The sequence below is a fragment of the Vagococcus salmoninarum genome (assembly GCF_003987495.1).
Classification (GTDB): Bacteria; Bacillota; Bacilli; order Lactobacillales; family Vagococcaceae; genus Vagococcus_D; species Vagococcus_D salmoninarum.
Window position 1 is genome coordinate 1 of the sequence record NZ_NGJU01000008.1, and the last position, 57671, is coordinate 57671.

At 38.0% G+C, this 57671-nt stretch carries 50 protein-coding genes, 1 pseudogene and 1 other annotated feature; of the genes and pseudogenes, 45 read left to right on the top strand and 6 right to left on the bottom strand.

Translation table 11 applies throughout. The features are described 5' to 3' along the window. Positions 1-452: 452 nt before the first annotated feature. From CBF35_RS06380 to CBF35_RS06490, 23 genes are all read left to right on the top strand, one after another. Complete coding sequence (locus CBF35_RS06380; protein WP_126779259.1) at positions 453-1583, top strand: exonuclease SbcCD subunit D; 1131 nt, start codon at positions 453-455, stop codon at positions 1581-1583. Between the two features lie 12 nt (positions 1584-1595). Continuing rightward, the gene (locus CBF35_RS06385; RefSeq protein ID WP_126779261.1) at positions 1596-4775 is read left to right on the top strand and encodes an AAA family ATPase; all 3180 of its coding nucleotides are present in this window, start codon (positions 1596-1598) and stop codon (positions 4773-4775) included. A 16-nt stretch (positions 4776-4791) separates the two neighbouring features. Continuing rightward, a complete protein-coding gene (locus CBF35_RS06390; protein ID WP_126779263.1) occupies positions 4792-7995 on the top strand; it encodes a DEAD/DEAH box helicase in 3204 nt (1067 codons plus the stop codon). A 122-nt stretch (positions 7996-8117) separates the two neighbouring features. Further along, on the top strand, positions 8118-8861 hold the full coding sequence (locus CBF35_RS06395) for a MurR/RpiR family transcriptional regulator (protein ID WP_126779265.1): 744 nt from the start codon (positions 8118-8120) through the stop codon (positions 8859-8861). 141 nt (positions 8862-9002) lie between these two features. Beyond that, complete coding sequence (locus CBF35_RS06400; RefSeq protein ID WP_126779267.1) at positions 9003-10427, top strand: 6-phospho-beta-glucosidase; 1425 nt, start codon at positions 9003-9005, stop codon at positions 10425-10427. 85 nt (positions 10428-10512) lie between these two features. Continuing rightward, on the top strand, positions 10513-11517 hold the full coding sequence (locus CBF35_RS06405; protein WP_126779270.1) for a LacI family DNA-binding transcriptional regulator: 1005 nt from the start codon (positions 10513-10515) through the stop codon (positions 11515-11517). Between the two features lie 162 nt (positions 11518-11679). Beyond that, positions 11680-12543 (top strand): ABC transporter permease, encoded by an 864-nt coding sequence (locus CBF35_RS06410; protein WP_244922574.1) that lies wholly within the window; start codon positions 11680-11682, stop codon positions 12541-12543. A 14-nt stretch (positions 12544-12557) separates the two neighbouring features. Continuing rightward, positions 12558-13448 (top strand): carbohydrate ABC transporter permease, encoded by an 891-nt coding sequence (locus tag CBF35_RS06415; protein ID WP_126779272.1) that lies wholly within the window; start codon positions 12558-12560, stop codon positions 13446-13448. 36 nt (positions 13449-13484) lie between these two features. After that, the gene (locus CBF35_RS06420; protein ID WP_126779274.1) at positions 13485-15119 is read left to right on the top strand and encodes a type 2 periplasmic-binding domain-containing protein; all 1635 of its coding nucleotides are present in this window, start codon (positions 13485-13487) and stop codon (positions 15117-15119) included. A 24-nt stretch (positions 15120-15143) separates the two neighbouring features. Next, on the top strand, positions 15144-15755 hold the full coding sequence (locus CBF35_RS06425) for a DUF624 domain-containing protein (RefSeq protein WP_126779276.1): 612 nt from the start codon (positions 15144-15146) through the stop codon (positions 15753-15755). A 1-nt stretch (position 15756) separates the two neighbouring features. Beyond that, the gene (locus CBF35_RS06430) at positions 15757-17085 is read left to right on the top strand and encodes a glycoside hydrolase family 30 protein (RefSeq protein WP_126779278.1); all 1329 of its coding nucleotides are present in this window, start codon (positions 15757-15759) and stop codon (positions 17083-17085) included. Positions 17086-17104: 19 nt separating this feature from the next. Next, positions 17105-18037 (top strand): ROK family protein, encoded by a 933-nt coding sequence (locus CBF35_RS06435; RefSeq protein WP_126779280.1) that lies wholly within the window; start codon positions 17105-17107, stop codon positions 18035-18037. Next, complete coding sequence (locus tag CBF35_RS06440) at positions 18027-20189, top strand: glycoside hydrolase family 3 N-terminal domain-containing protein (RefSeq protein ID WP_126779282.1); 2163 nt, start codon at positions 18027-18029, stop codon at positions 20187-20189. The genes CBF35_RS06435 and CBF35_RS06440 overlap by 11 nt, the downstream gene beginning before the upstream one ends. 17 nt (positions 20190-20206) lie before the next feature. Next, a complete protein-coding gene (locus CBF35_RS06445) occupies positions 20207-21118 on the top strand; it encodes a serine hydrolase domain-containing protein (RefSeq protein WP_170174725.1) in 912 nt (303 codons plus the stop codon). Between the two features lie 290 nt (positions 21119-21408). Beyond that, a complete protein-coding gene (locus CBF35_RS06450; protein WP_126779286.1) occupies positions 21409-24342 on the top strand; it encodes a MucBP domain-containing protein in 2934 nt (977 codons plus the stop codon). A 261-nt stretch (positions 24343-24603) separates the two neighbouring features. After that, a complete protein-coding gene (locus CBF35_RS06455; protein ID WP_170174726.1) occupies positions 24604-25170 on the top strand; it encodes a recombinase family protein in 567 nt (188 codons plus the stop codon). Positions 25171-25321: 151 nt separating this feature from the next. Then, positions 25322-25636, top strand: coding sequence for a hypothetical protein (locus tag CBF35_RS06460; protein ID WP_126779290.1), 315 nt, complete (start codon positions 25322-25324; stop codon positions 25634-25636). Next, positions 25623-26327 (top strand): WxL domain-containing protein, encoded by a 705-nt coding sequence (locus tag CBF35_RS06465; RefSeq protein ID WP_126779292.1) that lies wholly within the window; start codon positions 25623-25625, stop codon positions 26325-26327. Before CBF35_RS06460 ends, CBF35_RS06465 begins: the two co-directional genes overlap by 14 nt. 25 nt (positions 26328-26352) lie before the next feature. Next, positions 26353-27138, top strand: coding sequence for a WxL domain-containing protein (locus CBF35_RS06470; RefSeq protein WP_126779294.1), 786 nt, complete (start codon positions 26353-26355; stop codon positions 27136-27138). A gap of 17 nt (positions 27139-27155) precedes the next feature. Further along, positions 27156-27983: a WxL domain-containing protein gene (locus CBF35_RS06475; RefSeq protein ID WP_170174727.1), complete on the top strand. Its 828-nt coding sequence runs from the start codon at positions 27156-27158 to the stop codon at positions 27981-27983. A 40-nt stretch (positions 27984-28023) separates the two neighbouring features. Continuing rightward, a complete protein-coding gene (locus tag CBF35_RS06480) occupies positions 28024-28821 on the top strand; it encodes a WxL domain-containing protein (RefSeq protein ID WP_170174728.1) in 798 nt (265 codons plus the stop codon). Between the two features lie 42 nt (positions 28822-28863). Next, positions 28864-29652, top strand: a complete 789-nt coding sequence (locus tag CBF35_RS06485) for a WxL domain-containing protein (protein ID WP_170174729.1) — start codon at positions 28864-28866, stop codon at positions 29650-29652. Positions 29653-29946: 294 nt separating this feature from the next. Then, the gene (locus CBF35_RS06490) at positions 29947-31044 is read left to right on the top strand and encodes a WxLIP family cell surface protein (RefSeq protein ID WP_126779302.1); all 1098 of its coding nucleotides are present in this window, start codon (positions 29947-29949) and stop codon (positions 31042-31044) included. Positions 31045-31226: 182 nt separating this feature from the next. Here CBF35_RS06490 and CBF35_RS06495 read toward each other — a convergent pair whose 3' ends face one another. Beyond that, complete coding sequence (locus tag CBF35_RS06495; RefSeq protein WP_126779304.1) at positions 31227-32654, bottom strand: helix-turn-helix domain-containing protein; 1428 nt, start codon at positions 32652-32654, stop codon at positions 31227-31229. 127 nt (positions 32655-32781) lie between these two features. Further along, positions 32782-34227 (bottom strand): AcpB/EbpR/MafR family transcriptional regulator, encoded by a 1446-nt coding sequence (locus CBF35_RS06500; protein WP_126779306.1) that lies wholly within the window; start codon positions 34225-34227, stop codon positions 32782-32784. Positions 34228-34525: 298 nt separating this feature from the next. Here CBF35_RS06500 and CBF35_RS06505 point away from each other — a divergent pair, with 298 nt between their 5' ends. Then, positions 34526-36265 carry an ABC transporter ATP-binding protein gene (locus CBF35_RS06505; protein WP_244922570.1) on the top strand — a complete coding sequence of 580 codons (1740 nt, stop codon included), beginning with the start codon at positions 34526-34528 and terminating at the stop codon, positions 36263-36265. A gap of 22 nt (positions 36266-36287) precedes the next feature. Here CBF35_RS06505 and CBF35_RS06510 read toward each other — a convergent pair whose 3' ends face one another. The 3 genes and pseudogenes from CBF35_RS06510 to CBF35_RS15115 all read right to left on the bottom strand — a co-directional run bounded on the left by CBF35_RS06510 (position 36288) and on the right by CBF35_RS15115 (position 39707). After that, positions 36288-37178: a helix-turn-helix domain-containing protein gene (locus CBF35_RS06510; RefSeq protein ID WP_126779308.1), complete on the bottom strand. Its 891-nt coding sequence runs from the start codon at positions 37176-37178 to the stop codon at positions 36288-36290. Between the two features lie 458 nt (positions 37179-37636). Further along, on the bottom strand, positions 37637-38959 hold the full coding sequence (locus CBF35_RS06515; protein ID WP_126779310.1) for a 6-phospho-beta-glucosidase: 1323 nt from the start codon (positions 38957-38959) through the stop codon (positions 37637-37639). Positions 38960-39087: 128 nt separating this feature from the next. Next, a pseudogene (locus CBF35_RS15115) lies at positions 39088-39707 on the bottom strand (histidine phosphatase family protein). Positions 39708-39823: 116 nt separating this feature from the next. Between CBF35_RS15115 and CBF35_RS06530 the strand changes: the two are divergent. From CBF35_RS06530 to CBF35_RS14860, 5 genes are all read left to right on the top strand, one after another. After that, positions 39824-40702, top strand: a complete 879-nt coding sequence (locus tag CBF35_RS06530) for a LysR family transcriptional regulator (protein ID WP_126779316.1) — start codon at positions 39824-39826, stop codon at positions 40700-40702. Continuing rightward, positions 40699-41469 carry an epoxyqueuosine reductase QueH gene (locus CBF35_RS06535; RefSeq protein ID WP_126779318.1) on the top strand — a complete coding sequence of 257 codons (771 nt, stop codon included), beginning with the start codon at positions 40699-40701 and terminating at the stop codon, positions 41467-41469. The genes CBF35_RS06530 and CBF35_RS06535 overlap by 4 nt, the downstream gene beginning before the upstream one ends. Next, a complete protein-coding gene (locus CBF35_RS06540; RefSeq protein ID WP_126779320.1) occupies positions 41466-41954 on the top strand; it encodes a cupin domain-containing protein in 489 nt (162 codons plus the stop codon). The genes CBF35_RS06535 and CBF35_RS06540 overlap by 4 nt, the downstream gene beginning before the upstream one ends. A gap of 150 nt (positions 41955-42104) precedes the next feature. Continuing rightward, the gene (locus tag CBF35_RS06545; protein ID WP_126779322.1) at positions 42105-42434 is read left to right on the top strand and encodes a hypothetical protein; all 330 of its coding nucleotides are present in this window, start codon (positions 42105-42107) and stop codon (positions 42432-42434) included. After that, positions 42431-42577: a hypothetical protein gene (locus CBF35_RS14860; RefSeq protein WP_170174730.1), complete on the top strand. Its 147-nt coding sequence runs from the start codon at positions 42431-42433 to the stop codon at positions 42575-42577. The genes CBF35_RS06545 and CBF35_RS14860 overlap by 4 nt, the downstream gene beginning before the upstream one ends. Positions 42578-42823: 246 nt before the next feature. On the opposite strand, the gene CBF35_RS06550 is transcribed toward CBF35_RS14860, so the two are convergent. Then, positions 42824-43858: a M42 family metallopeptidase gene (locus tag CBF35_RS06550; protein ID WP_126779324.1), complete on the bottom strand. Its 1035-nt coding sequence runs from the start codon at positions 43856-43858 to the stop codon at positions 42824-42826. A gap of 145 nt (positions 43859-44003) precedes the next feature. On the opposite strand from CBF35_RS06550, the gene CBF35_RS06555 reads away from it, so the two are divergent. From CBF35_RS06555 to CBF35_RS06630, 16 genes are all read left to right on the top strand, one after another. Then, entirely contained in the window at positions 44004-44309 is a 306-nt protein-coding gene (locus CBF35_RS06555) for a rhodanese-like domain-containing protein (protein ID WP_126779326.1), read from the top strand. 24 nt (positions 44310-44333) lie between these two features. Beyond that, positions 44334-45989 (top strand): FAD-dependent oxidoreductase, encoded by a 1656-nt coding sequence (locus CBF35_RS06560; protein WP_126779328.1) that lies wholly within the window; start codon positions 44334-44336, stop codon positions 45987-45989. Between the two features lie 8 nt (positions 45990-45997). Continuing rightward, entirely contained in the window at positions 45998-46255 is a 258-nt protein-coding gene (locus CBF35_RS06565; RefSeq protein WP_126779331.1) for a metal-sensitive transcriptional regulator, read from the top strand. Positions 46256-46373: 118 nt separating this feature from the next. Further along, a complete protein-coding gene (locus CBF35_RS06570; RefSeq protein ID WP_126779333.1) occupies positions 46374-46904 on the top strand; it encodes a dCTP deaminase/dUTPase family protein in 531 nt (176 codons plus the stop codon). A 277-nt stretch (positions 46905-47181) separates the two neighbouring features. Then, complete coding sequence (radA, locus tag CBF35_RS06575) at positions 47182-48552, top strand: DNA repair protein RadA (protein WP_126779335.1); 1371 nt, start codon at positions 47182-47184, stop codon at positions 48550-48552. Between the two features lie 72 nt (positions 48553-48624). Further along, entirely contained in the window at positions 48625-49758 is a 1134-nt protein-coding gene (locus CBF35_RS06580) for a PIN/TRAM domain-containing protein (RefSeq protein WP_170174731.1), read from the top strand. A gap of 20 nt (positions 49759-49778) precedes the next feature. Further along, the gene (gene ispD, locus CBF35_RS06585; RefSeq protein WP_126779337.1) at positions 49779-50489 is read left to right on the top strand and encodes a 2-C-methyl-D-erythritol 4-phosphate cytidylyltransferase; all 711 of its coding nucleotides are present in this window, start codon (positions 49779-49781) and stop codon (positions 50487-50489) included. A gap of 26 nt (positions 50490-50515) precedes the next feature. Beyond that, positions 50516-50992, top strand: a complete 477-nt coding sequence (ispF, locus tag CBF35_RS06590; RefSeq protein WP_126779339.1) for a 2-C-methyl-D-erythritol 2,4-cyclodiphosphate synthase — start codon at positions 50516-50518, stop codon at positions 50990-50992. Positions 50993-51007: 15 nt separating this feature from the next. Then, positions 51008-52471, top strand: a complete 1464-nt coding sequence (gltX, locus tag CBF35_RS06595; RefSeq protein ID WP_126779342.1) for a glutamate--tRNA ligase — start codon at positions 51008-51010, stop codon at positions 52469-52471. Then, positions 52471-52691, top strand: a binding site (T-box leader). It overlaps the preceding gene by 1 nt. A 54-nt stretch (positions 52692-52745) precedes the next feature. Then, positions 52746-53192, top strand: a complete 447-nt coding sequence (locus CBF35_RS06600) for a DUF3290 domain-containing protein (protein WP_126779344.1) — start codon at positions 52746-52748, stop codon at positions 53190-53192. Positions 53193-53204: 12 nt separating this feature from the next. Then, positions 53205-53831, top strand: a complete 627-nt coding sequence (locus CBF35_RS06605) for a DUF421 domain-containing protein (RefSeq protein WP_126779346.1) — start codon at positions 53205-53207, stop codon at positions 53829-53831. A gap of 32 nt (positions 53832-53863) precedes the next feature. Next, on the top strand, positions 53864-54412 hold the full coding sequence (gene epsC / locus CBF35_RS06610; RefSeq protein WP_244922571.1) for a serine O-acetyltransferase EpsC: 549 nt from the start codon (positions 53864-53866) through the stop codon (positions 54410-54412). Beyond that, positions 54409-55827 carry a cysteine--tRNA ligase gene (gene cysS / locus CBF35_RS06615; RefSeq protein WP_126779350.1) on the top strand — a complete coding sequence of 473 codons (1419 nt, stop codon included), beginning with the start codon at positions 54409-54411 and terminating at the stop codon, positions 55825-55827. The genes epsC and cysS overlap by 4 nt, the downstream gene beginning before the upstream one ends. Continuing rightward, entirely contained in the window at positions 55827-56237 is a 411-nt protein-coding gene (locus tag CBF35_RS06620) for a Mini-ribonuclease 3 (protein ID WP_126779352.1), read from the top strand. The genes cysS and CBF35_RS06620 overlap by 1 nt, the downstream gene beginning before the upstream one ends. Beyond that, entirely contained in the window at positions 56227-57081 is an 855-nt protein-coding gene (rlmB, locus tag CBF35_RS06625) for a 23S rRNA (guanosine(2251)-2'-O)-methyltransferase RlmB (RefSeq protein WP_126779354.1), read from the top strand. Before CBF35_RS06620 ends, rlmB begins: the two co-directional genes overlap by 11 nt. A 30-nt stretch (positions 57082-57111) precedes the next feature. After that, positions 57112-57636 (top strand): YacP-like NYN domain-containing protein, encoded by a 525-nt coding sequence (locus tag CBF35_RS06630; RefSeq protein ID WP_126779356.1) that lies wholly within the window; start codon positions 57112-57114, stop codon positions 57634-57636. Positions 57637-57671: the final 35 nt, after the last annotated feature.

Below are 57671 nucleotides of genomic sequence, written 5' to 3' on the forward strand. Positions count from 1 at the left end.
AGAAAATCAGTGTTTTCTCGGTCACAACATTTACAATGAGTGGGTGTATAAGTCAAAGTAGCAAAATAAAGGGTTGCAGTAACGCCTTTTATTTTTTGTTCAACGCATGCTTTTTCAGCAAATGTGATATTGGGGTCTTTTAAATTAAGTGATAATCGGATATAATCGTTATGAAACATATGAATTCTCCTCCCTGAATTGGTGTAAGCAACTTTATTCTAACTGGAAAGTTCATATGTTTCTATTTTTTTGCGTAAAAATAGGTGTGAATGAATCTCTTCATCCACACCAAAAATTATACAGCCGAAAAATAAACAATTAGACAGAAGTGAAAACTTCTGTTTTTTTGTTTTATAAAAGCTGGAAAATAAGTTCCTTAGCGTGTTTTTTCTATTTTGGCTGAAAATTTGGTATAATGGTGGGAAGATGTTTTATAAGAAGAGGTGAGGGAAATGAAATTTTTACATACAGGTGATTGGCACATTGGCAAAAAGTTAAATGGTTACGATCTCTTAGAGGAGCAATCTTTTGCCTTTCAAGAAGTCATGAAAATTGCCGAAACTGAAAAGGTTGATGGCATCATCATTGCTGGGGATTTATACGACCGTTCAGTACCAAGTATCGAGGCTGTCGAATTATTCAACCACATGCTGTTTGAAATGAATTTAAAAAAAGGCTACCCAGTCTTTGCAATTTCCGGTAATCATGACAGTGCCACCCGTTTAGAAACCGGTGGTCCTTGGTATGAAACCTTAAATTTTCACTTACATACGAAATTAGCTCAAGGCTTAAAGCCAGTCGAATTTGGCGACAGCCAACTGTTTTTATTGCCTTATTTTGAGCCTTTTGAAGCCAGAGCCTACTTTCAGGATGATGAGATTCGCAGTGTCGATCAAGCCATGGCTTTAGTCGTGGCAGAAATGACTACTCACTTTAAGCCAGGGCTGAAACAAATTTTAGTTTCTCACTTTTTTGTAGCGGGCAGTGAAAAATCTGACTCGGAAACGAAAGTCATGGTAGGAGGACTTGATGTTGTTCCTTTATCATTATTAGAAGGGTTTGACTATGTGGCTTTAGGTCACTTACATCATAAAAATGCCTTACAAGGTGACAATGCCCGATATAGTGGCTCCTTGTTAAAATACTCTTTATCAGAAATTAACCAAAAAAAGGGTGTCTGGCTAGTCGAAACAGCTGATGAAAAAGTCAGTTATGACTTTATTGAAATTCCACCTTACCGAGCATTGTTACATCTAGAAGAAGACTTTGGGACGTTGATGTCACCCGCCTTTTATCAACAAATTGATCGAGAAGCGTATATCGCCATTTCCTTAACTGATCGTGGGGTAATTCCTAATGTGATGAACCAATTGCGCAGTGTTTATCCGCGGATTATTCAAATGGAACGAGCTTTTGGTCGCGAGCGAGAATTGGCGCCACAACGGAGCACAGTTGCTTTGAAAGAGACGAGTCCAACTGAGCTATTTAGCGAGTACTTTAAAGAGACAACAGGTGAAGCTTTAACACCACGACAAGCCGCCTGGTTAGCTGAGGAAATCAGCGACACCCAAAGAGAAAAGTAAGGAGGGCTAGGGATGAAACCAGTCAAATTAACAATGAAAAATTTTGGACCTTATGAAAATGTCACGATTGATTTTGAACGTTTAGCTCAGACCTCACTTTTCTTAATTAGTGGTAAAACAGGCACAGGGAAAACGACGATTTTTGATGGCATGACTTTTGCTTTATATGGTGAAACGACAGGTGGGGTTCGTTTAGGCAAAGAAATGCGCTCCAATTTTGCAGAGCCAAGCACAAAAACCGCTGTCACCTTTGAATTTACCCACCAAGAGCATGTCTATCAAGTCAGTCGTGAACCAGAACAAGTCTTGAATAAACGAGTCGGGGAAGGGACCACAGTCCGACCGGCAAAAGTCTCTTTGACAGTCTTTGATTTACAAGGCAAGGAGTTAAAACAATTAACGAAAAGTAAAGAAGTTCAAAGTTTTGTGGAAGAACTATTACATTTAAATGCTCAACAGTTTACGCAAATCGTCCTCTTACCACAAGGGGATTTCCGGAAATTTTTAAATGCTGACAGTAATGAAAAAGAAGCTGTTTTACGAAAACTATTTAATACAGCGCTCTATCGCCAAATTGCCGAACAACTAAAAGAAAAAAAGAAGAATTATGCAAAAGAGTTAGCGACTGAAGAGCAAGAAATTAAGTTACTCTTCCGTCAAATTAAATGGGATAAACAGTTTGCCGAAAGGGAGGAAACTGTGACCAGTGTCAGTGACAAGCTTGACTTACTCAAAGAGCAAATCACTAAGACAACTGTGGCCCAAAAAAATCAGTTAGCAGTCATTCAGAAACAGCAAGCAGTACTGGCGACTAACCAACAAGCCTTAACTAAAGGGGAGCAACTGGTTGCCTTGTATGAGGAACAAAGAATGGCTGAGAATAAACTGACACAGTTGTTAGCCGAAGAAGAGCTACGAGCTGAAGAAAGGGCCCAAGTTAAAGAACTAACTTGGCTTAAAGCTCAGGAAAAAAAGATCTTACGTTACGAGGAAACAATCGTCCAGAGCCGAGAAATTAGTCAACGACTGACTTTAGTCAAAGAAAAGTCAGCTACTTTAGAGAGTCAGATCGAAGAACAGAGCCAAGTAGAAAACCAATTATTAAGCCAACAAATGGAGATGGCGGAAGCCCGTCAAGAAGCAGAAGAACTGGCACGTTTAGAGCCGCTCTTAGTTGAAAGTAGTAACCTTAAAGCCCAAGCGAGTCAATTAACAGCTGAGGTAGAAAAGCAAGAAGCGGAGTTACGAGTAATAACAACCGAACTTAAGCAGTTAAGTCAGAAAATTAAAGAGCATGAAGACGTACTTAATACTAAGGATCAATTACTCACTGCAAGTGAAGAACAAAGAAGCAAAGAAGCCGTCATTAAGGAACTTTTAACGGAAAGTCAGGAAATTCTAAAGGTAACTGAGCGAGTGGCTACTGAAGGAGAGCAGTTAGTCCATTTAGAAGCTAAGTCAGTGACTGCTGAAGCCGTTGTAACTGAGGCAAATCAGCAGTATCTCCTTGAAAAAAGTCAGTTAGCTCGTTTGCAAATTGCCCGACTAAGTTTGGATTTAGTTCCAGGAACCCCTTGTTTAGTTTGTGGCTCAAAGGAACACCCGGCCCCAGCCCAAGATCAGTGGTCATTAGCAGAAATCAAAGCCAGTGAGTTAGCCTTAGAAGAAGCGGAAGTTGCTTGGACTAAGAGTCGTGAGGCTGTGATTAGTCTTGAAGAAGGGTTAAAACATCAACGAGCTAAGCTAGGGGAAAGTCAGGAAGTAGTCATGACTAAAGAAAAAGCCTTAAGTGACAAGCTTCAACTAAGTTCTTTCCAAGAAAATGACTTAATGTCTGTCCTTAAGAACTCCCAGTGGCTTGAAGTTGTGAACTATTTACAAAAAGAAAGAACTGCCTTGGAAGAAGAAAGCCAGAAAACCCAAGGAAGTTTAGCCCAATTAGAAGTTGTCAAAAGGGAGCAAAAAAAGTTACAGCAGACCCAGGACCAGTTGCTAACGCAAGAAGTAACTAGTAAAGAACAACTAATCAGTCGTCAAAGTGAGTTATTAAAAGTCACGACGACCTTAACAACCTTAGTGAAACAAGTCCCCGATAAATGGCGAGAATTAACGAGTTTAGCCCCTTTAATCGAAGAACGGCAAGGAGCGGTGACTGCTTGGGAACTTAAAGTTAAGACAGTTACCGATCAATTAACTGAGTTAAAGCAAGAGGCAATTATTCAAGCAACGAATCAAGTGAACTATCAAGGGGAACTTGATCAAGTGACAGCTCTTAACCAGGAGTTAGTGACGGAGTTAACAAAAACAATAGAAGAAAGTCCATATGATTACCAAGTAGCTGACTTAATTCCTAGTTTAGCTAACTTAACGAAACTAACCGCTTTAGAAGCTGGCTTAGCTAGTTATCAACAGGCGCTAAGTTTAGTTAAACATGAGATTAGTGGGATTAAAGCCAAAATAGCTGAGGAAGTGTTACCGGATTTAGCCGAGCTAAAGGGCCAAGTTCAAGCATTAATGAGTGAATTAGCAGCAGCGGAAAAAATTGGTCTGCTGTTAGAGCAAGAAATAGCGTATAATCAAGAGTTGTTGACGACACTCAGTCAAAAACAAAAAGCTCTTGAAAAAGAGTGGCAGATTTTAAGTGAGTTAAGCCAGTTGTCAGAAGTTGCCAATGGTGATGGCCCATATAATAAGATGAGTTTAGAACGCTATGTGCTACAAGCTTATTTTGAAGAGATTTTACGAGTAGCCAATCAGCGCTTGATTCAATTGACGAATAATCGTTATAGCTTTGAAATTAAAGTTGAAGGCGGTTCTTACAAAAAACAAACAGGTTTAGAAATTAATGTTTACGATGATAATGTGGGAGCGACGCGAAGTGTTAATACCTTATCAGGTGGCGAAAGCTTTATTGCGGCCTTGTCCTTATCGCTGTCTTTAGCAGAAGTCGTCCAACAACAAGCTGGTGGCATTCAAATTGAAGCGATGTTTATTGACGAAGGCTTTGGCTCATTAGATGAAGATGCTTTAGAAATGGCGATTGACGCCTTAGAATTAGTCGAAGGTAAAGGACGGATGATTGGGATTATTAGTCATGTCCGTGAGTTAAAACAACGAATTCCTCAACAACTACAAGTCATTGGCACAGGAGCCGGCACCAGTCAGATTCAGTATCATACAGAGTTAGAATAGAGGCGGAGAGAAAAAGATGAAGTGGACAATTCCAGAACGGATTATTCAAAAAGGTCGTAAGTACGCCGATGAGAAGCGGGTCACAGCTATTACTCAAGACTTAAGCCAAGAAGTTTGGCACGCAGAAGTCATTGGTTCAGAAGTTTACCGCGTGGAATTAGATGGCACTCCTCGGGAGAAAGATGTGTGTACGTGTTTATATTGGCAAGATAAAGGCTATTGTAAGCATACAGTCGCCGTTGAATTAGCCTTAAGAGACAAAGGATTAAATCGCGTCTTAAAACAAAATAAAAACTTAAAAGCCACTTATAAAGCACCTAGTTTATCGAAAATCTTTACGGATAGTTTCGCTAAACTTCAAGATAAAGAAACCAATCAAACGTTACAAGAAGTCACTCCTTTAACAGTGGAGTTTGTCGTTGAAAGTGTGGAGATTTCTAAATACCACCCAGAGAAATCAGTTTTCGGCTTAGGTTTTAAAATTGGTTTTGAAGGTGGTCGGACTTATGTGGCTAAAAATGCCCATGAATTTCTTGAGAAGTTTAGTAAGCAAGAAAGTTTCCGCGTAGGGGATAAATATCAATACAATTTATTAGCGCGTAATTTTTCGGAAACCGATCTTAACTTACTAAATCAAGCCTTAAAAATTCATGAAAGCAATCAAATGGTCACTAATAGTGGCATTCAAAGTAAAGGGATGTTAAAAACTCGTTATGTCTTATTGCCATTAAAGCAAGTGAAAGACTTTTTAGTGTTGTTACACCGGAATGATAAATTACAGTTAGTCATTAATGAGAAAACGTTAACGACCTTGTATTTTTCAGAAGAAAAATTACCGTTAAACTTTGAAGTGATTCCCCAAGGCGAAGGCTTTGTCTTGAAAATTAAAGACCAAGTTGATATGTATTGGGAAACTTACCGCTGGTTAAATCGAGGGGCGACTTTTTACGAGTTAAGCAGTCAGCAACAAGATATTTACCAAACCTTGATGCAATTAATTAAGCGGGCAGAAAAACCAGAAATTTATTATGACTCAGAAGATGTGGCGGATCTCTTTTCTTACGTTTTGCCCACATTAGAATTAATCGGTGAAGTGGTTGTGGACAGTAGTTTACAAACTGAGATGATCCAAGTTCCCTTGAAAACCCACTTTTATTTGGCTCATAAAAAAGACAAACTGATTTTACGAGTAGATTATTGTTATGGGGAAGAAGTCTTTTCAAGTGATCCGGCTTTTTCAACGGCAACTGATAAGACAGCTTTAGTTGTTCGGAACCAAGTTCAAGAAAATCGGATTGATAAGATTTTAACTTATTACGGTTACACTCAACGGGCCCGCGGTTACAGTCAAGGGTTACCAGAAAAAGCTGAATTGTATCGTTTGTTTTCAGAAGTGATTCCTTATTTCCGAAAAATCGCTACAGTTGAGATTGAGGCTAGTTTAAGTGGCTTATACTTAGACGCTGTTCAATACCAACCGAAGATTGAAGTTTTAGAAGAAGGCTCTTGGTTAGACATTCGTTTTGATGTTTCCAATATTGCGGAAAGTGACGTTAATAATGTCTTAATTAGTTTAATGAATCAAGAGAAGTTTTACCAATTAGACAGTGGCGAAGTGCTAGCTTTAGATTCAGAAGCTTTCCAACAAACTAGTGAAGCTTTAGCTAAGTTACGGGGTCAGTTAAACTTTCAAGATGGCAAGTTCTTAATTCCTAAGTACCGTGGTTTACAAGTGGAAGAAGCCTTAGAAACCGTTAGCACTACCACATTTAGTGAAGATTTCACGAAAATGGTAGGCAACTTAACGAAACCAGAAACTTTAGATTTCCCAGTTCCGAAAAGTTTAAATGCAGAACTTCGTGAATATCAAACAGCTGGCTATCGCTGGTTGAAAATGTTAAGTCAGTATCATTTTGGCGGGATTTTAGCCGATGAGATGGGGCTCGGAAAAACAATTCAAGGGATTACTTATTTGTTATCAGAAAAAGAAGCTAATGTGAGCCAACCTTCATTAATTGTAGCACCAGCTAGTTTGATTTATAACTGGCAAATGGAGTGTGAAAAATTTGCTCCAGACTTAAAAACAGTCGTTGTGACTGGTAATAAAAATGAACGGGAGCTTTTAATTCAAGGTGGGGATGAGGTTGATTTACTAATCACGTCCTATGCTAGTTTACGTCAAGACATTGAGTGGTATCAAAAACTCTCTATTCATTGTCTGATTTTGGATGAAGCCCAAATGATTAAAAACTCAGCGACGAAAACGTTCCAAGCAATCAAAGAATTAAAAACCGTTCATCGCTTTGCCTTAAGTGGTACGCCGATTGAAAATAATTTAGAAGAACTATGGTCATTGTTCTACATGTTAATGCCTGGTTTCTTTCCTTCGAAAGCGAAGTTTAAAAACATGCCTACAGAAGAAATTGCGAAGATGATTCAACCGTTTATTTTACGACGTGAGAAGAAAACGGTCTTAAAAGATCTACCAGATAAGATTGAATCAAACTTGTACAGTTCTTTAACGGAAGAACAAAAGACCGTCTATGTGGCCCATTTACGGCAGATGCAAGAGTCAGTAGCTGGTATGACCAGTGAAGGCTTTAAGAAAAATCGGATTTCTGTGTTAGCTGGCTTAACCCGTTTACGCCAAATTTGTTGTGACCCCCGTCTCTTTATTGATGATTTCCAAGGGGATTCAGGTAAGCTAGAGCAAGTTAAAGAATTAGTAGTAGCAGCGAAAGAGAATGGTCGACGGATTCTAATTTTTTCTCAATTCACTAGTATGTTAAGTATTATTGAGAGTGAGTTTGCGGAACTTGGAATCGACACCTTCTACTTAAGAGGAAGTACTAAACCAAAAGAGCGACTGAATATGGTGGAAGCTTATAACGGTGGCGAGAAAGATGTCTTTTTAATTTCCTTGAAAGCTGGGGGAACTGGTCTGAACTTAACAGGGGCAGATACGGTAATTCTCTACGATTTATGGTGGAACCCAGCAGTCGAAGAACAAGCAGCTGGCCGTGCACACCGCATGGGACAGAAAAAAGTGGTCGAAGTTTGGCGTTTAATCGCTGAAGGGACAATTGAAGAAAAAATGAATGCCTTGCAACAAGAGAAAAAAGACTTGTTTGATAAAGTCTTAAATGCGGAAGAAGAGCAACAGTTAGCTAAGTTAACGGAAGCTGATATTCGCGAAATTCTCAGCATTGGCATGGATTGATAAGTAAGTGGGAGACAAGTGAGGAATCACTTGTCTTTTTTATTTGATAGTCAAAGGTATTAATAGTAAGATGATAACAATAAGTTTGAAAAGGCTTTATATTATGAAAAGGGGTGCTTAAGATGTCTTTTTTAGGACAAGTTAACTTTAATTTATTATCAGAAGTCGACCGGTCAATTTATAATTATATGACAACGAACAGTGATAAAATACCTTATATGCGTGTGCGGGAAATTGCCGATGAGTCGCATACCTCGGCATCATCAGTGATGCGCTTTATTAGAAAAATTGGCTATGAAAGTTTCACTGATTTTAAGACCCATTTTCGTATCGAGCATGAAATGAGCTTTCAAGGCAATTATTTTGAAAAAGGTGAAAGTTGGTTAGCGGCTAAAAACTTTCCCCAAAACACGGAATTACAATTGAAAATTATTGCGGAAAAGATCCTCAAGGCTGACACTGTCATTTTATTTGGCACCGGCTCTTCAGGAGCGATTTGTGAATATGGTGGCCGTAAACTAGCATCAATTGGTTGTAATAGTGTGGTGCTAACAGATCCGACGTATCCGATTTTCGGGAAACTCCGAAACACAGCAAGCAATCTCTTAATAACCTTGTCAGTGTCTGGAACGACGACGGAAGTCATTGAAACGGTGAATGGCTTTAATCGCCACCCAGATTTTGAAACAGTCTGTATCACAGCTAATAGTAATAGTACACTAGCAGCGATGTCTGATTATATTTTAAGTTATCAAGTTGAAATTCAAGAACTCCATAAACACGAAGATATGACCTCGCAAATCCCTTGTATGCACTTATTAGAAAGTCTAGTAATGACTGTTTTAGAGCTAGATAATGTACTTTAAATCAGCAAGACGGTACAAGGCGTACCAGTAGTGGCTTTGGAGTCAAGTAAGTGGTACGTTAGTCACAATTGAGAAAACCCTTTCATTTAGCTTCTGAAAATTATATACTCAAAGTGTAGAAATGTTAGAGGAGGTTTACAAGTGAATAAAAACGTTTTTAATTCTAAGTTCTTATGGGGGGGTGCTGTTGCAGCCCATCAAATCGAAGGGGGTTGGGATCAAGGAGGCAAAGGTGTTAGTATTGCCGATGTGATGACAGCAGGTGCCAATGGCGTTGCTCGTGAAATTACTGAGGGGGTTATCCCAGGTAATAATTATCCTAATCATCAGGCAATTGATTTTTATAGTCGCTACAAAGAAGACATTAAATTATTTGCTGAGTTAGGTTTGAAATGTTTTAGAACATCAATTGCTTGGACGCGAATTTTTCCTAAAGGGGACGAGCAAGAGCCAAATGAAGCAGGCTTACAATTTTACGATGATCTCTTTGATGAGTTATTAAAATATGGGATTGAACCAATCATTACTTTGTCTCATTTTGAAATGCCTTATTATTTATCGACTGAGTATGGTGGTTTTAAAAACAAAAAAGTCATTGATTTTTTCACTCACTACGCTGAAACTGTAATGACTCGTTACAAAGATAAAGTTAAATATTGGATGACCTTCAATGAAATCAATAACCAAGCTGATGGTCAGCACGACTTACATGTTTGGACCAATTCAGGAATTCGTTTTGAAGCTGGGGACAATAAAGAAGAAGTGGTTTATCAGGCTGGCTTGAATGAACTAATCGCTAGTGCGAAAGCAGTAACCATTGGCCGTAACATTAATCCGGAATTTCAAATCGGCTGTATGATGGCTTATGTACCAGCTTACCCTTATTCTTGTAAGCCAGAAGACATGATGGCGTCAGTTAAAGTCATGGATCGACGTTTCTTTTATAGCGATGTTCATGCCCGTGGTGAAATTCCCGCATATATTTTAAAATACTGGGAGCAAAATAATTTTAACATTGAGTACACAGCAGAAGAATTAGCGGTGTTAAAAACGGGAACTGTTGATTACATTGGGTTTAGTTACTATATGTCAACGACGACAACGACTCAAGAAGAAGTCGAAGGTTATGACATTAGTGATTTCCCAGCAGCTAAAATTACTACGAATCCTTTTGTTAAAGCCAGTGACTGGGGTTGGCAAATTGATCCAGTCGGCTTACGTTATACGTTAAATGTTGTCTATGAGCGTTATAATTTACCGTTGTTTATCGTTGAGAATGGCTTTGGAGCTTATGATAAAGTCGAAACTGACGGTAGTATTAACGATGATTATCGGATTGATTATTTACAACAGCACATCGAACAAATGGCTTTAGCAGTCAATGAAGACGGTGTGGAACTTCTTGGCTATACGCCTTGGGGGATTATTGATATTGTTAGTTTTGGGACTGGCGAGATGGAAAAGCGCTATGGCTTTATTCATGTCGATAAAAACAATCAAGGGGAAGGGTCATTAAATCGGAGTAAGAAAAAATCCTTTTATTGGTATCAAGAATTAATTAAGTAAGGGTTTTCAAATGAGAGTTGGCAGTTTGAGATTAGTGTGGTATCTTTAGAGAAGAAAATAAAAACGTTTTTAGGAGTGGCGAACAATGAGCAAAACAACGATCAAAGACGTAGCAAAAGCTTCTGGCTACTCAATCTCAACTGTCTCTAATGCAATCAACAATGTTGACGTGATTACCCCAAGCACGAAAGAACATATTTTAAAAGTCGCCAAAGAGCTAAATTACGTGCCGAACATCAATGGTAAATTATTAAAAGCGAAAGAAAGTAAAATGATTGGTTTTTTTACTAGTAGTATTAGTGGTCCTTACTTTTATAAGCTTGTTGAAACAATGGCGAAGGAAGCTGAAATTAACGGGTATGGTTTGAACATCTTCGTAACAACGAATCGCAAAAAGTTAATGGATAATATTATTGGTGGCAATGTTGATGGTGTGATTATCTTTGAAGACCAATGGGTAGACGAGGAAGTCATCAGTGTTCTAGAGGGGACAAGTAAGAAATGTGTCTTTTTAGATCGTTCGATTGAAGCGGAAACGATGACGAGTATTACTTTTGATTCTTTTAAAGCAGGTTATGAAGCGACTAAGTATTTACTAAACTTAGGCAATCGAAAAATTATTTTTGTTGACGGTATTGAGAGTATGTATGATAACCTCCAGCGTAAACAAGGGTATGAAGCAGCTATGGCAGAAGCCGGTTTTCAGTTAACAGAAGATGATTTTATTCAAGGTTTATTCGAAGAAAATGCGTCCTACATTGCAACAAAAGCCTATCTACATAATCCTAACTTCGTTCGGCCTGATGCTTTCTTAGCATCAAATGATTTAAGTGCCATTGGTACGATTAAAGGGATTCAATCAGAAGGCATGGCAGTTCCCGCAGATATTCAAGTCATGGGCTTTGATGACATTGATATTGCCGAATATTTCCAACCTCCTTTAACAACAGTCTGGAACCCGATTGCCAGACAAGGAGTCTTAGCAGTCGAAAGCTTACTGAAAATGTTACAAGGGGAAGCAGCCCCAGCGATGACTAAGCTAGAAGGTAAATTAGTCGTTAGACAATCAACACAGTTTAGTGGAAAATAACTAGCTTGTGTTTAGCAATAATAAAAACGTTTTTATTAATAGGAGGGTGAGTTTTTGGAGAACCAAGTGATGAATCAGAAAAAAAGAGTTGAAAAAGCAACTCGTAAGGAACGCATCAGTCGATGGTGGTTCCAATTTAAAAATCAATGGGAATTACAAACAATGGTTTTACCAGGTATTATTTTTATGTTTGTCTTTAGTTATATTCCAATATATGGGTTAACCATTGCGTTTAAAAGCTATACTGTCATCGACACAATTGACTCGGCACCATGGGTTGGATTAGAAAACTTTCGAATTATTTTAGGGGATAAGTTCTTTTGGGAATCAGTTGTTAATACACTTGGAATTAGTTTCTTAAAATTAGGAATTGGTTTTATAATCCCAATTATTTTAGCTATCCTGATTTTTGAATTAAAGGATGGACCATTCAAGAAATTAGTGCAAACGATTTCATACATGCCTCACTTCCTATCTTGGATTGTTTTAGGTGGGATGTTAATTACTTGGTTATCCACAACAGGTTTATTAAATCAAATTTTAGCAGGCTTAGGTGTAGCAGCTCAACCGAAAAACTACTTACTGGATGCAGATGCATATTGGTGGATAGCCGTACTTTCAGACATTTGGAAAGAAGCTGGTTGGGGGACGATTCTTTACTTAGCGACAATGTCCAAAATCGATCCATCTTATTATGAAGCTGCAAAAATTGATGGAGCAAGTCGTTTAAAACAAATTACTAGTATCACATTACCGATGATGAGTACGATTATTAGTTTGAACTTAATTTTAACTGTTAGTGGTCTTTTAGGTTCTAACTTAGATCAAACTTTAGTTTTAATGAATCCGCAAAACCAAGCGAAGGCTGAAGTTATCAATTCTTATGTTTACCGAATGGGTATGACTCAAGGTGATTTCTCATATGCAACAGCTGTTGGTTTAGGAATCTCAATTGTTTCGGTGATTTTACTTCTTATCTCGAACAAAGTAACGAGTAGCTTAAATGATAATCAATCAGTCTTATAGGGGGAGAAAATACAATGCAAAGAAAAGTTATGAAAAAAGACGTAGACAGTCGTATCTTTAATTTCATCAATGCCACTGTACTACTAATATTTACGATCATTATCATTGTTCCCTTATGGAATGTCTTGGCCTCATCTTTCAGTTCAGGCTCGTCACTTTCAACAGGTAACTTCTTATTTTGGCCAAAGGAATTTTCATTGGAAAATTACCGGGCAGTCTTTAAAGATACGACAATTTGGCGAGCTTTCTTTATCTCAATTGCTAAAACAGTCATCGGCGTCTCAACTCACGTCTTGTTTTGCGGGATGATGGCTTACGCCATGAGTAAACGAAATCTTAAAGGTCGAAAATTTTATTCGACAATGGGGATTGTGACAATGTTTTTCTCAGGTGGGATGATTCCAACTTACTTATTAATTAAATCTCTAGGTTTGCTAAATAGCTTCTGGGTGTATATTATCCCAGCCATGCTTAGTTACTACGATGTGATTATTTTGATGAACTTCTTTAGAGGAGTTCCTGATTCTTTAGAAGAATCTGCCATGATTGATGGGGCAGGTCAGTGGAAGATTTTTGCATCAATCTACTTGCCATTGTCAAAACCAGCTTTAGCAACAATCGCCCTCTTTAATGGGGTTGGTCAATGGAATGATTTTATGACAACAAAACTTTATATCACTGATAAAGCCTTATATCCGTTACAAATGAAGCTCTATGAAATTATTGTCCAGTCACAAACGAAAACAATGCAAAACATGGCTGTCGGGTCAGCAGTAATCGAAACGACAACTAAAGGGGTCCAACTAGCAACAATTGTTATTACCACGGTCCCGATCTTAATTATTTATCCAATTCTGCAAAAACATTTCATTTCTGGAATGATGGTTGGAGCAGTTAAAGAATAGTGTACTAAAATAACTATACAAAAGGGGATTAGCAAGATGAAGATGAGCAAAAAAGTTTTAGGTGTTAGTACCGTATTATTAGCGAGCATGGTTTTAATTGCTGGTTGTTCAAGTAAAGAGAAAAAGACTGAGGGCGGTAACGAAATATCTTTAGAAGGCCGTTATGAATTAGATGCCACTAAGCCAGCTTGGACCTTAGATAAAAAAGAAGAAATGACGGAATTAACTTGGTATGTTAACGCTGATTGGTGGAACACTGATTTTGGGAATGATGTTGTCACTAAAAAAATCAAAGAAGATTTAAATGTTGATATTAAATTTTTAACAGGGGATGACACTAAATTAAACACCTTCTTCGCTGGTGGGGACATGCCAGATATCGTGACTGTTTTTGATGCAAAATCGAAAGTTGCCCAACAAGCAAACACTTGGGCTTTACCGTTAGATGATTTAGCTAAGAAGTACGATCCTTATTTCTTAGAAGTAGCTGCGGAAGATACGATGAAATGGTTCCAATTAGAAGACGGTAAGACTTATGGTTACCCGAACTATTCTAATACAGCTGCTGATTACGAAAGTGGGATGATTCCTGCAAATACCAACTTTTTAATTCGTCAAGACGTTTATAAAGGTATTGGAGAACCAGCGATGGGAACACCGGCTGAGTTCCAAGCAGCAATGAAATTGATCCATGAAAAATTCCCAGAATTAACACCTTTTGGCTTTAACTCAATTGGTGAAGGGGTAGGATCTTTAGGAGATGCGTTACAAGACTTTATCGGTGTGCCTTTAGAAACAGAAGATGGTGATTTTTATAACCGAAATTTAGATGAAGATTACTTAGCTTGGTTAGAGACTTTGAATAAAGTATACCGTGATGGCAATATTAGTGATGATAGTTTTGCTGATGATGGTGTGGCTTTTGAAGAAAAAATTAAATCTGGTAAATATGCCACAATTATGGCCAATGGTACAGCGCAAATGAGTAGTTTCTTACAAGCATGGTTAACAGCCGACAAAGATGCTCAGTACATTGCAATCGACGGTCCTCAAAGTACTAAAGGTAACGAACCAACACTGCCTCAAAGTGGTATTAGTGGTTGGATGAATACTTTTGTAAGTAAAACTAATGAGGAACCAGCTAAAACAATGCAAATCTTCACTTATTTACAAAGCCTTGAAGGTGGGATTTTAACAACGTTTGGGATTGAAGGGGAAACATTCCAAAAAGATAAAGATGGCAAATTTGAATTACTACCTGAAATTTTAACAATGAAAGAAAATGATCCAGATAACTTTAAAAAAGACATTCGTTTAAGTGAGTTTTTCTTCTTCGGACATGACCGCTACCAAGCGATGGCTAGTGATAAAGTTGCGACACCTGCTCTAGTTCAACCAAGAGCCTGGGGTGAAGGTAAGTTAGTTCCTCACTTTATTTTAGAAAACATTGAACCTAAACAAGGTTCAGCTGAGGCCCGTGCGTTAAGTGGGATCGACACAAACTGGTCAACGACTTTAGTAAGTATGATTCGTGCGAATTCAGACAAAGAGTTTAAAGAAGCTTTGGACAATCACAAAAAATTCTTAACAGACAATGGCATGGATGAGATTACGAAAATTCGTAGTGAAAACATGGAAAAAAATCGTGAAAAATTAGGTATTACAAAATAAAGTAAAGAGGAAGAGGTTGTTGATATGCAAAAGTACATTGGGTTAGACAGTGGTTTGTATCGGACATTATCATTAGTGTTTGACTTAATGATATTAAACTTTTGGTTTATTTTAACGAGTGTACCAATTGTGACTCTTGGTGCTAGCATATCAGCAGCCTATTCTGTGGCTATTAAATTAGTTAACAATGACGCTGTTAGTATTAAAGGGGATTACTTAGAAGCTTTCAAAAGAAACTTCAAAAAGAGCACAGTCGTTTTCTTAAGTAACAGTCTGATTATGCTTGTTATTGGGGCTGTGATTATCGGCGTGAACTTAGAGCTAGCAAAACTGCCATTACTTGTTGTGGTGGCAGTTTTACTGCTTTTATCAGAAATCGTCTATCCGTTAATTACTCTATATGATGGGACTGTGAAAGAGTTATATCATTTCAGTATTGGGATTACTTTACAATATCTGATTTATTTAGTCGTTAGCTTTATTTTAACTTTAGGTTTTCTAGCTTTCCCCATTTATTTTATTAAGTTGTCTTTCTTATGGTTAATGCTAGGTGGCGGCTTGTTAATTTATTTAAAAGCTAAAGTAATTAACCCTTTATTAATTAAACTAAATTTAATCCAAGTTGAGGAAAATTAAAATGAAAAATATGACAATCTATCAATCAACGGCTGCAGATAACTTATTTCAGCCAGTTGATTATCAAGTAAGTAACAATGAGGCTGAAGCAGTTATTGCCATTGCGCCAAAAGAAACGTATCAAACAATTGATGGCTTTGGTGCTTCTTTTACCGATTCATCGGCGTATTTAATTGATCAAGTTTTAGATGGGAATGATAAAGAGTCTTTAATGACTAAGTTATTCGACTTAGAAGAAGGCATCGGCTTATCCGTCATTCGAAATCCTATGGGAGCTTCTGATTACGCTCGAACAATTTATAGTTATGACGATCAACCAGCCGGTCAAGTTGACCCTGAGTTAAAAGATTTTTCAATTGCTCATGATTTAGAAAGTATTTTACCTTTAACTAAATGGGCAGGCGACATCAATCCCGACTTACAAGTCTTTGCTTCCCCTTGGAGTCCACCAGGTTGGATGAAGACGAGTGGGATTATGAATGGCGGTAAGCTGAAAGAAGAATATTACGAAGCGTATGCCAATTATTTTGTGAAATTTATTCAAGCTTATCAAGAGCGTGGCATCAAGATTAATGCCATTACCCCGCAAAATGAGGCCTTATTTATGCCCCTGCACTATCCAAGTATGGAGTTTTTAGCTCATGAAGAAGGTCATTTTATTAAAAATTATTTGAAGCCAGCTTTTGAAGCCAATCAGCTAGCAACTAAAATTTTAGCTTATGACCACAACTGGGATCGAATTGATTATGCTTTTGACGTGATGGATCTAGCTGGTGATGCTGTTGATGGCATGGCTTGGCACTGGTATGGCGGTCGGCCAATTTCTCAAAGTCGCGTTCAGAAGGAATACCCAGAGATGGAAACCCATTTTACGGAAGGCTCTGGCGGTGAGTGGATTCCAGAATTTGAACCTGCCTTTTCTAATGTTATGCGGACAGGGATTGAAGTCATGCGTAATTATTCGAAGACCTTCATCTTATGGAATTTAGCGTTAGATGAAAATAATGGCCCAACAGTACCTGGTTTTGGTAAAAGTACGTGTCGTGGCTTAGTGAAAATTAACCAAGAAACCAAAGAATTAACTTATACTTTAGATTATTATGCGTTAGCCCATTTTAGTAAATTTCTAAAACATGGTGCCAAACGCATTGGGACAACGGAACATCACATTATCAAAAATGTGGCTTTTCTAAATACGGATGGGTCCATCGTCTGTGTCTTGTTTAACGACAGTGAAACAACTCAAACAGTTTCCCTAGAAATCACAGAACAGGGAGCTAAAACGATCGATATTCCTCAAAAGAGCGCCATGACTTTAGTTTTTGAATAGAGTAAAGAGGAGTGTTTTTATGAAATATTACGTAGGAATTGATATTGGTGGAACAAATATAAAATATGGTTTAGTCACTGGTAGTGGTCAAATTGTGATAGATAGCCATGTTAAGACCGCTAATAATGGTGAAAGTATTTTCGCGGAGATTAATAAGATTGTCACAACTTATCAGAAAGACTATGAAGTGACAGCCGTGGGAGTCAGTGCCCCAGGAATTATTTTAGATAACGGCTTTATGGTAACGGGTGGAGCCATTCATGATTTTTACGGGATTAATTTAAAAGAAGAATTAGAAATTCGTTTAGATCTACCAGTAACTGTGGAAAATGACGCTAACTGTGCAGCTCTAGCGGAGAAATGGTTAGGGGCAGGTCAAGATTATCACCACCTGTTAGCTGTAGTAGTTGGCACAGGCATTGGTGGGGGAATTATTATAAATGATCAACTATTCCGTGGTGGTCACGCTACTGCCGGCGAATTTGGTTTTATGATGGTTGAACCAATCGTAAACAAGGATTCCCGGATGGCAACGTTAAGTCTAACTGGTTCAGTTGGCTGTGGGGTTGTTAATAAATACGGAGAAGCCGCAAATTTGATTGAAAGTGACTATTTAAATGGTGAAGAAATCTTTGCTTTAGTTGGCCAAGGTGAAGCTTTAGCTAATCAAGTAGTGGCTGATTTTTATGATCGTTTAGCCATTGGTATTTTTAATATGGCTGTTTCTTTTGATCCTGAAATCATCTTAATTGGTGGAGCGATTAGTGGTAACCAAGCATTTATGGCTGAATTAACGAGACGAGTTCACGAGTTGAAAGCCCAACACCGAGACATGAAAACAGTGACGCTACCAGAAATCCAACCTTGCCAATTTTTAAATCAAGCAGGGATTATTGGCGCAACATACAAAGCCCTATTAGCTCAGGAAAAGGTGGGTAATGATGGAAAATAAGAAATTAAATAAGTTAATTACAGAAATGACGATAGCAGAGAAAGTTGGACAACTTGTCCAACTGACTCCGCTTTATTTTGATGAAGTCGAAGCAGAAGGGGAAAATACTGGTCCGATTAGTGAGATGGGGATGACCAAAGAAGATTTGAGTCGTCTTGGTTCTGTTCTAGGAACCCATACTAAAGATGAAGTGATGGCGATTCAAGAGTATCATTTAAAACATAATCGTTTAGGGATTCCTTTAATCTTTATGGCAGATGTGATTCATGGTTACCGGACGATTTTCCCAGTACCTTTAGGCTTAGCTGCGTCATGGAACCCTAGTTTAGTCGAAGAAGTCGCTAGTTTATCAGCTATCGAAAGCCAAGAAGCAGGGGTTCATGCCACATTCTCACCGATGGTTGACTTAGTGAGAGACCCACGTTGGGGTAGAGTCATGGAAAGTATGGGTGAAGATCCTTATTTAACAAGTCAATACGCTACGGCTTTTGTCAAAGGTTACCAAGGGCAAGCCGGGGATTTAAAAACCAATAAGCAAAAAATTGCTGCCTGTGTTAAACACTTTGTCGGTTACGGAGCTGCTGAAGCTGGTCGAGATTATAACACAGTGGATATTTCGACTTTAAACTTATGGCAAAATTATTTACCGCCTTTTCAAGCTGCCATCGATGCAGGTGTTAAGCTAGTTATGACAGCTTTTAACACCGTTCATGGGGTACCGGCAACGGCTAATAAATGGTTAATGACAGACGTCTTAAAAAAACAACTAGGTTTTGCAGGAGTCGTGATTTCTGACTGGGGAGCTGTAGGAGAATTAATTCCCCACGGCGTTGCCGCCGACGGCAAACAGGCAACGACTAAAGCGTTCAAAGCAGGTGTCGATATTGATATGATGACGGATAACTATCATCGTCATTTAGCTGATCTGATTGCGAAGGAACCAAGTTTAGAAGTTGAACTAGATCAAGCCGTCCTAAAAATCTTAGAACTAAAAAATGAGTTAGGTTTATTTGAAGACCCTTATCGCGGCTTACATGAAATCACAGAAGAAGTCACTTTTTCAGCTGAGATTCAAAGTAAAGCTCGCCGGATAGGTGCAGAATCAATGGTTTTAATCGAGAATCAAGAGCAGATTCTCCCTTTGAAAGAAACTGAAACAATTGCCTTAATCGGACCAAAAGCGGCTTCTCACGATCTATTAGGTGCATGGTCGTGGATTGATGCACCAGAAGATGCAGTAACGATTGCTGAGGGCTTGAGGAGTGCCCATGAGCAAGTCACGGTAGTACCTGTTAGCTCATTGACGGAGTTAAGTGAGCCAGAGTTAGCACAGGCACTAGCCGCTGCTAAAAAGGCTGATAAAGTTGTTTTAGCTTTAGGTGAAAGCTCAACTGAAACAGGTGAAGCTGCTAGTAAATCCACATTGTCATTACCAGAGTCCCAGTTAAGGTTGTTAAAAGCGATTTATGACGTCAATCAACAGATTGTAGTTGTCTTAATTAATGGTCGGCCATTAGAACTTGGTCCGATTAAAGCCTTTAGCCAAGGGATTTTAGAAGCTTGGTTCCCAGGAACTCAAGCTGGTCATAGTGTGGCAGACGTCTTATTAGGTAAAATTAATCCTAGTGGTAAGTTACCAATGAGCTTTCCAGTTAACGTTGGCCAAGTCCCGATTTACTACAATAAGTTAACGACTGGTCGTCCAGTCAGAGAATGGAACAGAGATGAGAAGTATGTCTCACGTTACATGGATATTTCAAATGAACCGCTGTATCCTTTCGGTTATGGTCTAACTTATGGACAAATTGATATCACAGAGATTAAACAAAGCAGTCAAAGAATGACTGAAGAGACTAATTTGACTTTTGATGTCACACTAAAAAATCAAAGTACTGTCAAGACTACCGAAACACTCCAATGTTATGTTCAAACCTTAGTTGCCGAAGTTGCTCGGCCAGAACGAGAATTAAAACAATTTAAACAAGTAACTTTAGAGCCTGGCGAAGAAAAAACAGTTGTGATTGAGTTAGGCGTTGCTGATTTGAATTACATTCACTCAGATTTATCTCGTCAAGCAGATCAAGGGAACTACGATGTTTATCTGGGGACAGATAGTCGAGGGCCAAAAGTCGGTAGTTTTTCATATAATTAATGATAGGAGAGACGTGTATGGAAAAGATTTTAGAGGCCTTTATTAAGAAAGCTCAAGCAGAACAATACGTTATAAATGGGGTTAAAATTACCGAAAAAGGTGAAACCAAGGCTTTTTATAACCGTTTTAATGACCAGGAACGCTTACATACTTTTTCAGCAAGTAAAAGTATTACTTCAATAGGGGTAGGTATCGCTATCGATGAAGGCTTGCTTCGCTTAGATGAAAAAATAGCCGATAGTTTTCAAGAGAGTATTCCAGAAGATGCTAGTCCCTATGTTTACGAGATAACGGTAGAAGACTTGTTAAAAATGACTTGTGGTTTGAAAGACCCACTGTTTTTCTTTAGTACGCCAGAGCGTTATGGGATTAAGGACTGGGTGGGGCATTTTTTTAAAGCCGAATTCGCTCATCAGCCGGGAACTAATTTTTTATACTCAAACTTTAATACATATATACTTAGCTGTTTAATTGAAAAGAAAGCCGGTGTTAATCTAGCTAGTTATTTAGAAGAACGATTTTTTGCTAAACTAGATATTTTAAGTCCTGACTGGTTTGTCTGTCCGATGGGTCATACGACTGGTGCCAATGGTTTATTTTTAACCATTGATGAGATGTCGAGAATCGGGGAAATGTTACTCAATCAAGGCAGCTATCAAGGCCACAGAATTGTTTCTGAAAGTTACATCCAAGCTGCAACTAAAAATCAATTTGTCAAAGATTGGCCTAATCAAGGCTACGGGTATCAATTTTGGCGCGGCAAAGACGGTCTGTCCTATTTAGCAGCCGGAAAATACGGTCAAATGATTCATGTCTTAGAAGAAGAAGGTCTAGTCATCGCCATTCAGGCACTATCGGAAAAAGATATTGAGAGTTTTGCTTGGGATCAGTTAATTAAACCGTTAAAAAACAAGGTGAATAATATATAAAAGACATAAAAACCGATATTATTATTAATATCGGTTTTTATGTCTTTTAACGTTCAAAAACCGCGTTCTTTTAATCGGTTTATGATCGATGGTAAATAACATCAAAAACTAGTGTCAGTTATAAAAAAACGCTGTACAGCCGTAGAATCAACTTAAATAGCTGTTGTTATTTAACGTAAAAAACAAAAAAATGTTGTTTTTGTTCAATAAACAGGTGTATAATAAATAAACGATGACTATTAAACCGTAACTTGAAATAAATATAAAAGAGAAGGGAATGGGAATCGATAATGAAAACAACAGGTAAGAAATTGAGCATTTTTATTTTGCTAAGTCTGAGTATTGTCTTGCTAAGTTTTGTGACGTTGACGCGGATACCAACTAAGTTAAATGCTAAAGATACTGAGACAAGTCAAGTAAAAGAAGCAACAAAAAGTGAGGAAGTATCTGCCACAAAAGAAGAGCTGTTAGCAACTTCAGAAACACAAGAGACAGAAAGAGAGGAGGGTGATTCTAAAAAAATTCTGAAGGGCTTAGAAGGCAAAGAATACGCCATTGCACCAAATGGTGTGAAAGTCCCACTAGATGCCAAAATCACTGATTTTGAGACGATTGAAGATTTTCCTTTTGAAGCTTTAGATGAGACCGCGAATATGATCGATGACTCCTTTACACGCATGACGATTAATTCCCCTGTCGAGTTTCCAACTAAATTGAAGGATGGCCGTAAGTATAATTTTATTTTTGGTGCCATGTCAAATTATCGAAAAGTCAGTAACACATCAACTGAAAAAGTCCCAACAGGTTCTACTCAAGCCCCTTTTCGTCGAGACCATGCTTATGCCATATTACCAGAAAAAAATATGCCGATTGAAAAAATATTAAATGTAAAATGGGCAACGGGGATTCCTACGCTGCCAACGATTGCTGGTGTCGATTCAGTCATTCCACTGTACGGAACGCAAGTTGTGATTGAGCCTTCTAAAATTACAGAGGGGGATGAGCCAATCTGGATTAGCTCAGTCTATCCGGCAGGGTTTGGAGCAGGTTCCTATCAAAGTGGTTATGCTTTTTCAGAACTACTAACCCATGTTGGTAATGTGAAACCACTTAATGGTGGTGAAATGCCACAAGTCTTGATCATGTATAAAAAAGGTTATGAGGTCTACGCTTATGGGGTTTCTTATAATTCATCAAATAAAAGTATTGATGGCTATGTCCGGGTCAAATTAGCACCAAAAGGCGTTAAAGGTCGGGTAACAATGGAAACAACTTATGTTAATGCCCTTAGTAAGTCGCGAGAAATGGCTTTAGCCTATGGTATTCACGTGGATATTAACACACTGCATGATCGGTCTAATTTGTATTCTTTAGGAAACTATCAAGGTTCTTATTTTGAACAGAAGAAAGTTTCAGATGGCTATGACTACTTGTTAAAATATCATACCGATGGCTATGATAACCAACCAGATGCCCTTTTTGGCAATGGCTTATGGGGTGAACCAATTTGGGAAAAAGCGAAATATCATGTTAATATGTATGCCAACTTCACGACGCCAGGAACAGTAGATCCAGGCTTCCAAAAAAAGTATGAAGATGACAGCCATCCGGCTGTCGCACTACGATGGAATTTGAAAGAGACACCACCGGCTCAAATCTATATGGCTCGTTTTGAACAATCAATTACGACAGCAAATGCCATGCCACCTAAAGTGACGAAAACAGCGAAAAACATCACGACCTCAAACATTGCTAATAGTAATGTTGATGATTTTCTTGAATATTCAATTACTGTAGACACGCCGACATCGATTTTTGATACGGTGTTAGAAGATGTGTTGCCAGAGGGCTTATCAAAACCAGAGTACGTTAAGGTTGATACTTATCTTAACGGGAAGCCGATGACAACGAAAGACTTAGACGTTGACGTTGTCTATACTGAAGGTACGCGTAAGCTACTAGTTGAGGCGGAAGAACTGGAACCAGAGAAAACAGTGATTCGTTACAAAGTCCAAGTCTTACCAGAAGCAAGTGACAAATTATTAACTAACCGGGTTGTTTTTAATGGTGTCGACTTTGATGATGATCCTTTAGAGGAGGTAGAAGCCACCTTCGATGTTAAAATCAAAGAAATCCCCTATGGTTTTGCGTTAATTAAATACGTCGATAAAGATAAAAAACCGCTAGCTGATGAAGTGACGTTACAAGGCAAAACAGGGACCACAATTACGCCAGAAGTTAAGGACATTGCTGGGTATATTTTAGATAAAGTGGAACCGCCAGAAACCTTAAAATATAAAGTCGGGACACAAACCATTACTTATATTTATAAAGAAGGCCGTTTCACGTTGAAACAAGAAGTATTAGATAGTTTAAATCCTTCTTTAGATGGCAAAACAGTTAAGAATAACCAAGTCTTGACTTATAGAGTAACCTTAGAAAGTCTCTTTAAACCTGAAACACCAGCAGTTGCTACTTATCAAACAGTGACTGTAACAGAAAATATTGGTGATTACTTAGAAAGTGCTGAAGAAATTACTTTCTTAACAAAAGATGGAACGGTTGCTGGCACAGGTAGCTATGACCCAGTAAAAAAAGAAGTGAAAGCGACCTTAACTAATTTAACAATTGATCGAAGTGAGAACTTAATTTTAACATTTAAGGCAACGGTTAAAAAAGATGCCTTAGCCGAGACGAAAATTATTGTCAACGGGACCGCAACAGCGAGCTATTCAAATAATATGACAGCAGCTGAAGTGCGATCAAAAGATGTTATCTCAACAGTCTTAGGGGGCCTAACATTAGTCTCTGCACCAGATGGCGTTAATTTTGGGAGTGTCAATGTCAGTGATTACCAAAAAGAAGTAGCAGTTGATAAAAATGACATGCAAACACCACTCTTAGTTCAAGACACGCGCATCAAACGGACTAACTGGGATGTGACAGCCCACATCATTAGTGACATGACTAATGGCAGTGACGTTAGGACAGGTGCTTTAAAATATTATCATAAAAAAACCCCACTGACTTTAAGCAACTTGCCTCAGCCAATCTATGACAATGATGGCAAAAATACCACTTTTGAATTTAATATCTCCGATTTATGGGGGAAAGTGGCAGAGGCAGAAGGATTGAAATTAGACATGTCAGGTGGCGAAGCACCAAGTGCCACTAATAGCTATGAGGGGACAATTCAATGGACAGTCCGAGATGTGATTGAATAAATTAATCACAGTAGTCAAATAGATAATTAAAACTAACGATAAGCTTTGGCTTGTCGTTAGTTTTTTTGCATTAAGTTACGTGAGAAATAGCATAATTAAAGAGTGATGTTTAAAAAGTTACCACACCTAGGGCATATTTCCAACTGTGCGAGTGTTCGATTAGGACTTACAATGAATTTAGTAATAGGATAGAATTGTGAACAAAGAAGTTCATTCAGAAAAAATATGATACATGAAACATCGAAGTTGAGGGAGAAGGATATGGGGAAAATAGGTTATATTCAAAAAAATCTAAACGAACAAGAACTAGCTAAAAATTTAAATACACTTATTCAATATGGGTGTGTTCAAGTTTTTATTGAAACTGAGGAAGGCCTTGAATTAATGCGACTTGTTAATCATTTAAAGATGGGGATGGAACTAGTTGTTTGTAATTTTGCTAATATTAATAAAAGAATCAATGAATTGAGCATGTTTTTAAATCAATTGACCGAAGAAGGGATTGCTGTTTATTCAATTGAAGAAAATATTAATAGTTTGGAAAGTCAGAACTTGATGTTGAGCCAAATTTTAAGCTTAGGGATAGAAATTGATTTAGCTGTGATTAGACAACAAAGAGGAGGAAGAAGTAGTCGTATTGGAAGGCGAGGAGAGCTCGGTAGACCGAGTTTAACAAGTGAAAAAATCAATGAAATTATTTTCTACCATAGTAAAAAGAAGATGAGTTATCGCGAAATTAGTGAATTAACAGGTGTCGCTTTAGGAACTGTTCATAAGTACATCAAGCAACAAGGCGATGCTGGTGATAACACTATAAACAAGGTCTGAAACAGACAATAAGAAGGTCAAAGTTCATTTTATTACCACAGCGAGGGACCTTTAAAGTATTTTAATCATTTAGGAATTACAGTAAAGTTAAATGGTAGCTGATTTCCGAACAGTACGAAAAAGGTAGTAATTATGAATGAGGAGGGTGTGGATGAAAGTTATCAAAAAGCTAATGGTCGCTCAAGTAATTGTTTTAGTATTACTTGTTGGTTTGGCGACAGTCAGTCACGCTGTTGAGACCGATGTTGATGTTGGCGTTGAGTTTACTGAAATCACTGGAAATTCAAAGCCAATCAAACCGCCAAGAAAAGCAGCCCATGAACCAATAAAAAAAGTCATTAGGTTGCCACAAACTAGCACTAATAATGATCGAAAGTGGATAATCTTAGGTGTGCTTACTTCAATCAGCGTGATGTCATTGTTGTGTGTTCGGAAAAATGAGGTGTTGAACAATGAAATTAAATGAAAGCGCAGTGGTATGTATCATCCTAGCTAGTTGTTTGTTTTCAGGAACCACTTATTTAGCAGCTGGGAACGACTTGACTTCTGAGGCAGACGTGACATTCAAGGCTAATACTAAGCCGATTAGGCCAGTGGATCCGGGAGAAGGTGAGGAAATTGAGGCGAATCGCCCACCGACAGAAGGTCCATTAAGTATTAATTATGCGTCAAATTTGGAATTTGGCAAGCAAAAGAAAGCTTTAGGGGAGCAAGTTTTTTATGCCCAAAATGATCAAATTACTGTAGCTAGCACAAAGGAGCTAAAAACAGTACCGAACTTTGTTCAAATAACTGATTTAAGAGGAACCGCAAGTGGTTGGCGTTTGAGTGTTAAACAGAATGGACCACTCAAGAAACAAAATGGTGCCAAGTTAACAGGTAGTTCTATAGTTATTTCAGCTGGGAATGTGGAATCCATGTACGGCTTTCCTGACAAGCCAACTGGTTTAAAGAAAAATCAATTGTTGTTAGAAGATGGTCAAAGCCATGAAATTCTAAATGCTGAACCTGGTACTGGTGTGAGCACTTGGAATATCTATCTCGGTAAAAGTGGCGACTTGAGTAGTGGTATTCGCTTGATTGTGCCAGATGAAGGTGTGCCAGAAGTTGGCCGCTATCAGACAAGCTTAACCTGGGTCTTAACAGACGCATTATAAAAATATCAAAGAGGGAGTTAGACAGATGAAAAAGACATTAGCAAAAGTAACATTAATCTCATCATTACTATTAGGAGGGCTATTAGCTAGTAGTGTTGCCCTAGCAGCTGAGCCTTTATCACAAAAGGTTACAACTAGAGGGGACGTCCAGTTTAAAGCAGCGAATGATCTTAAACCAGTCGATCCAGTTGATCCGGAAGATGAAAAACCAGAACCAATTGATCCAACTGATCCAACAAAACCACCTGTTGTTTATCCTGGCGGGCCATTACGTTTAAATCATGTCCCACAACTGTCATTTGGTATAAATGAAATTGATGCCAAAGGCCAAGTTATTTCAGCTCTTTTAGAAACGGTCATTGATTCTGAAAGTAAAGTCGAAACACCACGAGCAAGTTTTGTAGAAGTTGCGGATGAAACAGGCTCGTTGCGTGGTTGGGAAGTAACAGTTCAAAGTGACGGTATTTTTAAATCAGCAAAAGGTAACATTGAAGGGGCAATAACATTTAATGGGGCAGCCTTACGTGGGTTAAACGGAATGGAAACTAAACCTGAGGCGGCACCAACAGCAACGTCCTCATTCTCAATCGGTAAAGACCACCTAGGTGTCGCTTCCGTTATGAAAGCTGACACTAACAAGGGTTACAATAAATGGCAAGTTCATTACGGTCATTCAGATCAAGCAGTGGTCGATCAAGACAAAGTTAAACGTAATAATCAGGTGACATTAACTGTGCCAGAAGGTCAGTTAGTTTTAGCCGATGTTGAATATGTGGCAGCCATTCAATGGTCACTAGTTCAAGGTCTATAAAAAAGAGGAGGATTATGATGAAAGTATCTAAATTAATCGGTTTGTCAGTCTGTGGTTTAATTTTACTAGGAGTAGCTAGTACAGCCATGGCAGCAGAGGGAGGCAGTGCTATGACTGATGGCACAATTGACTTTGAAGTCGAAACAGATCCAGCCGGGGAAATTATTAAACCAGAAACAGAGGAGCCAATCGAAACAGAAGAAGGCAGTTCAACGACTGGTAATTTACGGATTCAGTTTGTGCCAGATTTCAACTTTGGGCATCAAAAAATTAAAACGGGTGAGGAAACATATGCCCCAACTTATATGAAATATCGGTATAAAAATCAACCCGTCGGTAAAGACGGGGAGTACTACATGCCTCACTTCTTACAAGTCAGCGATACGCGAGGCACAAATGAAGGCTTTACATTAACTGTTAAAGGAACAACATTTAAACGTAAAACTGGGGACGAATTACCTTTTGCGACGATTGCCTTAACAGATGGTCGCCTATCTAATAACGTCTTTTCAGAAGCTGAAATTAAAAATCGGGTCGATACGTTTAAAGGGGTCAGTAATGTTGGAACTGGAAAATTAGTTATTCCAACGGGGATGGCAGATGCACTACCGGTGATGATGACTAAAAGTAATGAAAAAGTCCACTCGACAAATGGAACTCAAACATCATTAATACTTAGTTCAACTTACGATAAAGATAACTTAGATTATCTAGCAACAGCTAAAAATGAAGAGGTAGTCTTTACAAAAACGAATAAAGACATCCCGACGATCACCCCAGTTGCGCCAGCTGAGTTAGATCCTTATGAGTCTAAAATCACTTGGACACTAACAACGGGAATTTAAGCAGATAATCCCAAAAACACATATGAAAGTAGGAATAAAAATGAAAAAAGTTATTTTAACAACAGCGCTATTAGGTCTTTTCAGCTCAAGTTTATTAGGAGGCGTGACGGCTTTTGCAGCCGACCCAGCCCCATTACCAACAGCTGGTGAAATTAAATTTACGACAGACGAAGATGAAGAAGGGGAAGTTATTAAACCTAATCCCGACGAAGAAGAGGAAGAGGATCAAGAAATCATTACGCCAGAAGATGGTGGAACAACAAGAGGTCCCCTACGGATTCAATTCGTGCCAGATTTTAAATTTGGTGTTAAAAAAGGCATTAGTTCTGCCAAGATGGTTGAAGATGTCTTAGTGATTCCTTACAAAGACAAAGCTAACCAACCGACTGGCAAAGCCATCCCAACGTTTGTCCAAGTGACAGATAACCGTGGTCTTGCAACAGCTGATTTTACCGATTGGACACTATCAGTCTATGCTAGCGAATTTAAAACAGCTGATCACGAGTTAACAGGCTCACATGTGAAACTAAACGAGAGTACGTTAACAACGACTTTAGGGGATACCGATGTTGCTGGGAATTTAGTCAATGGTAATGCTTTAGGAGAAGTAATTCCGACAACGCCTGCTAAGCCTTTAACAGTTTTAGCCTCAAAAGGTGTCAATACAAATGGACACCAAGTATCGAATGTTTTCCACGCAAATTATAAAAAAGAAACAACTTATGCACCAGAAACACGTAGTCATGGGGCTGAGTTTGTCAAACCGGCGGGAATTGCGCCACAAAAAGATGTGTTATACACAGCAACAATGACATGGACATTAACATCAGGTTTATAACAGTTAACTTAAAAAAATGAAATGAAAAGAGGACAAGAAAAAATGAAAAAAACAACAATTAGCGTAAGTTTAGTTTTAAGTGGGTTATTATTATCAGTCGGAGCATTAAATGCTCAAGCGGCTGCAGTTGGGGAAAATGCCTCAACAACGGGTCGCGTTGATTTCGAAGTCGCCGGGCCTGGAAGTATTGGTAACGTCATTAAACCAGATACCGAAGAGGAACAAATTGTTGTTCCTGGTGGGGATTTCACGACAGGACCATTACGTTTAACCCATGTGCCAGATTTTGATTTTACAACAATGGAAATTGCCTCAGAAACAGTTTTTGGTAAAGCCGCATTTGAAACATACACAAGCAAAACAGTGACTGAGGCAGAAAATATCGCTCACTTTGCTCAAGTTGAAGACGTTCGTGGTGGGACAGCAGATGGTTGGACACTACATGTTTCCGCAACACCCTTTAAAACAAGTTCAGCTGATGGGGACTTAGTGCTAGATAAATCAGCAATTGTTTTAACTGAAGGGCAAATTTTCAATACACGTCATACAGGTACTAATTTAACAAGTCGTGTCGATGGTTTTTCAGCCGATACGTTAATTACAAATGATAACCAAGATGTGCAAATTTTAAAAACGATAAGTGGTCAAAGTACAAATAGTACGAAGACATCATTAGTCTTTAATAACGCCTATTCTCAATCTGATCTTGTCGGTGGCGCAACTGACGGTTATAACTCAGGGGTTCAACTAAAAGCAGTTGGTTCTGATGAAAAAGTAAAAGACAAAGAATACACAGCAACCTTAACATGGACCTTGGCAGCCGCTTTGTAATTTTAAAATAGACTGATTATTCGGGTAGGTAACGGACTACCCGAATAATTTATAGTGATTTTTTTAGTGTGTCTTAAACTAATAAGAGACAGGTCTTTATGAGACGAACAACAAGGTCAGGTGTTGTCGGTTGATAAAGGACTTAGTAAATAGTTCGGTTTTATTACCGCAGTTATGGGAGAAAACTAAAGCTAAATTATCAAAATTGACTTTATAATTAAAGAGTAAGGGAAGTTATTAAGTACAAGCCAGGCAACCTTAGAAAGTACCTAAAAATTAAAAGGAAGTGTTCATTTGAAAAAGAAAAATAGCTTAAAATTAATGATCGTCGGATTACTAACAGTCTTTGGGGGACTAGGTGTAGGGGAAGTTGCAAATGCTGAAGCATCACCGATTTCTGTTAATCCGATTTTACCGGAAAATCAGTTCAATAAAGAAGTTTCTTATTATCATTTAATGATGGAGCCAGGGGAAAAACAAGAAATTGAGTTACAAATTTTTAATTCATCAGATGAAGAAAGGGTGGCCTTAGTGACACTGACGGCTGCGACAACGAATGACAATGGTTTAATTGACTATAACTTACCGGATAAAAAAGTTGATAAAAGCTTATTATATGGGTTTCCAACAATTGCCAGTACGCCAAAAGAAGTCAAAGTACCAGCTAATAAAGACGTTAAAACAAAGATTAGTATAAAAATGCCAGCAGAAAGTTACGATGGCATGATTTTAGGTGGCATCAATGTTAAAGCAAAGAAAAAAGTAGCGAAAGATCAAGACAAACAAAGCTCAGGAATGAAAATTGAGAATGAGATGAACTACGCGATAGGTGTGGTTTTAGTCGAAAATGAAGCACCAGTTAAGACAAACATGGAACTGTTAAAAGTTTCTGCTAGTCAAATTATGGGAAATAATACGACGAAAGCAACATTACAAAATCCAACCTCAGTTGTAATGGAAAATGTTACGATTGAAGCCAAAATTTACAAAGCAGACAATGAAACCGTCTTATATGAAACGAAGAAAGAAAATTATCGGATGGCGCCGAATTCATCCTTTGATTTTGGAATCCCAATCGGTAACGAACGCTATAAAGCAGGTGACTACCGTTTGAAATTAGTCGCTACATCAGATCCGAAGTCTGCCAAAGATGGTGAGAAGCAAACTTGGGAGTTTGATGAGAAATTTACGATTAAACGAGCAGAAGCAGATAAACTAAACGAATCAGCTGTCGATTTACCGACAGATTACACGTTGTACTACATTGGTGGAGCAGTTATTGCTTTGTTAGTTATCGGGGGAATCATCTTACTTATTAGCTTACGCCGTAAAAAGCAAGCGCAAATCGCAGCAGAAAAGCAAGCAAGGCGTCGTAAGAAAGTTCGTAAATAACTGAAGGTGCATTAGTCAAAGGCACCAAGTGACTAGAATGTTAAACTGAGGCAAGGTTAACGTTGAAGGTGACATTTTGAAACAGATACGCCTCCCTTTTAGTTGCAGAAAATAAACAGGAGAAATTAAAAAAACGGGGGAACTAGCGCTGCTAGCTCCCTCGTTTTTTGTTTTTTATGGCACTAAGAGTAAGTTAAATATTGATCTAATTTAAAAAGAGTATATAAAGTTTGCAGTTTCTCGCTATATTCGTTATTCGGTAAGTTACCAAGATGAATAATAGGAACGGAAGCTGTTCGAGGATTTTTCAAATTAGTAATTAAAACGTCGAAATCGAGACGCTGGGGCTGGTCTACAAGCTCTTTAATGACAATCCGGTGATCTTTATGGTAATTGAAAAACTGCTGGATTAATGTGTAATGCTGCTGACTAGCGACAACATCAAAACCAACGACCATTGTTAAATCAATCTCATTTAAGACCTCCTTTAGTGCTACCCACTCTGAGCTGAGAATGGCAGAAAGTTCTGGAATGACAAAGAGTTCGTAGAGGGCTCTTAATTGAAAAGGAGTCTCAGAAGTTAAGTGACATTCTAATTCATAGTGTAAAATTTGCATTAAGAACTCATGTTGTTCATAGTTTAAGCTTAACTTAGTTTTTGGCAAGGGTTGAGGTTGAAGTAACGCAGTCAACTCCTGGGCATTCAGGACCGGGAGCTTAAATTTTTCCGAAATGTTGGTCATTAGTTTTCGAACAGTTCGCCGTAAACGAGCGGACTCCCTCTGTGTTGGAAACAAGTATGACATCCGCAAGTAGCTAACTGTAGCAGGCTCAAAGAGGGCAAAGTTAACAACAGCATTTAAGACAGTGTTGTCTATCGAAAAAGAGAAGACACTGAAGAAATTGTCACGAAAATGTTTATCTTCTAAAAACTGGTACTCTTGAAACTGGTAACTTGAGTTTTTCGGTAAGGGGTGTTGATTAAATTCACGATAAAAGCGGATGTATAAAACTAAATTCAAGACAGGGCGATTATCGTGGAAAGCCGCTTTTAACTGGCTGTTTTCGACGAAGAGACGATCAATCAGTTCTTCTAAGATATCAAACTCTAAGCGATAATCTAGGGATTTTTTAAAGTAACTTTCGAAGGAACGAACGAGTAGTAGGCTTGAAATTGTTAGTTCATCTCCAGTTAATTGAAAAGGCCGATTTTGAATAGCGACATTACTGTTTTTATCAAAAAAAGCGTTAAACTGATTAATAGCACCACGAATACTATTAGCGGTAACATAAAGAATATCTTCGATATCCGCAGAGCGTAAGTTAGAACTTTTTAATAACAAAGCGACGATTTGAGCAATAAGAGCATCATTAATGACGTCATCTGCTGGGTTTTTCCCCTCTTTGATTAGTCGATAACCTAAGGCGTTTGAGGTCTCAATTTTGATATCAGAATAATGAGATGTCAGGGTATTTAAATCATTGCGGACTGTTTTTTCAGAACAAGCTAATTCACTTGCTAAATCACCTAAAGATATCCAATCAGAAGAGACTAAAATTTCAATAATTTGAATAAGGCGGTGGTCTTTAGTAGATAAGATTTCACGCATTTTGGACCTCTTTCTTTGATATATTTTAATTAAGTATAAGCCAGTGTTTGATAAACATCAATTTACAAGTACTTAATAAATAATTAAAATAAAAAACTGAGAAATCAAAGTTCTCAGTCGGAAATTGTTAATTGTTAGTAAAACGTTCTAGATACGATTTTTGTTGGTGTCTGTGATAAAGCTCAGTAATCCGCTGATATAAGTAGTCATTAGGCAAACCAGCAATATTTAAAACGGGAGTCTGAGTAAGTGGGTAATCAAAATTATTAGTAATTAACAAATCATGAGACTCGTTGTCTGTATAGTTGTCTAAAAAGTAAAAAGTGACTTGATTTGTAAAATGAAAAATCAAATAGTTTTCAAATAAAGCTTTGGTTTCCCGGTCGGCTACGAGTAAAATGGCAACGTGCATTTTTTTGTTAATAAAAGTGATTCGTTCCAATAAATCTGGCCAAGCAACTTGTAAGTGATAAGCTAGTTGAATTAATAAGCGATTATTGAAAAAAGTCTGATACTTATACTCCAGTGTTTCAGAAAGAATTGAATTGTGTTCATATTTTAATATTCTTAAGAGGGTGTGGTGAATCTCGTAATTAAAAGGAAAATTAGTAAACTGCTTAAAACTAGGCTGGATAATTTGGTTAAAATCAGTTTGTTCATCAAATGGCAGCATAAGTTTGTCAGCTAATTGGAGAATCATCGGATGTAATGTTTGGTTAATTTCCAGATACTCGTGAGTATGGTTAAATGAAAAAATTAATTGTAAATAGTCGATAGCAGTGTCTTCTTCTAAGAGAAAATTGCTAATATTATTTAATAACTCATTCGTTAAATCGTGATGGAAAAGTTGATAAAATCGCTTTAGGATGACTTTGTCAGTAATTAAGCTGTAGTCAATTGAGGCCGCGCACTGATTCTTAGGATGAGAATGACCATTTATTTCACGGTAAAAACGAATGTACAAAAGAATATTCAGAGAATGAAGATCTCCAGAAAAATGATCTTTTAATTCGGGATTGTCCGTAAAAAGTGTCGGAATAATCTCTTTCAAAAAAGTAAAAATTTCGTCTTCCAACATTCCTCGGCTAAAGTAACTTTGTTGTAAGCGAATGAAGAAAAGAGAAGTGATTTTTCGCTCATCGCCTTCAATTCGAAAAGGCCGACTTTCAATCGAGACGTGGTCTTTTGCTAATTTGTGATTAAAGTCTTTGACGACATTCCGAATACTATTAGCACTGACAAAAAGTAATGATTCTAACTCTGTTAATTTAAAATGAGAGCTTTCAAGTAACAAGCGGAGTAATTGAAAGACGAGGGTATTATTGATAATTTGGTCCACGGTGTTTTCAATTGGAAAAGCGTTAGAACGAACCAGATGATAACCTAGTTGTGGCGAAGATTCAATCACAATTTCTTCAAATTCTGTTGAAATTAAGCCTAAGTCATTGCGGATGGTTTTTTCTGAACAATTTAAATAATTGGTTAGTGTTGTCAATGATACCCATTCACTACTCATTAATATTTCTAATACAAGGACGGTACGTAAATCTCTTTCTGAGAGTAAACTTCTCATAACCCCACACCTTTCTTTGTGAAATAACTACCTTCTAATCATAGTATAGAAACTAGTAATTAAGGGTCGTATAATTTACCACTCCCAAGGAAGTTTTCTGAGTTTGGAATAACTTTAAAGATGGAGAAGATACTTAATAGGGTAAAAATCCTTTAGTTATGATTTGAATGGGATTTAACCTGATAATAACGGCTATGGTGAATTAAAAATAGGGGGAAATTAATCAAAAATATTGCAATGGTGATAAAGCAGAGTATAGTATTATATAACAGAGATTTATTATACAGGAGGGGTTGTTATGAAGAGTCAAAGTTCAATTTGGGAAATGCTACAATTTGTCTTTAAACGAGTGTTAACCCAGTGGCAATATATCCTTATAAGTGTTATTGCGTTAATTTCAATTGCTTTCTTTGAATTCAGTCTGCCGCAAATCACCCAGAAAATAATTGATGAAGTTATTCCTCAGCAGTCCGTTAGTCAGCTAATTAATAGTATTTTACTTTTGCTATTATTTGCTAGTTGTTTAAGTTTATTGAGTTACTTTTCCACTTATTTAATGAGTAAGATTAGTCAAACAGCGATCGTTAATTTACGTGAAGAACTGTATCGCCATGTGTTAAAACAAGACTTTCAATTTTTTGAAACTCAAAAAACTGGCGATTTAATGACACGCTTCACAGGTGACATTAAAACCATTCAAGACTTAATTTCTCCAAATACTTTAGGCTTATTAAGTAACATCCTGACCTTTGTTTTTGTTTTAGGCTTTATGTTGATGAAAGACTGGCGTTTAACCTTATTAATTACGTTAACCTTTCCAATCCTTTATCTATTAAATTATTTTTTTAGTCGGCGCATTAAAACGGCCTACCGAAATGTTCGGCAATCAACGGCTAAATTAAATAATCATCTCCAAAATAGTTTGACTTCGGTGTTGTTGATTAAAAATTTTGGTACGGAAGAATTTGAAGGGCTGCGTTTTTCTAATATTAATGAAGAAAATAAACAAAATCAATTAACGGCTACTCGTTATCAAGCATTGTTTTCTCCTTCGATTGACTTAGTTAACTATGTTGGCATGGCGATTGTACTAGGCTATGGGACATTACAAGTCTTTAAAGGGGAATTGACCATCGGAAATATTGTGACTTATTTAGCTTATTTGAAATTACTCCAAAGTCCAATTCGTTCTTTTACTCAGATGATCAGTCGTTTCCAACAGTCCTTAGTCTCTTATGAACGAATCAAGGAAATTTATGATGTCTCACCACTTATTGTTGATAGTCCTACGGCCATTACTTGGTCTGGTGAGCTGTCAGAAATTAGTTTTAAGCACGTTAATTTTAGTTATCAAACTGGTCGGAAGATTTTAGATGATGTCAGTTTTACATTACCGCGAGGAAAAGTCACAGCCTTAGTCGGTTCATCAGGCTCAGGGAAAACGACGACGACCCGTTTACTAACGAGATTATATGATGCAACGGCTGGGGAAATTATGATTAATCAACAATCGATTAAAGAAGTTACCTTGCATTCTTTAAGAACTCATATCGGTGTCGTTTCTCAAGACATTGAATTAATCGATGGGACGATTTTAGAAAATGTTTTATACGGAAGCCCCCACGCCACTAGTCAAGAACTTGCCCAAGCGATTAAAGATGCCAAGTTAGCAGATTTTATTGAAGAGCTTGAAGAGGGGCTAGAGACCCAAGTCGGGGAACGAGGCATAAAATTGTCTGGAGGACAAAAACAACGGATTGCGATTGCCAGAGTTTTTCTTAAAAATGCCCCTGTCTTAATTTTAGATGAAGCCACAGCTTCCCTTGATAATGAGTCAGAAAGACATATTCAAAGTTCCTTAGATAACTTACTAGACCAAAAGACCTCACTAGTGATTGCCCACCGCTTATCAACGGTCCACAATGCGGATAATATTTTAGTGATGGCTAAAGGGAAAATTGTTGAGAGTGGTAATCATCAAGAATTAATGGCTCAAAATGGTCGCTATAAAAAACTGTATAATGCCCAGTTTAGCTAAAAAGAAAGCACGCTGATTTTTTTCAGCGTGCTTTCTTGATTTTTTTAGTTAGTTTTTTTTCTGAAGGCATATAGTCTCCAGTTGAAAGTTCTTTTAACGTTTCAGCTACTTGGACGAAACGAATAGCATCGTCAATTAAGTCATTGTCTTGTAAAACAATACCTTTAAGTAGAAATAATTCATCGAGAAAATAAAAAATTTTGTGACGGCCGCACCAACTAATGCCTTGGTTAATCACTTTGATTGCGGCTTTATAATTGCGAAAATCGATATAAAGGGTAGCTATGTTATAAAAAATTTTAGCTAGCTGGCTCTCATGATGTTCCGTGTCGAAATTATAAAAGTAAGCGAGACTTTTTTTCATATAAGCAATGCCAATAGTTGATTGCCCAGAGTCAGTATAGGCTTTGCCAATTTCACTTAAAAGCATGATTTCTAAGGCGGTCGCTGAGGGTTTAGCTTTACAATACGTTAAAGCTAAAGCTTTTTGTAAGACATCGATGGGAGCTGGATCAACTGATTTAGTATAAATTAGGGCGCAGCCGTAGTAAAAATAGTACTCTTGGAGTTCTTCTGCTGTGGCTAAATTAGTCAAGATTGTCGTTTCATCAATAACTCGTAATAATTGTGGGTACTGCAAATTTTGATGGTAAAAGCGTAACAAAAGTAACCATTCATTTTCCTTTTCAGGTTTAGCACTAGGTCCATAATCCAAACCTAAGACGTAATCTAAAGAAACAGCTAAACGGTCGCATAATTGTTTCATTAAAATAACGCTAGGAACAGCATCGTTATTTTCGATTCGGCTAAGCATGGCTTGGGAACAAATATTTTCTGCTAAAGATCGTTGGGAAAAACCTTTAGATATTCGAATATCTTTTAAAACAGATCCAAAAGCAAATGAAGAGTACATTTTTTCACCTTCCTTTAAATAACGATAGTAATGATCTTTATAAGGCTTAGTTTACGGTATTATTTTAATAGTGGCAAAGAAAAGGTGTTGAATATAGACAGTTTTTTTATATTGTAGGATAAAAGTAAAAAAGGTTAAAAAATCAGAAAATTCAAAAATAGGTTGATTAAAGATTAGAATTATGAGAAAACCCTGTGATGATAAGGATTTGAAAGGTATATTACAAAAAAATAAGGATAATTTAACGAATAAATAGCAAAAACCCACGTTTGGACTGAAACAAAATTTAGAATATGTCTATTAAGTTTTTTTGTGGGGAAATTGTCTAGTTAATAAAAAAAATATGACTAATCAATTATGAGAGTTTCATGATTTTTTTATAGAAATGGTCTTGAAGGAGGATAAAAGTTCAAAAAGTTCGAAAAAAGACCCTGACGTATAAAAGTCAGGGCTAACATTTATTTGTGAAATTGTGGTAAATGTTCTTTGTGGGCCTCTAATAATTCATCCATTACGGTTTTGGCGACGTTGCCACTAGTGACTAAGGGATTTATTGTGAAAGCTTGGAGTAACGTCCCGCGATCACCTGTCACAGCAGCTTTAATCGTTAATTCTTCCATTGATTTCATGATTTGTAAAAGACCACGGATTTCCGGACCAAAACTACCAAAAGTAAATGGTACAGGACCATTGCCAGTAATTAAGGCAGTAACTTCTACAGCGCTATCAGCCGGTAAGTCAGTAATTGTGCCATTGTTGCGAGTGCTAACAGTCATGACTGTGCGTTTATCGTTGTAAATTGAATTAATAATTTCACAAGCTGCATCACTGTAACGAGCACCGCCACGTTCTGCTAGTTGTTGTGGTTTATGATCTAATTGTGGGTCTTTGTAAAGATCAAATAATTCAGCTTCAATTTTTTTAACTTTTTCAGCCCGAGTGCCATTGTTTTTAAAGTCATCTAATTCTTCAGCTAACATCACATCAGTCATGTAGTAATATTGGTGATAAGGGCAAGGAACCATATGTAAGTTTTCGACTTGTTCGAAGTGCAGACGGTTATCAGAAATATTAGCAACGATGCTCTTACCATCAGAATCTTTGCCGTACATTCGACGAATTAACTCATCGGTTAAGTTTTGACCTTTGTTGTCAGTGACTGTGTGCCAGTGTAAATGATTAATACCAGCAAATTGGAAGAATAAGTCTTTTTGATCACGTTCTAAGATATCCGCTTCTTCAAAGACAGCGTTAACGGGAATGTTACATAAACCAATGACTTTATCCCAGTTACCATAACGTAAAACTGCTTCTGTTACCATACCAGCTGGGTTAGTAAAGTTAATTAACCAAGCATTGGGACATAGTTCTTTCATGTCCTCAACAATACTTAAAATGACTGGGACAGTTCTTAAAGCTTTAAACATGCCGCCAGCACCATTAGTTTCTTGACCAATCATGCCGTGACTTAAAGGAATTCGTTCGTCAAGAATTCGAGCATCTAATAAGCCAACACGCATTTGGGTTGTTACGAAATCTGCATCTTTTAACGCTTCACGACGATCTAAAGTTAAGTGAACTTCACAATCGATGCCAGCAGCTGCCACCATTCTTTTAGCCATTGCCCCAACGATTTCTAATTTTTCACGACCTGCTTCGATATCAACTAACCATAGTTCTTTCACTGGTAATTCAGCGTGACGTTTAATAAAGCCTTCTACTAATTCAGGTGTGTAGCTTGATCCGCCACCTATAGTTACAATTTTTAAGCCTTTAGACATAATTTAAGTCATTCCTTCCATCTCTTTATACTATTTAGTATACATGGATTGTTGGTTAAGGTCGTTATTTTAAGGTGAAAGGGAACAGTGTAAAGGACTAGTGATTTGTTACAATATAAAACACTGGGTTACAAGTTAGTGTAATGAGAGACATCACTGTAGCTGAGCAATTTCCTTTGATTGCCGGTAACTTCCATAATCGTCAAACTATTAGGCAAGACATCGGCTAAGTTGTTTAAGCTATCTAAGGGTTCCCCTAGTAAATGATTTATCATCGTTTTAATCGTTAAACGGTGAGAAACGATTAAAATTTTCTGATCGGGATGATCGTTGATAATGGTTTGAAGTTGGTTAATACTTCGAGTTTCTAAGACTTCAAAGGTTTCTCCACCGTTGTCCCCGACGAATAAATGAGGTTCTTCCCAAAAACGTTGCCACTCGACGGGGTCATTTTTTTGATATCCTGACGAGTGCGCCCTTCCCATGAGCCCATGCCGATTTCTCGTAAGGCCGGTGACACTTCTGGTGTGACGGGCAAATAAGCAGTGACTAACTCAGCCGTGGCAAGAGCGCGAGGGCTATCACTAGTAAAGCACTTAGCGATTGTTTCATCTTTGAAAGCTTTTCCTAAAAGGGTGGCTTGGTTGATTCCAGCAGCAGTTAAATTAGAATTCAAATGGCCTTGCATGCGTTTTTCAGCATTCCACAGAGTTTCACCGTGGCGTACAAAGTATAAAGTAGTTGTCATAATAAAAAATCTCCTTCGTAAGTGTGACTAACGCTTATCATACTATGGCAACTTCTCGATTTATAATATATAATTCAAAGTGATTCATATAGATAAGTTATGAAAGGAGCAGTTTGATGAACTTACATCGTCTCCGTTTATTTTATGAAGTAGCGAAAGAAGAAAGTGTGACTAAAGGAGCAGAGCGGTTAAGAATTAGCCAACCAGCTGTCACAGCCCAATTAAAGGCTTTTCAAACTGAGGAAGGGGTTGAGCTGATTTGCCAAGTTGGCCGGGGGATTCAATTGACGCCTTTAGGCGAAACGCTTTATGAGAAGGCTCAGACGCTTTTTGCAGTCGAAGGCGAAATTGAAAAGCTAATTGCCAAGGCAACGGTCAGTCACTCTGATAAGTTACGAATTGCTGGGAATTATTTAACAGTTCAAAAAATTTTACCGCCATACATTAAAGAGCTATCAGCCAACCAGTTACAAGTACTAACATTAAATACAACAGATAGCCTGCAGTTACTCTTAGATCAAGAAGTCGAATTGGCGGTCTTAGGCCCTTTAGGTCAAGAACAGGAGCAATTGGCATCTTGTAAAATATCTGAAGATGAGTTAATCTTTGTCGTTAAGCCAGGTCACCCGTTGGAAGAAGGGGAGTGGACTTTAGCTGAGTTAAGTCAGTGGCCGTTTATTGGTCGCGAAAGGGCGAGTTACACTCAAAAAAACTTAGTTAAACTATTTGATGAGGCAGGCCAAAGACTACCAGAATTTATCTTGCGCTTCAACAACTCCCGAGAAGCTTTAGAGCAACTTCAGCAAACACCTGCTATTTATTTTTGCTCCCGCTTGTTAGTAGCAGAAAAGTTAGCAGCGAAGGAATTAGTAGCGTTACAACTGGACACTCCGCCGACTAAACACACGTTGTATTTATACTGGCAACGTCAAGGGAAGTTATCACCAATGGCAGAGCAGTTTCGCCAAGAAGTTAAAAAGGAGCTAGGGAAATGAAGACAGTTACCGAGATTTTAAAAGGGATGCAATCTAATCAAAAGATTAATTACGATAAAGTGCTAAAGCAAGTCATTGAAAATTGGCAGCAAGAACAGCTTCGTCCGACTGTCTTACTTCATAGTTGTTGCGCCCCTTGTAGTACAAGTTCTTTAGAATATTTAGTGACATACGCTGACGTGACCGTCTATTTCGCAAATTCTAATATTCATCCCCGGACAGAGTATCTCCGAAGAGAGTTAGTTCAAAAAGAGTTTATTACCGCCTTTAATCAAAAATCAGCCCAGCAAGTTAAATTTTTAGCAGCTCCTTATGAGCCTCAAGCTTTTATTAAGATGGTGAAAGAGGGACAATGGGAAGCAGAGCCAGAAGGTGGCAAGCGCTGTCGTGGTTGTTTTGAAATGCGCTTAGATTTAGTCGCTCAAAAAGCGCAAGAACTAGGTTACGATTATTTTGGTAGTGCCTTAACTTTGTCACCTAAAAAAGACAGTCAGCTGATTAATCAGTTAGGAATTGAAATTCAAGAATTTTATCAAACCGCTTATTTACCAAGTGATTTTAAAAAGAATAATGGTTACAAACGTTCCATTGAAATGTGTCAAGAATACGACGTTTACCGCCAATGTTATTGCGGCTGTTTGTATGCAGCAAAAGATCAAGGGGTAGATTTAAAAGCAGTAACTCGTGAGAGTCGCGAGTTTTTACAACAACGGCAAGGAATTGTCTTTAAAACAGTGACTAAAAACCAAGGAGATGATCCAAGATGAAAACAGCCGAAAAGTGGATTGCAGAATTAGCTTTAGCCCCTCACCCTGAAGGTGGCTTTTATAAACGGACAGAAGAAAGCACTGTTACTTTAAGCATTAACCAACAGGACCGACCTTTGTACACGAGTATTTATTTTTTATTAACCCCAGCCAGTCCCTCCCATTTTCATCGTCTCCAATCTGATGAAGTATGGTATTATCACGATGGCATGCCTTTGACCGTTCATTGTTTGTTCCCAGATGGACGTTATGAAGCAGTCACTTTAGGGAAAGAGATTACTGAAGGTCAACAATTGCATTATACAGTTCCAAAAGGCACGATCTTTGGTTCCAGTGTAGTAGTTGATTACGCCTTAGTTAGTTGTGTCGTAGCTCCAGGTTTTGACTTTGCTGATTTTGAATTGTTTACCCAGAAAGACTTGTTAGCACTGTACCCCCAACATGAAGGGATAATTAGAGTATTAGCTTATCAAGAATTGCCATAAGAAAAGATGGTTTAAAACCTAAGCTTAATCTTCTTAAATAGACCTTATTTATCTTTTTATTAGAATGTGCCCATTTTTACAATCTTTCTTTACTATAACTGTTCACATAGCTATTTATGATATAATTAATAAAAACGCTGGAGGGAAATGATGAATAAAAATCAATTGCGAATGATTAAACAGGCGGAATTAGAAATCAGTGCTCAAAACAAAAAAATTATTACTGATGCCTTAGCTAAATCGGATGGCCCGACGCTTACAATTAAACAACAACATAAACTTGACGAAACTATCGAAAAAGAGTCAACAATTATTTTGGCAACCTCACTAGAAGTTGTTGCTAAGCATCCAGAAAAATCAAACCAGCAGTTAGTTATTATGGTTTTAGAAAAAATAGCCGAGAGCTCAAGAATCAAACTTGTTAGAAAATTAGCGAAAAACTCACTGAAAATGATTAATAATGGAGGATATACTCTATGAAATTTTTGACTATACTAAAAAACTTGTTTTCGACAGTTGCAAATAATGAAGAAGCAATAACGACCTTCATTAAACTTATTAGTGCCACCGTTAATAGTGCCCAACAACTGAGTGATAGCTTTTCAAAAAATAAGGCTCAATAGTGCGATGTTAAATGGAGTGAATGTCTCACATTTACGGAGCTATAGCGACAGATAAAAGAGCTGTGACATAAGTCTTTTGCCTCAAATAAAATAGGTGACGTCTGCTACAAAAATTACGGTAACAACATAAATAAGATAGTTTGAAAAATCGATTTAGACAGATATTCTTTTCAGAATACTATCTAAATCGATTTTTTTAGTTTCTGACGGCAGAATCTCTTCTTAGGTCAGGGGTTTCTATTTTATTTAAATCATCTCACTAAATAAATACTCAGTGACTAATTGTTCCGTAGCATCAATCGAGTCTTGGTGTGTCCGCTCGTAAGCATGACTTGATTCAATCCCAGCCCCTAATAAGCCGTGACGGACATCAGCTCCAGCTTTCATTGCCGCTGAAGCATCGCTACCATAATAAGGGTAAATATCTAATTGGTAAGGGATTTCTTTCCCTAGGCACAAGGCGACTAAGTGGTTGCGTAACCCTAGATGGTAAGGACCGCTGCCGTCTTTGACACAAATTGAAACGGTGTACTCATCGGTTTGTTGATCGTCACCCATGGCACCCATGTCAACAGCTAAATATTCGACAACCTTATCAGAGATGTTTGAGTTGCCACCATATCCGATTTCTTCATTGTTTGAAAAGAAGAAATGAGTCGTATAAGGTAAGGTTTGTTTAGACTCAGCGAGCTGCCGTAAAAATTGGATGAGGATGGCGGCACTGACTTTATCATCTAAATGGCGAGATTTAATAAAGCCGCTGTCGGTGATTTCTGTCCGAGGGTCAAAGCTAATGAAATCCCCAACTTGAATTCCTAAAGCCAAAGTTTCATCAGCTGTGCGAACTTTTTGGTCAATCCGGACTTCCATATTATCTTGATTACGTTCGGCAGTGCCGGCATCTTTATAAACATGGACACTTGTTTGATGCATTAAGATTGTTCCAGTGTAAGTGTCACCTGTTTGAGTATGAATGGTACAGTATTCTCCTTCAATGGCATTAAAGCGAAAGCCGCCAATTAAGTCTAATTTCAAACGGCCGTCGCTTTTAATACTGCGAACCATGGCACCTAAAGTATCAACATGGGCAGTAATAAATCGCTCGTCACTTGTGATTTTTCCAGGAACTGTGACAATTAAACTGCCTTTCCGATTTTCTGTTGGGTGGTAGCCATATGTCTTTAAGTCGTTTTTAATCTCTTGAATGATAACTTTCGTATCCCCAGTTGGTGAAGGAATGTTTGTTAAGTGAGCCACTAAATCAATTGTTTTTTCAGTCATAAGTCTCTCCTTTAATAAATGTACTTATGACTATCTTAGCTGAAAAAGTCAGAAAAAGAAAATAAAAGTCCTAAGCATTTAACTTTCTTTTATACCCCCAAGGGTATACGATAGTCTTATCAAATAAACTAAAAGGAATGAGTAAATGTTTTTATTTAATAAAGTCCCAACTATTTCGAATCGTGAACTAGCAGCCTTGTTACCAGAAAATCCAACAATTATTGATGTCCGTGAGAAGCATGAATTTCAAGGCGGACATATTCCTAAAGCCGAAAATATTCCCTTAGGAAAAATTGCTAATTATAAAAAGCCAGTAAAAGAAAAGTTATATATCGTTTGTCAATCAGGAGCCCGCAGTAAACAAGCTGTTAGCATCTTACAAGAAAAAGGCTATGAGGCTGTTAATTTAAAAGGCGGCATGATTACATGGAATGGTCCAGTTAGACAATAAAATAAAGAAAGTAGGTAGTGCTAAATGAAAGTTGTGATTATTGGTGGCGTCGCTGGTGGTATGTCAGCGGCAACCCGTTTACGTCGTTTAAATGAAGAGGCTGACATTATCGTCTTAGAAAAAGGTCCCTTTGTTTCTTTTGCTAATTGTGGTTTGCCGTATTATGTTTCAGGGGAAATTGCTGAGCGGGAAGCATTATTAGTTCAAACACCAGCTAGTTTGAAAGCCCGTTTTGACTTAGATGTTCGTCCGAACAGTGAAGCAATCAAAATTGATTCAGTAAATAAAAGGGTTGAAATTAGTCATAATGGGGAAAGTTATTTAGAAAGTTACGATTCTTTAATCTTGTCCCCAGGTGCCAGACCTTTCGTCCCACCGATTACTGGCTTAAAGGAAGCTAATAATATCTTCACCTTACGAAACGTGCCAGACTTAGATCAAATAATGAGTTTTGTTGAAAGGGAAGCACCTAAGAGTGCCGTAGTGATTGGTGCTGGATTTATTGGTTTAGAGATGGCAGAGAACTTAGCTAATCGTGGGTTAGAAGTAACAATTGTCGAAAAGGCTCCTCATGTTTTACCACCACTGGACGAAGAGATGGCAGTTTTTGTCCAAGAGGAGCTAGTCAAAAATAATGTTAAAGTGTTAACTAACTTATCAGCTAGTGAATTTAAAGACAATGGCCGTCAAGTAATCTTAGAAGATGGCAGTCAGTTATCAGCTGATTTAGTCATTATGTCTGTTGGGGTTCAACCAGAAAATAGCTTAGCAGAGTCAGCGGGACTAAAGTTAGGCTTACGTGGCGGGATTTTAGTCGGTGAGGACTATCAAACTTCTGTGAAAGACATTTACGCAGTTGGGGATGCGATTGTTGTGAAACAACAAATTACTGGGGAAGATGCCTTAATTTCGCTCGCCTCACCAGCTAATCGCCAAGGTCGACAAGTAGCTGATGTGATTTCTGGTTTACCACGAAAAAATCAAGGAAGTATTGGTACAGCGATTGTGCGGGTCTTTGAAATGACTGCCGCCAGTACCGGCTTAACAGAACGCCAAGCGAAACTAGCTAACTTGGATTTCCAAGTGATTCATACGAAAGGCAAAGATCATGCAGGTTATTACCCAGGCTCAGGGATGATTGTCTTAAAATTAGTCTTTAATCCTCAAACAGGTCAAATTTATGGGGCCCAAGGAATTGGTCAAAAAGGCGTGGATAAACGGATTGATATTTTAGCCACAGCGATTAAAGGCGGCTTACGAGTGGAAGACTTACCAGAACTAGAGTTTACATATGCCCCACCCTTTGGCGTTGCGAAAGATCCAGTTAATATGTTAGGTTATGTTGCAATGAATATGATGGAAGGTCATAGTGAAATGGTGCAATGGCATGAAGTTCCAACTTTAGTTGCTAGTGGCAGTCAAATTTTAGATGTCCGGAATGAAGGGGAGTTACAAGCAGGTGAATTTCCAGGAGCTCACCACATTCCGCTAGCCGAGTTACGGGAGCGTTTATCAGAATTATCCACAAGGACGAACTACATTGTTAGTTGTGAAAGTGGCTTGCGAAGTTATATTGCCGAACGGATTCTCAAACAACATGGTTATCAAGTTAAAAATTTAGATGGGGCTTTCCACTTATATCAAAAGGTTCGTCCTAGTGAGTTACTTTATAGAAAGTAGGTAAAAACATGCAGTGTGATCAAAAGATTGTTAACCGCTTAAAACGCGCCGAAGGTCAAATGCGGGGCATTCAAAGCATGATGTTGGAAGGCAAAGAGTGTTCAGAGATGATGATTCAATTAGCCGCTGTCCGCTCGAGTATCGATAATATTATGGGGATTATGGCGGGAGAAAATTTAAAATTTTGTTTAGAAAATCCCTTGACGGATCCAGTAGAACAGGGGGAAAAAGTTCAACAAGCCTTGAGCTTAATTCAAAAAAAATAACTTCCTTAAAAAAGAAAGGGCAGTCTTGGGCTGTTCTTTCTTTTTGCCTAGAGGTGGTTTACAGAAGAGAGATTTCCAAGTAAACTAAGGCTAGTTAATTAATAGATAGGGGATTATTATGAGTAAAATTAGAGGATTTGAAAAAATAGCGGCTTTTGGTGAAGAGATTAATTTACCAGTCCGGGCAACGAAAGGGGCTGCTGGTTATGACTTTGAAGCCTCAGCAGATGTCGTGATACCAACGATTTGGAAACAAGGAATTGGCACCGTCTTAAAAGCTGCTTTTAAAGGCTTAAAGGTTTCTTTAGATGACGAGACCTTAAAAGAAGTTAAACCAGTGCTAGTACCAACAGGAATTAAGTCTTACATGGGTGAGGGAGAGTATTTACAACTGTGTAATCGCTCAAGTAACCCGATGAAAAACTTTTTGTTACTAAGCAATGGTGTAGGCGTCATCGATAATGACTATTACAATAACCCAGATAACGAAGGGCATATTATGTTCCAATTTATTAACTTTGGATTGACAGACAAAACAATTAATAAAGGTGAACGGATTGGTCAAGGGATTTTCCTACCCTTCTTAAAGGCTGATCAAGATGAGAGTTCGGCGACCCGGATTGGTGGCTTTGGTTCTTCAGGGAAGTAAGGGCCAATGACGTAAAAAGGCTTAAAAAAGAAAGATTCCTAAAAGTAAGGGGCTGCTGACTCATGTCACAGTCCCGTCTTTTTTTAGTTCTAGCGTAATTTTAGCTTTATTAATGAGGATTGTGTGATGAAAAAAACAAACCATGATTTTTTTAAGAAGAATTGCCTAATATTTACTTAAAAAGGCGAAAAGAGCAGGTGAAAAACAGACCTAAAGCCTAGGGGTATGTTAAAATAAATGAATAGATAGTTTATAAAAATTCAGGAAGAGGGATAGTGTGGCAAAAAAAGCAAAAACTCAGTTTGAATGTCAGGCTTGTGGCTATATCTCACCTAAATATTTAGGCCGTTGTCCAAACTGTGGGGCTTGGAATGAGATGTTAGAAGTTAAGATTCAAGAAGAAGCTTCTCGTAACAGTCGAGTTAGTATGGCTGGTCGTCGAACGACAGCGACGAAACTCGGAGATGTTACTTCACGAAAAGAACTTAGAGTCAAAACGAAATTAGACGAATTAAACCGAGTATTAGGTGGCGGAGTAGTGCCAGGTTCTCTAGTTTTAATTGGTGGTGACCCAGGGATTGGGAAATCGACGTTATTATTACAAGTCTCACAACAACTTCATCAAAGTGGCGGTAAAGTGTTATACGTCTCAGGTGAAGAAAGTGCGGAACAAATTAAGATGCGAGCGGAACGTTTAAGTATTGAAGGCAACGACTTTTTTGTCTATCCAGAAACGGATATGTCAGCTATCAGGCAAACCATTCAAGAGTTAGAACCGGATTATGTGATTATTGATTCAATTCAAACAATGATGCAGCCGGAAATCAGCAGTGCTACAGGTAGTGTTAGCCAAGTTCGCGAAACTACTGCGGAATTAATGCAAATTGCTAAAACCAACGGTATCGCCATCTTTATTGTTGGTCATGTGACGAAAGAAGGCTCACTGGCAGGACCGCGGATGTTAGAACACATGGTTGATACCGTCCTTTATTTTGAAGGGGATCGCCATCATACTTTTAGAATTTTACGAGCCGTGAAAAATCGTTTTGGTTCAACAAATGAGATTGGCATTTTTGAAATGAAAGAAAAAGGCTTAGTTGAAGTGAATAATCCTTCCGAAGTCTTTCTTGAAGAACGAATCGATGGGGCGACTGGTTCAGCGATTGTTGTTTCAATGGAAGGGACGCGGCCGATTTTAGTTGAAGTTCAATCTTTAGTCACGCCAAGTCTGTTCGGTAATGCTAAAAGAACGTCAACAGGTTTAGACTATAACCGGGTGTCTTTAATTATGGCAGTCCTAGAAAAACGAGCTGGACTTTTATTACAAAATCAAGATGCCTACTTAAAAGCCGCTGGTGGTGTGAAGTTAGATGAACCAGCCATTGATTTAGCGATAGCCGTTGCCATTGCCTCGAGTTACAAGGAAAATGGTACTAAGCCTGATGAGTGTTTTATCGGGGAAATTGGTTTGACTGGTGAAATTCGCCGAGTAAGTCGGATTGAGCAACGAGTTGGCGAAGCTAAAAAACTAGGATTTAAAAAGATTTATGTTCCGAAGAATAATCTCCATGGATGGGAGCCGCCAACAGGCATTAAGATTGTTGGAGTTGCCACAATTGGCGAAGCATTACGTAAAATTTTCACTTAAGATTTAACTTTCAGTTGCGACACACAGTGACTGAAAGTTAATGAGATAAAATATTAGAAGGAGGCGACAAGCTTGGAGAAAAAAATATTTTCAGTATTTATGGTTTTACTAGGTTTAAGTTTAGGAGTAACATTCATGCCGCAAGCCTGGGCAGTGTTTGAGATGGAACATAATAGCGTCGTAAACAACTATTTTACAAATGGCCTTATTGGAGCAATTATTTTTCTTATTATATCGTTGGCGATTAGTAAATATGTCTTATCTGCAATGAAAAAAGCGGAACAAACATTGAGTGGTAAAAGTTTAACTTTTCTTTTATTCGGGACAATCGGAACAGCGATTGGATTGTCATTAGGAGTCTTAGTATCAATCCCTCTGTTTAACTCAGATTTAGCAGTTGTTAGTAACATTATTCCAATTGCAATTATGTTAGTCTTAGCTTACTTAGGTTACCGAGTAGGGACAACTCGTCAAGAGGAATGGAAAAAAATCTTAGGACCAAAAAATAAAAAGAATGCGGAAGATGTTTTAGAGCGTAAAGTAGACGATACGTTCCGTAAATATAAAATTTTAGACACAAGTGTTATTATCGATGGTCGAATTCATGATGTAGCTAAAACTGGCTTTATCGAAGGGGTCTTGTTAATCCCGAATTTCGTCCTTTATGAGTTACAATACATTGCTGATTCTGGTGATAGTTTGAAACGGGTTCGTGGACGTCGAGGCTTAGATATTTTGAATGCTCTACAAAAAGAAGAAAGTGTTCAAGTTGAGATGTACGAAGGTGATTTTGAAGACATCGCAGAAGTTGATAGTAAATTAATTAAATTAGCTAAATTATTAGACGGTGTTGTCGTAACTAATGACTTTAACTTAAATAAAGTCGCGGAATTTCAAAATGTTCCAGTCTTAAATATTAACGCCTTAGCTAATGCTGTTAAACCAGTCGTGATTCCTGGCGAAACGATGCACGTCTTAGTCGTTAAAGATGGGACGGAACGTCAACAAGGGGTGGCTTACTTAGACGATGGCACGATGATTGTCGTTGAAGACGGTCAACATTACATGAACCAACAGTTAGATGTTGTTGTCACAAGTGCTTTACAAACCGCTGCGGGGCGGATGATCTTTGCTAAACCAGTCCATGCGCAACGAGGGATCAATGAAGCAAAAGCCGATCAAGGTCATGCTAAAAAGAAAAAGTAAGCATTAGTAGGGGGAGAAACATGTCTTATGAAGTAATTCTTTTGGCAGCCGGTCAAGGTCGCCGAATGTTAGCCTCTCGCAATAAAATCCTTTTACATTTTTATGATAAACCAGTGATTGCTTATAGTTTAGAACGCTTTTTAGCAGACAGTCAGTGTGAACAGATTATTCTCGTAGTCAAAGAGGATGAAAAGAAGCTGTTAGAAGAAGTTCTTGAGACCTATTTTAGTGACCGTAAGAAACTAGTCAAATTAGTTAGTGGTGGTAAGGAACGGCAAGACAGTGTTTACCAAGGTCTGTTGCATCTTAATGATTTATCAAATTATGTGATGGTTCATGACGGAGCCAGACCTTTTGTCAGTGCAAAAATCCTTGAAAATACTTACGCCGAACTAGAAGTCTCTAAGGCGGCCATTGTTGGAATGCCAGTGAAAGACACGATTAAAAAGGTTGTCAATGGTAAGGTTGAAAAAACTATCCCACGGGATCCTTTATGGCAAATCCAAACACCTCAAGGCTTTATCGCAGAAGAGCTATTAGCTGCTCATAAGCAGGCTCAAAGCAGTCATTTTCTTGGTACTGACGATGCCTCGTTAATGGAAGCATATTCTCAGCGTGAGATTTCTTTAGTCCTAGGGAGCCAAGAAAATATTAAATTAACAACACCAGAAGATTTAATCTTAGGTGAAGCCTTAATAAGTGGCAAAAAGGGCTGTGAAAAGTCAGTTTAAATGATTTAAGTGTGGAGGTGTTAGCAGTGCGAATTGGTCAAGGCTTTGATGTTCATCAGTTAGTGCCTAATCGCCCCTGTATTATCGGTGGAGTGACCTTACCTTTTAATAAGGGCTTATTAGGTCATTCGGATGCAGATGTCTTACTTCATGCAATTACAGATGCTTTATTAGGGGCAGCTGGCTTAGGTGACATCGGGAAAATGTATCCAGATACAGATCAACAGTATTTAAATGCTGATTCTATGGTATTATTAAGAGGAGCATGGCAGGCAGTTAAAGCGCAAGGTTATACGATTGGCAATCTCGATTGTACAATTTTAGCAGAACGGCCGAAAATGCTACCATATATTTCAGCAATGAAAAACAATATTAGTGAAGCGTGTGAACTATCAGCTCAACAAATCAATCTGAAGGCGACAACGATGGAGACAATGGGTTTTATCGGTCGTGAAGAAGGCATTGGGGCGTTGGCTGTTGTATTACTAAAGACGCAAAAATAGAAAGAGGCTATGAAGATGACGAAAAAAGTACGCGTGCGTTATGCACCAAGTCCAACTGGGCATTTACACATTGGGAATGCTCGAACAGCATTATTTAACTACTTATATGCAAAACATCATGAGGGAGAATTTATTATCCGGATTGAGGACACAGACTTAAAACGTAATATTGAAGGCGGCGAAAAAAGCCAACTAGATAATCTATCATGGTTAGGAATCGACTGGGTCGAAGGGCCAGAAAATCCAGGAAAATACGGTCCTTACCGCCAATCAGAGCGGAAAGAGATTTATTTACCTTTAGTGGATCAATTATTAGCTAGCAACTTAGCATACAAATGTTACGCAACTGAAGAAGAATTAGAAGCTGTCCGGGAAGGCCAAAAAGCTCGTGGCGAAATGCCTCATTACAATGGCATGTGTGCTAACTTAACAGCCGATGAACAAGCGGCTTTTGAAGCTGAAGGTCGGGAGCATGTTGTCCGTTTCCGCGTTCCTAAAAATAAAGAATTAGCTTTCAATGACTTAGTTAAAGGTGAAATAACTTTTGAATCAGATAGTACTGGTGGCGACTTCGTCATTTTAAAACGTGACGGTATGCCAACTTACAACTTTGCCGTAGTTGTTGATGACCATATGATGGAAATTTCACACGTTTTACGTGGGGACGACCATATTGCTAATACACCAAAACAATTAATGATTTACGATGCTTTCGGTTGGGAAGCTCCAACCTTTGGTCACATGACCTTAATTATTAACAGTGAAACAGGTAAAAAATTAAGTAAACGTGACGAAGCGATTTTACAATTTATCGAGCAATACCGTGATTTAGGTTACTTACCAGAAGCAATGTTTAACTTTATTGCTTTATTAGGTTGGTCACCAGTTGGGGAAGAAGAAATCTTCTCACCAGCCCAAATCATTGAAATGTTTGACGCTGATCGTTTAAGTAAATCACCAGCGGCTTTTGATGGTAAAAAATTAGGCTGGATCAACAACCAATACATTAAAGTCATGGACTTAGACCAATTAACAGCAATGTGTTTACCTTTCTTAGTTGAGGCTGGTAAAGTTGAAGCGAATCCTGATGCTGATAAATTAGCATGGGTTACGAAACTTGTTAGTTTGTACCAACCGCAAATGAGTTTTGCAGGGGAAATTGTTGAATTGTCAGAATTATTCTTCGGAGAGCATCCAGTTGTTGCTGGGGAAGCGCAAGAAGTCTTAGCTGGGGAAACTGTTCCAACTGTTTTAGCAGCGTTTAAGACAGAAGTTGAAAACATGACTGACTTTGATGTTCCGGCAATCAAAGCAGGAATTAAAGCAGTTCAACAAGCAACTGGTGTTAAAGGTAAAAACTTATTTATGCCAATCCGCGTCGCTGTTTCAGGCGAGATGCACGGACCTGAACTAGGAGATACGATTGTCCTTTTAGGTAAAGAAAAAACCATTGATCATTTAAATAAAGCATTAAACTAAAAAACACGTTGATAAGAACAAGTAAAGTGTTAATCGTCTCCAGAGAGTCTGTGGCAGCTGAGAACAGATGGCGATGACCTTGAAATGCCTCTTTGAGTGGTTTTAGCGAAAAAAGAAGTCATTCTTTCATTAGCTAAAAACGGGTGACGCCGTTATTTGTTCGAGGTAAGGAAATTTCCTTACGAAAAAAAGTGGAACCACGTCTCAAAACGTCTTTTTCTAGGATTAGCTAGAGAAGGACGTTTTTTATTTTAGGTCAGAGGAGTGAGTCGAAGTGTCATTTTACACCTACAATTATTGGGAAAATCAAACAAATTTAAATCCATTTTTTAAATATGTTATTATTTTAGTGCTATTATTAAGTATTTTGTTCTTAGGATTTCAGTACTTAAGGCATCGCTTTGAAGCAAAATATCGTGATTTAATTATTTTACTACTATTAGCAGTGATCTTCTTTATCGGGATCCAGTACACCGATTACACTCAAAGTAAAAATAGTGTCAGTCAATCTTCTCAAGTTGTTAATTTTTTAGATAGTTTGAGTCGCTCGGAAAAAGTAGCGAAAGAAGAGTTAAGAGTGAACCAAGGAACGTTGAATGAAAATTTGATTGTAGAAATCCGAGACAAATACTACAAAGTTATTTTTAACAATAATTTTACGGCATACGAACTGAAAGAAATTAATTTAATTAATCCGGAAATTGTCATTATTGATAAGTGAGGAGGAAGCATAATGTATACAGGGATTATCGTAAAATTATCACTAGGTATTTTATGTTTAATATTGCAAATTAATTTGATGGGAAAAGGTAATCTAGCACCGACATCAGCGATGGATCAAGTTCAAAATTATGTGTTAGGTGGCATTATTGGTGGCGTGATTTACAATAATGATATTACGGTCCTACAGTTCTTTCTAGTTTTAGTTATTTGGACCTTTTTAGTATTAAGTATTAAATTTATTAAAAATCATAATCGCTTTGCTAAGCGTTTAATAGATGGTAAGCCGGTAACATTGATTTATAAAGGGAAAATATTAGTTAATGAGTGTATGCGCCAAGGGATATCTGCTAATGATTTAAGTTTTAAACTACGCTCAGCGGGGATTTATGAATTTAGTAAAGTCCATAAAGGTATTTTAGAGCAAAATGGCCAGTTAACAATTAGTCAATACGGCGAGGAAAATGTCAAATACCCATTAATTTTAGAAGGGCAAATTAATAATGATGTTCTTGAGATTATCGATAAAGACGATAAGTGGGTAGCAGAATTGTTACAGCAAGAAAAACTAGAATTGAAAGATATTTATTTAGGTGAGTACTTGTCAGGTCAATTTATTGCGCATCAATATACAGAGTAATCAGTGAGATAGTAAAGAGAGGTGAATTAAGAATGAGTAAACTGAGGGAAGATATCCAAGCGGTGAAAGACAATGATCCAGCAGCTGGCAGGACTCTAGAAGTTGTTTTGACTTATCCAGGGTTACATGCACTCTGGGCCCATCGCGTGTCTCATTTTTTGTATTGCCATCAACTCAAATTATTAGCACGAATAAATGCCCATTTTTGGCGCTTTTTAACCGGGGTGGAAATTCATCCGGGAGCAAGGATTGGCCGGCGGGTGTTTATTGACCACGGCATGGGAGTTGTGATTGGCGAAACCGCCGAAGTTGGTGATGATGTCGTGATTTTTCACGGTGTTACATTAGGGGGAACGGGTAAAGAAGTTGGTAAGCGGCATCCGACGATTGCTAAAGGGGCACTGTTGTCAGCCCATAGCCAAATTTTAGGTCCAATTACGATTGGTGAATATGCTAAAATTGGAGCAGCAGCAGTTGTCCTCAAAGATGTCCCTGCCTATGGGACTGCTGTAGGTATTCCCGCCAAAGTCGTAAAAATTGAAACCCCTGGATTGCAAGTTATAAGGAGTGAAGAAAAATGATAAAAATTTATAATACATTGACTCGAGAAAAAGAAACCTTTGTTCCGTTAGAAGCTGGGAAAGTTAAGATGTATGTCTGTGGTCCGACTGTTTATAATTATATCCATATCGGTAATGCCCGCAGTACGATTGCTTTTGATACCGTTCGTAAGTATTTAGAATACCGAGGTTATGACGTTAACTACGTTTCCAACTTTACGGATGTTGATGATAAAATTATTAGAACAGCGAAAGAACGGGAGATAACACCAGAAGCTTTGGCAGCTGAATTTATTGAGGCGTTTCATGAAGATACCGCCGCACTAAATGTCAAAAAAGCTTGTACCCATCCTCAAGTTGTTGATTATATTCCAGAAATCATTGATTTTATTGACAAGTTAATCGAAAAAGATTATGCTTACGAATCACAAGGAGACGTCTATTACCGTACCCGTAAATTTCAAGGCTATGGTAAATTAAGTGATCAATCGATTGATGAGCTAGAAGTCGGTGCCAGTAATCGGACTGGCGAAGAATCTGCTAAAAAAGCCGACCCCTTAGATTTTGCCTTATGGAAATCTGCTAAAAAAGATGAGATTTTCTGGGACTCACCTTGGGGCGCAGGACGACCAGGCTGGCATATTGAATGTTCGGTTATGGCAACGGACTTACTAGGTGAAACGATTGATATTCATGCTGGCGGCCAAGATTTAGAGTTTCCCCACCATGAAAATGAAATCGCCCAAAGTGAAGCCAAAACAGGTAAAACATTTGCTAACTACTGGATGCACAACGGTTATTTAACCGTAGGTGAGTCAGGTGAAAAGATGAGTAAATCCCTTGGGAACTTTGTAACCGCCCATGATTTTATTGCTAATAATGACCCTCAAGTCATTCGGTTTGCTTTAGGAACGACCCAGTACCGCCGACCAATACCTTTTAATGAAGGCACGCTTAATGAAGCAAAAACTAACTTAGAGAAAATCAAAACAGCCTATGACAATTTAACATTTAGACAAAAAAACAGTCATAATGAGGGCTTAACGACAGCTGAAGAAGAACGTTTAACTACTTTAGGAGAGTTTGAAACAGCCTTTGTAACTGCCATGGATGATGACTTCAATGTCGCTAATGGCTTGACTGTCGTTTATCAAGTTGTTAAATGGGCAAATACTTACAGTGAAGCAAAGTCAGTCTCAGAAGTCGTGATTGCCAAGACCTTAGCATTATTAGAAACTTGGTTAGCTATTTTTGGAATTGAATTAAGTCAAGGCGGCCAATTAGTCGATGAAGCCATCGATCAACTAATGATTGAGCGTGAAACGGCTCGCAGTAATAAAGATTTTGCCAGAAGTGATGAAATTCGTGATATATTAAAAGAACAAGGGATTGTCTTAGAAGATACTCCTCAAGGAACGAGATGGAGACGTAGCTAATGAGTGAAAATCAAGATTTTAAACTATTAAACGGTTTGGCTTTGGCCTATGTTGGAGATGCGATTTATGAAATTTATATTCGCGATTATTTAATTCGCCAAGGTCATACGAAACCAAACATGTTACATCGCCAAGCAACTCACTATGTGTCAGCTAAAGGGCAGTCTTATTTAATGAAAGAAATGCTAAAAGCCGACTGCTTGTCAGAAGAAGAACTGACGATGTATAAACGAGGTCGGAATGCTAAAAGTCATACGTCAGCTAAAAATGCTGATATCACCACATACCGGATTTCAACTGGCTTTGAAGCGCTGTTTGGCTTCTTGCATTTAACAGAACAAAAACCACGCTTAGAAGAATTAGTTGCTTGGTGTATTAAGAAAGTAGGGGAACAACAAGATGGCCAATAATCAAAAAGGGGCAAATAATTCGTGGAAAACGAATAAACGCCCAAATCACAACAATAAAAACCGTAAACCGCAAACAGGATACGAAAGTCCTAATGAGTTAGCTGAAGTGGAAGAAGTCAATGAAGATTTCGTCTTTGGTCGTCATGCTGTAGTAGAATCTTTAAAAAATAACCGCGGCAATAAGTTATTTTTACAAGAAGATTTAAGTGGACCGAAAATTCAAGAGCTAAAAGACTTAGCAACTGAATTTTCAGTGCCGATTTCTTGGGCGCCTAAAACTAAATTAGATAAATTAATTGGTGGTGGTGTTCACCAAGGAGCAGTTCTAGGAATTACGCCCCATGAGTATTTAACAGTAGAAGCACTGATTACTCAAGCTAAAGAGCAAAAAGAAGAGCCTTTCTTTTTAATTTTAGATGGGATTGAAGACCCTCATAACTTTGGTTCAATTTTAAGAACAGCTGATGCAACGGGTGTTGATGGCGTGATTATTCCTAAACATCGAGCTGTGGGAATCACATCAATCGTGAGTAAAACGTCAACTGGAGCGGTGGAACATATTCCCGTCGCTCGAGCAACCAATATGAAGAATGCGGTCCAAATCTTAAAAGACAATCAGTTTTGGATTTTCGGTACAGACATGGATGGTCAAGACTATCGTCAGTGGAATGTGAGTGGTTCGATTGCGTTAATTATTGGTAACGAAGGCAAAGGCATGTCACCAATTTTGAAAAAAGAAGTGGATGAAATGTTAGCCATTCCGATGGTTGGTCATGTCCAAAGTTTAAACGCTGGCGTAGCAGCTGGTTTGTTAATGTACGAAGTCTTTAGAAAAAGAAACTAAGAAACTGTAACGCTTAAAGGAGGTGATAAATTGAAACGACAAATACTATTAGTCGATGGTTATAATATGATCGGCGCTTGGCCAGAGCTAGTCAAGCTTAAAAATCAAGAAAAACTAGAAGCTTCTCGAGACTTGCTACTATTTAAATTATCTAACTATGCTAAATATGAAGGCATTGAAGTAACAGTAGTATTTGACGCTCAATTTGTCCCTGGTGTGCAGCAAGAATATAAAAAATTCGATTTAAAAGTTGTCTTCACTAAAAAAGAAGAAACAGCTGATAGTTATATCGAACGAGAAACTAGTGCTAAGATGTCCCGTCTAACGCAAGTCACTGTTGCTACAAGCGACTTAGCAGAACAATGGTTAGTCTTCTCTAAAGGGGCTTTAAGGAAGTCTGCTAACGAATTATGGAAAGACATTCAACTAACTAAGATGAAAATTAAGCAAGACACACTAGATTTTAAATATCAAAATTACCGTCGCAGTGGCACTTGGAATTTAAACCAACTAACAGAACTTGAGACTTTGCTAAATGATCTTTCAGATCAATAAGAAAAGGAACTCAGGTTCTCTTTTTATGAAAAAAT

What these genes read in the sequence shown, in the direction of transcription:
- CBF35_RS06470 (WP_126779294.1), top strand. Translation starts at nt 26,353, where the DNA reads ATGAAAAAGACATTAGCAAAAGTAACATTAATCTCATCATTACTATTA.
- CBF35_RS06415 (WP_126779272.1), top strand. Translation starts at nt 12,558, where the DNA reads ATGCAAAGAAAAGTTATGAAAAAAGACGTAGACAGTCGTATCTTTAAT.
- CBF35_RS06605 (WP_126779346.1), top strand. Translation starts at nt 53,205, where the DNA reads ATGTATACAGGGATTATCGTAAAATTATCACTAGGTATTTTATGTTTA.
- CBF35_RS06390 (WP_126779263.1), top strand. Translation starts at nt 4,792, where the DNA reads ATGAAGTGGACAATTCCAGAACGGATTATTCAAAAAGGTCGTAAGTAC.
- CBF35_RS06475 (WP_170174727.1), top strand. Translation starts at nt 27,156, where the DNA reads ATGAAAGTATCTAAATTAATCGGTTTGTCAGTCTGTGGTTTAATTTTA.
- rlmB (WP_126779354.1), top strand. Translation starts at nt 56,227, where the DNA reads ATGGCCAATAATCAAAAAGGGGCAAATAATTCGTGGAAAACGAATAAA.
- CBF35_RS06560 (WP_126779328.1), top strand. Translation starts at nt 44,334, where the DNA reads ATGAAAGTTGTGATTATTGGTGGCGTCGCTGGTGGTATGTCAGCGGCA.
- CBF35_RS06515 (WP_126779310.1), bottom strand. Translation starts at nt 38,959, where the DNA reads ATGTCTAAAGGCTTAAAAATTGTAACTATAGGTGGCGGATCAAGCTAC.
- CBF35_RS06430 (WP_126779278.1), top strand. Translation starts at nt 15,757, where the DNA reads ATGAAAAATATGACAATCTATCAATCAACGGCTGCAGATAACTTATTT.
- CBF35_RS06485 (WP_170174729.1), top strand. Translation starts at nt 28,864, where the DNA reads ATGAAAAAAACAACAATTAGCGTAAGTTTAGTTTTAAGTGGGTTATTA.
- CBF35_RS06385 (WP_126779261.1), top strand. Translation starts at nt 1,596, where the DNA reads ATGAAACCAGTCAAATTAACAATGAAAAATTTTGGACCTTATGAAAAT.
- gltX (WP_126779342.1), top strand. Translation starts at nt 51,008, where the DNA reads ATGACGAAAAAAGTACGCGTGCGTTATGCACCAAGTCCAACTGGGCAT.
- CBF35_RS06545 (WP_126779322.1), top strand. Translation starts at nt 42,105, where the DNA reads ATGAATAAAAATCAATTGCGAATGATTAAACAGGCGGAATTAGAAATC.
- epsC (WP_244922571.1), top strand. Translation starts at nt 53,864, where the DNA reads ATGAGTAAACTGAGGGAAGATATCCAAGCGGTGAAAGACAATGATCCA.
- CBF35_RS06435 (WP_126779280.1), top strand. Translation starts at nt 17,105, where the DNA reads ATGAAATATTACGTAGGAATTGATATTGGTGGAACAAATATAAAATAT.
- CBF35_RS06510 (WP_126779308.1), bottom strand. Translation starts at nt 37,178, where the DNA reads ATGTACTCTTCATTTGCTTTTGGATCTGTTTTAAAAGATATTCGAATA.
- CBF35_RS06535 (WP_126779318.1), top strand. Translation starts at nt 40,699, where the DNA reads ATGAAGACAGTTACCGAGATTTTAAAAGGGATGCAATCTAATCAAAAG.
- CBF35_RS06555 (WP_126779326.1), top strand. Translation starts at nt 44,004, where the DNA reads ATGTTTTTATTTAATAAAGTCCCAACTATTTCGAATCGTGAACTAGCA.
- CBF35_RS06565 (WP_126779331.1), top strand. Translation starts at nt 45,998, where the DNA reads ATGCAGTGTGATCAAAAGATTGTTAACCGCTTAAAACGCGCCGAAGGT.
- CBF35_RS06500 (WP_126779306.1), bottom strand. Translation starts at nt 34,227, where the DNA reads ATGAGAAGTTTACTCTCAGAAAGAGATTTACGTACCGTCCTTGTATTA.
- CBF35_RS06460 (WP_126779290.1), top strand. Translation starts at nt 25,322, where the DNA reads ATGAAAGTTATCAAAAAGCTAATGGTCGCTCAAGTAATTGTTTTAGTA.
- CBF35_RS06620 (WP_126779352.1), top strand. Translation starts at nt 55,827, where the DNA reads ATGAGTGAAAATCAAGATTTTAAACTATTAAACGGTTTGGCTTTGGCC.
- CBF35_RS06440 (WP_126779282.1), top strand. Translation starts at nt 18,027, where the DNA reads ATGGAAAATAAGAAATTAAATAAGTTAATTACAGAAATGACGATAGCA.
- cysS (WP_126779350.1), top strand. Translation starts at nt 54,409, where the DNA reads ATGATAAAAATTTATAATACATTGACTCGAGAAAAAGAAACCTTTGTT.
- CBF35_RS06480 (WP_170174728.1), top strand. Translation starts at nt 28,024, where the DNA reads ATGAAAAAAGTTATTTTAACAACAGCGCTATTAGGTCTTTTCAGCTCA.
- CBF35_RS14860 (WP_170174730.1), top strand. Translation starts at nt 42,431, where the DNA reads ATGAAATTTTTGACTATACTAAAAAACTTGTTTTCGACAGTTGCAAAT.
- CBF35_RS06395 (WP_126779265.1), top strand. Translation starts at nt 8,118, where the DNA reads ATGTCTTTTTTAGGACAAGTTAACTTTAATTTATTATCAGAAGTCGAC.
- CBF35_RS06380 (WP_126779259.1), top strand. Translation starts at nt 453, where the DNA reads ATGAAATTTTTACATACAGGTGATTGGCACATTGGCAAAAAGTTAAAT.
- CBF35_RS06420 (WP_126779274.1), top strand. Translation starts at nt 13,485, where the DNA reads ATGAAGATGAGCAAAAAAGTTTTAGGTGTTAGTACCGTATTATTAGCG.
- CBF35_RS06405 (WP_126779270.1), top strand. Translation starts at nt 10,513, where the DNA reads ATGAGCAAAACAACGATCAAAGACGTAGCAAAAGCTTCTGGCTACTCA.
- CBF35_RS06570 (WP_126779333.1), top strand. Translation starts at nt 46,374, where the DNA reads ATGAGTAAAATTAGAGGATTTGAAAAAATAGCGGCTTTTGGTGAAGAG.
- CBF35_RS06495 (WP_126779304.1), bottom strand. Translation starts at nt 32,654, where the DNA reads ATGCGTGAAATCTTATCTACTAAAGACCACCGCCTTATTCAAATTATT.
- CBF35_RS06445 (WP_170174725.1), top strand. Translation starts at nt 20,207, where the DNA reads ATGGAAAAGATTTTAGAGGCCTTTATTAAGAAAGCTCAAGCAGAACAA.
- CBF35_RS06550 (WP_126779324.1), bottom strand. Translation starts at nt 43,858, where the DNA reads ATGACTGAAAAAACAATTGATTTAGTGGCTCACTTAACAAACATTCCT.
- CBF35_RS06465 (WP_126779292.1), top strand. Translation starts at nt 25,623, where the DNA reads ATGAAATTAAATGAAAGCGCAGTGGTATGTATCATCCTAGCTAGTTGT.
- CBF35_RS06530 (WP_126779316.1), top strand. Translation starts at nt 39,824, where the DNA reads ATGAACTTACATCGTCTCCGTTTATTTTATGAAGTAGCGAAAGAAGAA.
- CBF35_RS06410 (WP_244922574.1), top strand. Translation starts at nt 11,680, where the DNA reads ATGGTTTTACCAGGTATTATTTTTATGTTTGTCTTTAGTTATATTCCA.
- CBF35_RS06425 (WP_126779276.1), top strand. Translation starts at nt 15,144, where the DNA reads ATGCAAAAGTACATTGGGTTAGACAGTGGTTTGTATCGGACATTATCA.
- CBF35_RS06540 (WP_126779320.1), top strand. Translation starts at nt 41,466, where the DNA reads ATGAAAACAGCCGAAAAGTGGATTGCAGAATTAGCTTTAGCCCCTCAC.
- CBF35_RS06455 (WP_170174726.1), top strand. Translation starts at nt 24,604, where the DNA reads ATGGGGAAAATAGGTTATATTCAAAAAAATCTAAACGAACAAGAACTA.
- ispD (WP_126779337.1), top strand. Translation starts at nt 49,779, where the DNA reads ATGTCTTATGAAGTAATTCTTTTGGCAGCCGGTCAAGGTCGCCGAATG.
- CBF35_RS06505 (WP_244922570.1), top strand. Translation starts at nt 34,526, where the DNA reads ATGAAGAGTCAAAGTTCAATTTGGGAAATGCTACAATTTGTCTTTAAA.
- CBF35_RS06450 (WP_126779286.1), top strand. Translation starts at nt 21,409, where the DNA reads ATGAAAACAACAGGTAAGAAATTGAGCATTTTTATTTTGCTAAGTCTG.